Annotated in this window: 50 protein-coding genes; 33 read left to right on the forward strand and 17 right to left on the reverse strand. The window is 70.9% G+C overall.

Annotated elements, in window-relative coordinates:
* Positions 1 to 398: 398 nt before the first annotated feature.
* The 10 genes from ABD151_RS16855 to ABD151_RS16900 all read left to right on the forward strand — a co-directional run bounded on the left by ABD151_RS16855 (position 399) and on the right by ABD151_RS16900 (position 11899).
* A complete protein-coding gene (locus tag ABD151_RS16855; protein WP_425571942.1) occupies positions 399 to 2414 on the forward strand; it encodes an Rne/Rng family ribonuclease in 2016 nt (671 codons plus the stop codon).
* 149 nt (positions 2415 to 2563) lie between these two features.
* Complete coding sequence (locus tag ABD151_RS16860) at positions 2564 to 3850, forward strand: O-acetylhomoserine aminocarboxypropyltransferase/cysteine synthase family protein (RefSeq protein WP_343995957.1); 1287 nt, start codon at positions 2564 to 2566, stop codon at positions 3848 to 3850.
* Between the two features lie 27 nt (positions 3851 to 3877).
* Positions 3878 to 4987: a homoserine O-acetyltransferase MetX gene (gene metX, locus ABD151_RS16865; protein ID WP_343995959.1), complete on the forward strand. Its 1110-nt coding sequence runs from the start codon at positions 3878 to 3880 to the stop codon at positions 4985 to 4987.
* 196 nt (positions 4988 to 5183) lie between these two features.
* On the forward strand, positions 5184 to 5492 hold the full coding sequence (gene rplU / locus ABD151_RS16870; protein ID WP_343995960.1) for a 50S ribosomal protein L21: 309 nt from the start codon (positions 5184 to 5186) through the stop codon (positions 5490 to 5492).
* 45 nt (positions 5493 to 5537) lie between these two features.
* Positions 5538 to 5792, forward strand: coding sequence for a 50S ribosomal protein L27 (rpmA, locus tag ABD151_RS16875; RefSeq protein ID WP_343995961.1), 255 nt, complete (start codon positions 5538 to 5540; stop codon positions 5790 to 5792).
* Between the two features lie 105 nt (positions 5793 to 5897).
* Positions 5898 to 7442, forward strand: a complete 1545-nt coding sequence (obgE, locus tag ABD151_RS16880; protein ID WP_343995962.1) for a GTPase ObgE — start codon at positions 5898 to 5900, stop codon at positions 7440 to 7442.
* Entirely contained in the window at positions 7439 to 8557 is a 1119-nt protein-coding gene (gene proB, locus ABD151_RS16885) for a glutamate 5-kinase (RefSeq protein WP_343995963.1), read from the forward strand. Before obgE ends, proB begins: the two co-directional genes overlap by 4 nt.
* 26 nt (positions 8558 to 8583) lie before the next feature.
* Entirely contained in the window at positions 8584 to 9780 is a 1197-nt protein-coding gene (locus ABD151_RS16890; protein ID WP_343995964.1) for a cysteine desulfurase family protein, read from the forward strand.
* Positions 9780 to 10892, forward strand: coding sequence for a tRNA 2-thiouridine(34) synthase MnmA (gene mnmA / locus ABD151_RS16895; RefSeq protein ID WP_343995965.1), 1113 nt, complete (start codon positions 9780 to 9782; stop codon positions 10890 to 10892). The genes ABD151_RS16890 and mnmA overlap by 1 nt, the downstream gene beginning before the upstream one ends.
* Positions 10889 to 11899, forward strand: a complete 1011-nt coding sequence (locus ABD151_RS16900; RefSeq protein ID WP_343995966.1) for a uroporphyrinogen decarboxylase/cobalamine-independent methonine synthase family protein — start codon at positions 10889 to 10891, stop codon at positions 11897 to 11899. The genes mnmA and ABD151_RS16900 overlap by 4 nt, the downstream gene beginning before the upstream one ends.
* Positions 11900 to 11901: 2 nt before the next feature.
* Here ABD151_RS16900 and ABD151_RS16905 read toward each other — a convergent pair whose 3' ends face one another.
* The 5 genes from ABD151_RS16905 to ABD151_RS16925 form a co-directional block, all read right to left on the reverse strand.
* Positions 11902 to 12834 carry an esterase/lipase family protein gene (locus ABD151_RS16905; protein ID WP_343995968.1) on the reverse strand — a complete coding sequence of 311 codons (933 nt, stop codon included), beginning with the start codon at positions 12832 to 12834 and terminating at the stop codon, positions 11902 to 11904.
* A 43-nt stretch (positions 12835 to 12877) separates the two neighbouring features.
* Positions 12878 to 14482 carry an MFS transporter gene (locus ABD151_RS16910; RefSeq protein WP_343995969.1) on the reverse strand — a complete coding sequence of 535 codons (1605 nt, stop codon included), beginning with the start codon at positions 14480 to 14482 and terminating at the stop codon, positions 12878 to 12880.
* The gene (locus ABD151_RS16915) at positions 14482 to 15114 is read right to left on the reverse strand and encodes a TetR/AcrR family transcriptional regulator (RefSeq protein ID WP_343995970.1); all 633 of its coding nucleotides are present in this window, start codon (positions 15112 to 15114) and stop codon (positions 14482 to 14484) included. The genes ABD151_RS16910 and ABD151_RS16915 overlap by 1 nt, the downstream gene beginning before the upstream one ends.
* 141 nt (positions 15115 to 15255) lie before the next feature.
* Positions 15256 to 17058, reverse strand: a complete 1803-nt coding sequence (locus ABD151_RS16920; RefSeq protein ID WP_343995971.1) for a choice-of-anchor J domain-containing protein — start codon at positions 17056 to 17058, stop codon at positions 15256 to 15258.
* A gap of 129 nt (positions 17059 to 17187) precedes the next feature.
* Positions 17188 to 17808, reverse strand: a complete 621-nt coding sequence (locus ABD151_RS16925) for an alpha/beta hydrolase (RefSeq protein ID WP_343995972.1) — start codon at positions 17806 to 17808, stop codon at positions 17188 to 17190.
* 62 nt (positions 17809 to 17870) lie between these two features.
* Between ABD151_RS16925 and ligA the strand changes: the two genes are divergently transcribed.
* Positions 17871 to 20009, forward strand: a complete 2139-nt coding sequence (gene ligA / locus ABD151_RS16930) for an NAD-dependent DNA ligase LigA (protein ID WP_343995973.1) — start codon at positions 17871 to 17873, stop codon at positions 20007 to 20009.
* On the opposite strand, the gene ABD151_RS16935 is transcribed toward ligA, so the two are convergent.
* Positions 20006 to 21514, reverse strand: coding sequence for a DHA2 family efflux MFS transporter permease subunit (locus tag ABD151_RS16935; protein ID WP_343995974.1), 1509 nt, complete (start codon positions 21512 to 21514; stop codon positions 20006 to 20008). The two genes, ligA and ABD151_RS16935, sit on opposite strands and share 4 nt — an antisense overlap.
* 68 nt (positions 21515 to 21582) lie before the next feature.
* On the opposite strand from ABD151_RS16935, the gene gatC reads away from it, so the two are divergent.
* From gatC to ABD151_RS16975, 8 genes are all read left to right on the forward strand, one after another.
* On the forward strand, positions 21583 to 21912 hold the full coding sequence (gatC, locus tag ABD151_RS16940) for an Asp-tRNA(Asn)/Glu-tRNA(Gln) amidotransferase subunit GatC (protein ID WP_343995976.1): 330 nt from the start codon (positions 21583 to 21585) through the stop codon (positions 21910 to 21912).
* Complete coding sequence (gene gatA / locus ABD151_RS16945; RefSeq protein ID WP_343995977.1) at positions 21909 to 23468, forward strand: Asp-tRNA(Asn)/Glu-tRNA(Gln) amidotransferase subunit GatA; 1560 nt, start codon at positions 21909 to 21911, stop codon at positions 23466 to 23468. The genes gatC and gatA overlap by 4 nt, the downstream gene beginning before the upstream one ends.
* Positions 23465 to 24958 carry an Asp-tRNA(Asn)/Glu-tRNA(Gln) amidotransferase subunit GatB gene (gene gatB / locus ABD151_RS16950; protein WP_343995978.1) on the forward strand — a complete coding sequence of 498 codons (1494 nt, stop codon included), beginning with the start codon at positions 23465 to 23467 and terminating at the stop codon, positions 24956 to 24958. The genes gatA and gatB overlap by 4 nt, the downstream gene beginning before the upstream one ends.
* 312 nt (positions 24959 to 25270) lie before the next feature.
* Positions 25271 to 26911, forward strand: coding sequence for a prenyltransferase/squalene oxidase repeat-containing protein (locus ABD151_RS16955; RefSeq protein ID WP_343995979.1), 1641 nt, complete (start codon positions 25271 to 25273; stop codon positions 26909 to 26911).
* The gene (locus ABD151_RS16960; RefSeq protein ID WP_343995980.1) at positions 26908 to 27789 is read left to right on the forward strand and encodes a hypothetical protein; all 882 of its coding nucleotides are present in this window, start codon (positions 26908 to 26910) and stop codon (positions 27787 to 27789) included. Before ABD151_RS16955 ends, ABD151_RS16960 begins: the two co-directional genes overlap by 4 nt.
* Positions 27786 to 28955 (forward strand): energy-coupling factor transporter transmembrane component T, encoded by a 1170-nt coding sequence (locus tag ABD151_RS16965; protein WP_343995981.1) that lies wholly within the window; start codon positions 27786 to 27788, stop codon positions 28953 to 28955. The genes ABD151_RS16960 and ABD151_RS16965 overlap by 4 nt, the downstream gene beginning before the upstream one ends.
* Positions 28952 to 30577, forward strand: coding sequence for an ABC transporter ATP-binding protein (locus ABD151_RS16970; protein ID WP_343995982.1), 1626 nt, complete (start codon positions 28952 to 28954; stop codon positions 30575 to 30577). The genes ABD151_RS16965 and ABD151_RS16970 overlap by 4 nt, the downstream gene beginning before the upstream one ends.
* Positions 30574 to 31371, forward strand: a complete 798-nt coding sequence (locus tag ABD151_RS16975) for an ECF transporter S component (RefSeq protein ID WP_343995983.1) — start codon at positions 30574 to 30576, stop codon at positions 31369 to 31371. The genes ABD151_RS16970 and ABD151_RS16975 overlap by 4 nt, the downstream gene beginning before the upstream one ends.
* Before the next feature lie 76 nt (positions 31372 to 31447).
* Here ABD151_RS16975 and ABD151_RS16980 read toward each other — a convergent pair whose 3' ends face one another.
* From ABD151_RS16980 to ABD151_RS16990, 3 genes are all read right to left on the reverse strand, one after another.
* Positions 31448 to 32815, reverse strand: a complete 1368-nt coding sequence (locus ABD151_RS16980; protein ID WP_343995985.1) for an HNH endonuclease signature motif containing protein — start codon at positions 32813 to 32815, stop codon at positions 31448 to 31450.
* Positions 32816 to 32883: 68 nt separating this feature from the next.
* Positions 32884 to 33159 carry a DUF4031 domain-containing protein gene (locus tag ABD151_RS16985; RefSeq protein ID WP_343995986.1) on the reverse strand — a complete coding sequence of 92 codons (276 nt, stop codon included), beginning with the start codon at positions 33157 to 33159 and terminating at the stop codon, positions 32884 to 32886.
* A gap of 13 nt (positions 33160 to 33172) precedes the next feature.
* Positions 33173 to 33763: an HD domain-containing protein gene (locus ABD151_RS16990; protein ID WP_343995987.1), complete on the reverse strand. Its 591-nt coding sequence runs from the start codon at positions 33761 to 33763 to the stop codon at positions 33173 to 33175.
* 35 nt (positions 33764 to 33798) lie between these two features.
* Here ABD151_RS16990 and ABD151_RS16995 point away from each other — a divergent pair, with 35 nt between their 5' ends.
* From ABD151_RS16995 to ABD151_RS17010, 4 genes are read left to right on the forward strand one after another with little or no spacing between them, the layout of a single operon-like run.
* Positions 33799 to 34527, forward strand: a complete 729-nt coding sequence (locus ABD151_RS16995; RefSeq protein WP_343995988.1) for a pyrimidine reductase family protein — start codon at positions 33799 to 33801, stop codon at positions 34525 to 34527.
* Between the two features lie 51 nt (positions 34528 to 34578).
* Complete coding sequence (locus ABD151_RS17000) at positions 34579 to 34920, forward strand: hypothetical protein (protein WP_343995989.1); 342 nt, start codon at positions 34579 to 34581, stop codon at positions 34918 to 34920.
* Positions 34921 to 34936: 16 nt separating this feature from the next.
* The gene (locus ABD151_RS17005; protein WP_343996017.1) at positions 34937 to 36121 is read left to right on the forward strand and encodes a site-specific DNA-methyltransferase; all 1185 of its coding nucleotides are present in this window, start codon (positions 34937 to 34939) and stop codon (positions 36119 to 36121) included.
* Positions 36114 to 36767, forward strand: a complete 654-nt coding sequence (locus ABD151_RS17010) for a YigZ family protein (RefSeq protein WP_343995990.1) — start codon at positions 36114 to 36116, stop codon at positions 36765 to 36767. Before ABD151_RS17005 ends, ABD151_RS17010 begins: the two co-directional genes overlap by 8 nt.
* On the opposite strand, the gene ABD151_RS17015 is transcribed toward ABD151_RS17010, so the two are convergent.
* Entirely contained in the window at positions 36749 to 37138 is a 390-nt protein-coding gene (locus tag ABD151_RS17015; RefSeq protein ID WP_343995991.1) for a YchJ family protein, read from the reverse strand. The genes ABD151_RS17010 and ABD151_RS17015 overlap by 19 nt on opposite strands.
* A gap of 25 nt (positions 37139 to 37163) precedes the next feature.
* Between ABD151_RS17015 and ABD151_RS17020 the strand changes: the two genes are divergently transcribed.
* Together ABD151_RS17020 and ABD151_RS17025 are read left to right on the forward strand one after the other, a co-directional pair.
* Entirely contained in the window at positions 37164 to 37883 is a 720-nt protein-coding gene (locus ABD151_RS17020; protein WP_343995992.1) for a VOC family protein, read from the forward strand.
* Positions 37880 to 38374 (forward strand): GNAT family N-acetyltransferase, encoded by a 495-nt coding sequence (locus tag ABD151_RS17025; protein ID WP_343995993.1) that lies wholly within the window; start codon positions 37880 to 37882, stop codon positions 38372 to 38374. Before ABD151_RS17020 ends, ABD151_RS17025 begins: the two co-directional genes overlap by 4 nt.
* 99 nt (positions 38375 to 38473) lie before the next feature.
* On the opposite strand, the gene ABD151_RS17030 is transcribed toward ABD151_RS17025, so the two are convergent.
* From ABD151_RS17030 to ABD151_RS17050, 5 genes are read right to left on the reverse strand one after another with little or no spacing between them, the layout of a single operon-like run.
* A complete protein-coding gene (locus tag ABD151_RS17030; RefSeq protein ID WP_343995994.1) occupies positions 38474 to 39673 on the reverse strand; it encodes an ABC transporter permease in 1200 nt (399 codons plus the stop codon).
* Entirely contained in the window at positions 39670 to 40359 is a 690-nt protein-coding gene (locus tag ABD151_RS17035) for an ABC transporter ATP-binding protein (protein ID WP_343995995.1), read from the reverse strand. The genes ABD151_RS17030 and ABD151_RS17035 overlap by 4 nt, the downstream gene beginning before the upstream one ends.
* The gene (locus tag ABD151_RS17040) at positions 40352 to 41485 is read right to left on the reverse strand and encodes a peptidoglycan-binding protein (RefSeq protein WP_343995996.1); all 1134 of its coding nucleotides are present in this window, start codon (positions 41483 to 41485) and stop codon (positions 40352 to 40354) included. The genes ABD151_RS17035 and ABD151_RS17040 overlap by 8 nt, the downstream gene beginning before the upstream one ends.
* A gap of 7 nt (positions 41486 to 41492) precedes the next feature.
* A complete protein-coding gene (locus ABD151_RS17045) occupies positions 41493 to 42377 on the reverse strand; it encodes a hypothetical protein (protein WP_343995997.1) in 885 nt (294 codons plus the stop codon).
* 47 nt (positions 42378 to 42424) lie between these two features.
* Positions 42425 to 42820: a hypothetical protein gene (locus ABD151_RS17050; RefSeq protein ID WP_343995998.1), complete on the reverse strand. Its 396-nt coding sequence runs from the start codon at positions 42818 to 42820 to the stop codon at positions 42425 to 42427.
* Positions 42821 to 43055: 235 nt separating this feature from the next.
* Here ABD151_RS17050 and ABD151_RS17055 point away from each other — a divergent pair, with 235 nt between their 5' ends.
* Entirely contained in the window at positions 43056 to 44468 is a 1413-nt protein-coding gene (locus ABD151_RS17055; protein WP_343995999.1) for a sigma 54-interacting transcriptional regulator, read from the forward strand.
* Positions 44465 to 46540 (forward strand): vWA domain-containing protein, encoded by a 2076-nt coding sequence (locus ABD151_RS17060; RefSeq protein ID WP_343996000.1) that lies wholly within the window; start codon positions 44465 to 44467, stop codon positions 46538 to 46540. Before ABD151_RS17055 ends, ABD151_RS17060 begins: the two co-directional genes overlap by 4 nt.
* Positions 46541 to 46544: 4 nt before the next feature.
* Here the strand turns inward: ABD151_RS17060 and ABD151_RS17065 are convergent, their stop codons facing one another.
* Entirely contained in the window at positions 46545 to 48503 is a 1959-nt protein-coding gene (locus tag ABD151_RS17065) for an ArnT family glycosyltransferase (protein WP_343996001.1), read from the reverse strand.
* Positions 48504 to 48620: 117 nt separating this feature from the next.
* On the opposite strand from ABD151_RS17065, the gene ABD151_RS17070 reads away from it, so the two are divergent.
* Both ABD151_RS17070 and ABD151_RS17075 read left to right on the forward strand, forming a co-directional pair.
* The gene (locus ABD151_RS17070) at positions 48621 to 49070 is read left to right on the forward strand and encodes a hypothetical protein (RefSeq protein ID WP_343996002.1); all 450 of its coding nucleotides are present in this window, start codon (positions 48621 to 48623) and stop codon (positions 49068 to 49070) included.
* A gap of 35 nt (positions 49071 to 49105) precedes the next feature.
* The gene (locus ABD151_RS17075) at positions 49106 to 49639 is read left to right on the forward strand and encodes a DinB family protein (protein ID WP_343996003.1); all 534 of its coding nucleotides are present in this window, start codon (positions 49106 to 49108) and stop codon (positions 49637 to 49639) included.
* Between the two features lie 3 nt (positions 49640 to 49642).
* Here the strand turns inward: ABD151_RS17075 and msrA are convergent, their stop codons facing one another.
* A complete protein-coding gene (msrA, locus tag ABD151_RS17080; RefSeq protein WP_343996004.1) occupies positions 49643 to 50281 on the reverse strand; it encodes a peptide-methionine (S)-S-oxide reductase MsrA in 639 nt (212 codons plus the stop codon).
* Positions 50282 to 50444: 163 nt separating this feature from the next.
* Between msrA and ABD151_RS17085 the strand changes: the two genes are divergently transcribed.
* The 4 genes from ABD151_RS17085 to ilvA are packed head-to-tail and all read left to right on the forward strand — an operon-like array spanning position 50445 to position 55615.
* A complete protein-coding gene (locus tag ABD151_RS17085) occupies positions 50445 to 51608 on the forward strand; it encodes a cystathionine gamma-synthase (protein ID WP_343996005.1) in 1164 nt (387 codons plus the stop codon).
* Positions 51605 to 53017 carry a glutamate mutase L gene (locus ABD151_RS17090; protein WP_343996006.1) on the forward strand — a complete coding sequence of 471 codons (1413 nt, stop codon included), beginning with the start codon at positions 51605 to 51607 and terminating at the stop codon, positions 53015 to 53017. Before ABD151_RS17085 ends, ABD151_RS17090 begins: the two co-directional genes overlap by 4 nt.
* A 14-nt stretch (positions 53018 to 53031) precedes the next feature.
* Positions 53032 to 54381: an AI-2E family transporter gene (locus tag ABD151_RS17095; protein WP_343996007.1), complete on the forward strand. Its 1350-nt coding sequence runs from the start codon at positions 53032 to 53034 to the stop codon at positions 54379 to 54381.
* A 1-nt stretch (position 54382) separates the two neighbouring features.
* The gene (ilvA, locus tag ABD151_RS17100; protein WP_343996008.1) at positions 54383 to 55615 is read left to right on the forward strand and encodes a threonine ammonia-lyase; all 1233 of its coding nucleotides are present in this window, start codon (positions 54383 to 54385) and stop codon (positions 55613 to 55615) included.
* Positions 55616 to 55676: the final 61 nt, after the last annotated feature.

Here is a 55676-nt window from a genome sequence, read left to right on the forward strand (position 1 = left end):
GTGCACCTGGTCCCCCTGCGGTGGCGCGGCACCCATGAATCCGGCGTCGCCGCCGTCGTGGCGGACGCCGCCGCCGCAAGTCCAACGACCACGCCGACGCCGAGCAGGGCGACGAGCAGGGCGAGGGCGCCGGCGAGGCCGCCGAGGGCGAGGACTCCGACTCCGACTCCGACGACGAGCAGGGCGAGGGCACCAGCTCGCGGCGCCGTCGTCGCCGCCGCCGTGCCGGCGAGGGCTCGAACGACAGCTCCGACGACCCGGCCAACACCGTCACCAAGGTCCGCCAGAGTCGTACCGGCGAGGACCAGATCACCGCGGTCTCCGGATCCACCCGCCTGGAGGCCAAGAAGCAGCGTCGCCGCGAGGGCCGCGAGGCCGGTCGCCGTCGCGCGCCGATCGTGAGCGAGGCCGAGTTCCTGGCCCGTCGCGAGGCCGTCGAGCGGGTGATGGTGATCCGCCAGCGCGGCGAGCTGACCCAGATCGGCGTCCTCGAGGACAAGGTCCTGGTCGAGCACTACGTCTCGCGCGAGTCGCAGAACTCGATGATCGGCAACGTCTACGTGGGTCGCGTGCAGAACGTGCTGCCCTCGATGGAGGCCGCCTTCGTCGACATCGGCAAGGGCCGCAACGCGGTGCTCTACGCCGGCGAGGTCAACTGGTCGGCGCTCGGCCACCGCGAGGGCCAGCCGCGCAAGATCGAGTCCGTGCTCTCCAGCGGACAGCCGATCCTGGTCCAGGTCTCCAAGGACCCGATCGGCCACAAGGGCGCCCGCCTGACCAGCCAGATCAGCCTGGCCGGACGCTTCCTGGTCTACGTGCCGGACGGCACCACCTCCGGCATCTCGCGCAAGCTGCCCGACACCGAGCGGGCCCGCCTGAAGAGCCTGCTCAAGGAGATCGTCCCGGACTCCGCGGGCGTGATCGTGCGCACCGCCGCCGAGGGCGCCTCCGAGGAGGAGCTGACCCAGGACGTCGAGCGGCTCAAGGCGCGCTGGGAGGACATCGAGGCGAAGTCCAAGCAGGGCAGCGCTCCGAAGCTGCTCTACGGCGAGCCCGACCTGACCCTCAAGGTCGTCCGTGACCTGTTCACCGAGGACTTCGCCAAGCTGGTCATCGACGGCGACGACGCCTGGGACACCGTGCAGGGCTACGTCTCGCACATCGCTCCCGACCTCGAGGACCGCCTCGAGCGCTACCAGGCGAGCGAGACCAGCGGTGACGCGTTCGCCGCCTACCGGATCGACGAGCAGATCGCCAAGGGCCTGGACCGCAAGGTCTGGCTGCCCTCGGGCGGCTCGCTGGTGATCGACCGGACCGAGGCGATGACCGTCGTCGACGTCAACACCGGCAAGTTCACCGGCTCCGGCGGAAACCTCGAGGAGACCGTCACCAAGAACAACCTGGAGGCGGCCGAGGAGATCGTCCGCCAGCTGCGGCTGCGCGACATCGGCGGCATCATCGTCGTCGACTTCATCGACATGGTCCTGGAGAGCAACCGCGACCTGGTGCTGCGTCGCCTGGTCGAGTGCCTGGGCCGCGACCGCACCCGCCACCAGGTCGCCGAGGTCACCTCGCTGGGCCTGGTCCAGATGACCCGCAAGCGGATCGGCACCGGTCTGCTGGAGGCGTTCAGCGAGAGCTGCGAGCACTGCGCGGGCCGCGGCCTGATGCTGCACGACATGCCGATCGAGCCGAAGCGCTCCGACGACGACTCGAAGCGCTCCAACCGCCGCAACCGCAAGGGCAAGGGCGACGGCGACCAGCAGCGCAACGAGCAGCAGCGCAACGACCACCAGCACGAGGCCCCGAAGCCGCCGTCGCCGAAGGACGTTGCCGCAGTGGCCCGCCCGGAGGCCGCCGAGCAGGCCGACGCCGAGGTCGCTGCTGCGCCTGCTGCGGAGCAGTCGGCAACCGAGCAGCCCGCCGCCGAGGCAGCCGCACCGGTGGTGCAGACCTCGACCCGCTCGTCGCGTCGCAACCGTCGCAACCGCTCCGCCGAGGGCGAGCAGGCTCCGGCCCAGCAGGAGAAGGCTGCCGAGCAGCAGGCTCCCGCCGAGCCGGCTCAGGCCGAGCCGGCCCCGGCCGAGCAGGCGCAGCCGGAGAAGGCCACCGAGGCGCAGCAGCCCGAGGTCGCCGAGCCTGAGCAGGCCTCGGTGACCACCACCCAGCTGACCCGCAGCCGTCGTGGAGCGCGCAGCTCCGGCGTGGTCACCCCGAAGGCCTCCGAGCCGATCGTGGTGGCCCCGGTGACGCAGGCCGAGCAGCCGGCGGCACCGACGGCGGCTCCGACGGTCACCGTGACCACCCGCTCGCGGGGGCGTCGCAACGAGGCCGCCGCCCGCTCGGAGGAGACGGGTGGCGAGCAGGCCGAGCTGCACGTGCCGATCAAGAAGAAGGGCTCGCGCAAGCGCTGAGTCCGGCCGGAGCTCGTGAGACGGGGGAGCGGGGGCGCCATTATGTGGGATTTTCCTGCCGGCGTCCCCAGCTACTCACTAGGCTTCTCCAAAACTCTACTGGATCACTAGTCTTTGCATGCGCGTTCGCGCACTGAAAGGTTGAGTCGATGACCTACCGTCCCGAAACCCTCGCGGTCCACGCCGGCCAGGAGCAGCCCGACCCGGCAACGAACTCCCGCGCGGTGCCGATCTACCAGACCACCTCCTACGTCTTCAACGACACCGAGCACGCCGCGAACCTGTTCGCGCTGTCGGAGCCGGGCAACATCTACACCCGGATCATGAACCCGACGCAGTCGGTCTTCGAGGACCGGATCAACCAGCTCGAGGGCGGCGTCGGCGCACTCGCCGTGGCGTCGGGCTCGGCCGCGATCACCTATGCGGTGCTCAACCTGACCTACGCGGGCGACAACATCGTCGCGCTCTCCACCCTCTACGGCGGCACCTACGCGCTCTTCGCGCACACCCTGCCGCAGTTCGGCATCGAGGTCCGCTTCGTCGACCCGAACAAGCCGGAGGAGCTCGCCAAGCACGTCGACGAGAAGACCAAGCTGGTCTTCGGCGAGACCGTCGGCAACCCGAAGATCAACGTCGCCGACCTGGACGCCTGGTCCGAGGCCGCGCACGCCCAGGGCCTGCCCTTCATCGTGGACGCGACCGCCTCGACCCCGTACCTGGTGCGCCCGTTCGAGCACGGCGTGGACGTCGTCGTGCACTCGGCCACCAAGTACATCGGCGGCCACGGCACCTCCATCGGCGGCATCATCGTCGACTCCGGCAACTTCGACTGGGCCGCGCACTCCGAGCGCTTCCCGGGCCTGACCGGCCCCGATCAGGCGTACCACGGCGTGGTGTGGACCGAGGCCGTCGGCAACCTGGCCTTCATCATCCGGGCCCGCACCGTGCTGCTGCGCAACACCGGCGCTGCGATCACCCCGCACAACTCCTGGCTCTTCCTGCAGGGCCTGGAGACGCTGCACCTGCGCCTGGAGCGTCACTCGACCAACGCCCTCGCCGTCGCGCAGTGGCTGGAGAGCCACGACGCCGTCGCCTGGGTCTCCTACCCGGGCCTGGAGTCGAGCCCCGACAAGGCGGTCTACGACCGGATCTCCACCGGGCGCGGCTACGGCGGCCTGCTCTCCTTCGGCCTGAAGTCCGGGCGCGACGGCGGCAAGCGCTTCATCGAGGCGCTTGAGCTGTTCAGCCACCTGGTCAACATCGGCGACGCGAAGTCGCTGGCGGTGCACAACGCCACCACCACGCACTCGCAGCTCACCCCGGAGGAGCTCGAGGCTGCCGGCGTCCCCGAGGACCTGGTCCGCCTGAGCATCGGCATCGAGAACGTCGACGACCTGATCGCCGACCTCGACCAGGCTCTCGCCGCCTCCAAGTGAGGCGACTAGCAAGGTGACTCCACCAACGTGACCCATCCTCTGGGCTACGTCGAGACGCAGCGGGCCGTCCTCTTCGCCGAGGGCGACCCGCTGCGGCTGCGTAGCGGTGCCGAGCTCCACGACGTCGAGGTCGCCTACGAGACCTACGGCGAGCTGTCGCCGACCGGCGACAACGCGATCTTCGTCTGCCATGCCCTGACCGGCGACGCGCATGCCGCCGGGCTCCGGATGGGGGAGAAGCGGCGCGGCTGGTGGGACAACATGATCGGGCGCGGCAAGCCGATCGACACCGATCGCTTCTTCGTGATCTCGGCGAACCTGCTCGGTGGCTGCTCGGGCACCACCGGCCCGCAGTCGAACGATCCGGCCACGGGTCGCGCCTACGGGCCCGACTTCCCGCTGCTGCACATGAGCGACGTCGTCGCGGTGCACCGGCGGCTGGTGGCCAGTCTCGGCGTCCAGCGCCTCTACGCGGCGGTGGGCGGCTCCCTCGGCGGGATGCAGGTGCTGCAGTGGGTCTGCGACGCCCCCGAGCAGATCGAGCGCGCCGTGGTGATCGCGGCCAGCTCGCAGCTCAGCACCGAGAACATCGCCTTCTCGACGGTCGCCCGCCAGGCGATCATGGGCGATCCGGACTACCGCGAGGGCCGCTATCGCGAGCACGGGGTCCGCCCGGACCAGGGGATGAAGGTGGCGCGGATGATGGCGCACATCACCTACGTCTCACCCGAGGCGCTGGCCACCAAGTTCGGGCGGCGGCGCACGACGGTCGGCGAGCAGATGGAGATGGCGCCCGACTTCGAGGTGGAGCACTACCTCCAGCACCAGGGCGACGCCTTCCTGGGGCGCTTCGACGCTCTCTCCTACCTGGCGCTCTCGCGTCTGTTGGACTACTTCGATCCGTTCGCCGACGCGGCCACCGCGGAGGCGTTGGCCCGCACCTCGACCCGGTTCCAGGTGACCTCCTTCGACAGCGACTGGCGCTTCAGCACCGCGCAGTCGCAGCGGATGGTCGAGCAGTTGCGCGCGCACGGCGTCGCCGTGGACTTCGCCGAGCTCTCCTCGCCGCACGGGCACGACTCGTTCCTGCTGGAGTCGCCGGGCTACCATGACCGGGTACGTTCCTTCGTGGGGTGATTCCGGTGGCTCCGGCCACCGTCGTCGTGTTGCGCTCGTCGCATTCGCGCCGTCGTTTTGCCTCAGTGCGGACGGGACCGTACTATTGACCCTCGGCGTGTGAATTCGCGCCTTTTCTCTGCATGGCTCGGTCCGGGAGGACTGTTGGCCGCAGACCAAGAGTTTTCTGCCAGGATTTTCGACGAAGGAGACCGCGGTGTACGCGATCGTGCGCGCAGGCGCCACTCAGCAGAAGGTTGCCGTGGGCGACGTCATCGAGATCGACAAGGTGACCACCGCGGTTGGCGAGTCGGTGGAGCTGCCGGTCGTGCTGCTGGTCGACGGCGAGGCGATCACCGCCGACGCCGCCAAGCTCGGCAAGGCCAGCGTCACGGCTGAGGTCCTCGGTGCCACCAAGGGCCCGAAGATCATCATCCAGAAGTACAAGAACAAGACCGGCTACAAGAAGCGCCAGGGTCACCGTCAGAAGTACACCCAGGTGAAGGTCACCGCCATCTCCGCCTGATGCGGACCTCGGCGAGCTCACTCCAGACAGAAGAGGACTGAAGAGATGGCACACAAGAAGGGTGCAGCCTCCACCAAGAACGGCCGCGACTCCAACGCTCAGCGCCTCGGCGTGAAGCGCTTCGGTGGCCAGGCCGTCAACGCCGGCGAGATCATCGTCCGCCAGCGCGGCACGCACTTCCACCCGGGCAGCAACGTCGGTCGCGGTGGCGACGACACGCTGTTCGCTCTGGCCGCCGGTGCGGTCGAGTTCGGTACCCGTCGTGGCCGCAAGGTCATCAACGTGGTCCCGGAGGCCTGAGCCTCCCGCACGTTCAGTATTCGTCGAAGGCGTCCCTAGAATCTAGGGGCGCCTTCGCGTTTGTGGCCCTACCGCCGGTAGAGCGCCGCCAGAAAGGATCACCCCATGGCCGTTCCCACCTTCGTCGATCAGGTCCGGATGCACATCGCCGCCGGACGCGGAGGCAACGGCGTGGCGTCGGTGCACCGCGAGAAGTTCAAGCCGCTCGGTGGCCCGGACGGCGGCAACGGCGGCCCCGGCGGCTCGGTGATCCTGCGGGTGACCGGTGACGTCACCACGCTCATCGACTACCACCACAACGCCAAGCGGCGTGCCGAGCACGGCGGACAGGGTGCCGGTGCCCACCGCAACGGTGCCCACGGCGCCGACCTGGTGCTCCCGGTCCCGGACGGCACCGTGGTCTCCGACACCGAGGGCAACGTGCTGGCCGACATGGTCGGCATCGGCACCGAGATGGTGATCGCCCAGGGCGGCCGCGGCGGCCTCGGCAACGCCGCGCTGGCCTCGGCCAAGCGCAAGGCGCCCGGCTTCGCGCTGCTCGGCGAGCCCGGCGACGAGCTCGAGGTCATCCTCGAGCTCAAGGTTGTCGCCGACATCGGCCTGGTCGGCTTCCCGAGCGCGGGCAAGTCGTCGCTGATCGCCGCGATCTCGCGCGCCCGGCCCAAGATCGCCGACTACCCGTTCACCACCCTGGTCCCGAACCTGGGCGTGGTCCGCGCCGGCGACACCACCTTCACCGTCGCCGACGTGCCCGGTCTGATCGAGGGCGCCGCCGAGGGCCGCGGCCTGGGTCACGACTTCCTGCGGCACATCGAGCGCTGCGCGGCCCTGCTGCACGTGGTCGACACGGCCTCGATCGAGCCCGGCCGCAATCCGATCGACGACCTCGACATCATGGAGGGCGAGCTGGCCCGCTACGGCGGTCTGGAGGACCGTCCGCGGCTGGTCGCGCTGAACAAGATCGACGTCCCCGACGGTCGTGACATCGCCTCCTTCGTGGTCGACGAGCTGCGCGAGCGCGGCCTGCGGGTCTTCGAGATCAGCGCCGCCTCCGGCGAGGGCCTCAAGGAGCTCATCTTCGCGATGGGCGAGCTGGTCGCTGCGGCGCGCGCCGAGCAGCCCCAGGTCGAGGCCCAGCGGATCGTGCTGCGCCCTGCGGGTGCCGACGGCGGCGCGGACTTCACCATCACCGAGACCAACGAGGGCTGGCGGGTGCGGGGCGAGAAGCCCGAGCGCTGGGTGCGCCAGACCGACTTCAGCAACGACGAGGCCGTCGGCTTCCTGGCGGACCGGCTGAACCGGCTCGGCGTGGAGACCGCCCTGGTGCGCCTCGGCGCCGAGGAGGGCGACGCCGTCCTGATCGGGCGTCCGGAGAACTCGGTGGTCTTCGACTTCAAGCCCGGGATCGACGCCGGCGTGGAGATGCTCGGACGTCGTGGCGAGGACCAGCGCTTCGACGAGCAGCGCCCGGCCGCCAAGCGTCGCCGCAAGATCGACGAGGCGATGGACGACCGCACCGAGGGCGAGACCCGTGCCGACGTGGCCCGGCGCCTCGACGACAGCCCCGGTCAGAGCGGCCCGATGGCCTACGAGATCGGCTCGGCCGAGGACCCGGACTGGAACGAGAGCGACCCGGACGCACTCACGTGAGCGGGAGCCTGCGCCGCGAGGTGCTCGACGCCCGCAGGATCGTCGTCAAGATCGGCTCGTCGTCGCTGACCACCCCCTCGGGTGGCATCGACCCGGAGCGGATCCGGACGCTGGCCGACGTCTTGGCGGGCGTGCGCGCCCGCGGCGCCGAGGTCGTCCTGGTCTCCTCGGGTGCGATCGCGGCCGGCCTGGCGCCGCTCGGCCTGACCCGGCGCCCGCGCGCGCTCGCCGCGCAGCAGGCCGCTGCCTCGGTGGGCCAGGGGCTCCTGGTGCACCGCTACACCGAGGAGCTGGCCCGGCACCAGATCACCACCGGGCAGGTCCTGCTCACCGTCGACGACGTCACCCGCCGCGCGCACTACCGCAACGCCTCGCAGACCTTCGACAAGCTGCTCGAGTTCGGCGCCCTGCCGATCGTCAACGAGAACGACACGGTCGCCACCTCGGAAATCCGCTTCGGCGACAACGACCGGCTCGCCGCGCTGGTCGCGCACCTGGTGCACGCGGACCTGCTGGTCCTGCTCTCCGACGTCGACGGCCTCTACACCGCCAAGCCCGGCACGCCCGGCGCGCGCCGGCTGACCGAGGTCACGCGGCCGGCCGACCTGGACGGCGTCGACATCGGCAGCGTCGGCTCCGCGGTGGGCACCGGCGGCATGGTCACCAAGGTGGGGGCTGCCCGGATCGCCGTCGAGGCGGGCATCCCGGTCGTGCTCACCTGCGCCGACAACGCCGCCGCCGCGCTGAGCGGCGAGGGCGTCGGCACGCTCTTCCACGCCACCGGCAAGCGCCGCTCCGCGCGCCTGCTCTGGCTGGCGCACGCCACCGAGGGCGTCGGCTCCCTGCAGGTCGACGCCGGCGCCGTGCGCGCGCTGGTGGAGCGCGGCGCGTCGCTGCTCGCCGCCGGGCTGACCGGCGTGGTGGGCACCTTCCATGCCGGGGACCCGGTCGACGTGGTCGGTCCGGACGGCGTCGCCATCGCCCGCGGGCTGGTGAACTTCGACTCCGAGGAGATCCCCAAGCTGCTCGGGCGCTCGTCGCCCGAGCTGGTCGCCGAGTTCGGCGAGGCCTACGAGCGTGAGGTCGTGCATCGCGACGACCTCATGCTGCTGTGAGCTGACGACGTAGGCTTGAGGCTGTCATGACCGACTCCACCCGGGTGTATCTCGACCACGCCGCGACGACGCCGATGCTGCCGGCGGCGGTGGCCGCACTCACCACTCAGCTGGCCCGCGTGGGCAACGCCTCGTCGTTGCACGCCTCGGGACGCGACGCCCGGCGGGTGGTCGAGGAGTCGCGGGAGCGGATCGCCGCCGCACTCGGCTGCCGGCCCGGCGAGGTGGTCTTCACCTCCGGTGGCACCGAGGCCGACAACCTGGCGATCAAGGGCATCCACTGGGCCCGTTCGGCCGCCGACCCGCGACGCACCCGGATCCTGGCCAGCAGCGTCGAGCACCACGCGGTGCTCGATCCGCTGGAGTGGCTGAGCGAGCGTGGCGTCGACGTCGAGCTGCTGCCGGTCGACGCCCAGTGCCGGCTCGACGTGGCGACGCTGCGTGCCGCCGTGGAGCGGGACCCGGCATCGGTGAGCCTGATCTCGGTGATGTGGGCCAACAACGAGATCGGCACCCTGCAGCCGATCTCCGAGGTGGTCGCGCTGGCCAAGGAGCACGGCATCCCGGTGCACACCGACGCGGTCCAGGCCGTGGGGGCGGTCCCGGTGGACTTCGCAGCCAGCGGCGTCGACGCGCTCACGCTGACCGGGCACAAGGTCGGTGGGCCGTTCGGCGTCGGCGCCCTGGTGCTGCGCCGCGAGCTGACCGTCACCCCGATCCTGCACGGCGGCGGCCAGGAGCGTGACGTGCGCAGCGGCACCATCGACGTGCCGGCGATCGCCGGCTTCGCGGTCGCGGTGGAGCAGAGCGTCAAGGAGCAGGCGGCGAACGCCGCCCGGATCGCCGCGCTGCGTGACGACCTGGTCGCCCGGGTGGTCGCTGCGGTCCCCGACGTGGAGGTCAGCGGGCGCGGCGCCGAGCTGCTGCCCGGCCATGCCCACCTGCGCTTCCCGGGCTGTGAGGGCGACTCGCTGCTGATGCTGCTCGACGCGCGCGGCGTGGAGTGCTCCACGGGATCTGCCTGCAATGCCGGCGTCCCGCAGGCCTCGCACGTGCTGCTCGCGATGGGCTGCACCGAGGCGGAGGCCCGCAGCTCGCTCCGGTTCACCCTCGGGCACACCAGCACCCCCGCCGACGTCGACGCCGTCGTGGAGGCGATCGCGGCCGTCGTCGAGCGGGCCCGGGCGGCCAGCGAGGCCCGCGGCGCCGTGGGTGGCTGGTGATGCGCGTCCTCGCGGCCATGTCCGGCGGGGTCGACTCCGCCGTCGCCGCGGCGCGCGCGGTCGATGCCGGGCACGAGGTCACCGGCATCCACCTGGCGCTGTCGCGCAACCCGAAGTCGTACCGCACCGGTGCCCGCGGCTGCTGCACCATCGAGGACAGCAACGACGCCCGACGCGCAGCCGACGTGATCGGGATCCCGTTCTACGTCTGGGACTTCAGCGATCGCTTCCACGAGGACGTGGTCGAGGACTTCATGAGCGAGTACGCGGCCGGGCGCACCCCGAACCCGTGCTTGCGCTGCAACGAGAAGATCAAGTTCGCGGCGGTGCTGGACCGCGCGCTGGCGCTCGGCTTCGACGCGGTGGTCACCGGGCACTACGCCCAGCTGGCCACCGGCACCGACGGACTGATCGAGCTGCACCGCGGCATCGACCACGGCAAGGACCAGTCCTACGTGCTCGGCGTGCTCAGCCAGGCCCAGCTGGCGCACTCGCTCTTCCCGCTCGGTGACACCACCAAGCCGGAGATCCGGGCCGAGGCCGAGCGCCGGGGCCTGACGGTGGCGCACAAGCCGGACTCCCACGACATCTGCTTCATCGCCGACGGCGACAACGCCGGCTGGCTGGAGGAGAAGCTCGGCGAGCGGATGCCGAACCGGGGCGGCGACATCGTCGACGCCACCAGTGGCGAGGTGCTGGGCACCCACCGCGGCACCACCGCCTACACGATCGGACAGCGCAAGGGGCTGGCCATCGGCCGCCCGGCACCCGACGGCAAGCCGCGCTTCGTGCTCTCCATCGAGCCGGTCTCCGGCACCATCGAGGTCGGCCCGCGCGAGGCGCTGCGGATCGACCGGATCAGCGGCATCCGGGCACGCTGGTGCGGGACGGTGCCCTCGGCGCTCGACGCGACGGTGCAGCTCCGCGCGCACGGTGATGAGCACCGCGCCGTGGTCACGGTCACCGATGCCGAGGCCGGCACCGTGGAGATCGAGCTGCTGGACCCGGCCGAGGGGATCGCCCCCGGGCAGGCCGCGGTGATCTACGACGGCACCCGGGTGGTGGGCTCGGCGACCATCTCGGCGACCGCCCGCAGCGAGGCGCTGCGGTGAGTCAGGTCGTGGCCACCGGCATCGGATCGATGCCGGGCGGCGAGCCGCTGGCCGCCGAGGAGGAGAACGCGTCCGCCTTCGCGGAGGCGTTGCGGGTGGTGCTGGGCGAGCTGCCCGATCTCGCCCACTTGCCGGAGCTTCCGGGGCGTGGTGCGATCGCCTCGATGACCGGGCGCGGAGCCGCGCTGCTGGCCGAGCTCGCCGCCGATCTGCAGCCCGCCGGCTGGCGGCTGACCGGCAGCCCCGGCATCGACCAGCGCCGGGCCCGCTCGCTGCTGGCCCGTGACCTGGACACCCTGGAGGAGCTCGCCCAGGAGTACGACGGCGTCTTCAAGGTGCAGTTGATCGGTCCGTGGACGATGGCGGCCACGGTGGAGAAGCCGCGTGGCGACAAGGTGCTCGCCGACCACGGCGCCCGCCGGGAGCTCGCCGAGTCGCTCGCCGAGGGGCTGCGCGAGCACGTCGCGGATCTGCGCCGGCGGCTGCCCGCGGTGAGCGAGCTGATCGTGCAGATCGACGAGCCGGCGCTGCCTGCCGTGCTGGCGGCCCAGATCCCGACCGCGTCGGGCTACGGCCGGCACCGCAGCATCGACCTGCCCGAGGCGTCCGCGGGACTGGCCCGGGTGCTCGGTGCGGTCACCGACGCCGGTGCGGTGCCGATCGTGCACTGCTGCGCCCCCGAGTTCCCGATCGAGCTGGTCCGCGGTGCCGGTGCCCGTGGCGTCGCCGTCGACCTGACCCTGGTGGACGCCGTCCGCGCCGACCAGCTGGCCGAGGCGATCGAGGCGGGGGAGCGGGTGCTGCTCGGCGCCGTCGGCTCGACGTCCGCCGGGCCTGCCGCGACCAAGGCGCAGGCCGCCGAGCGGGTCAGCCGCTTCCTCGACATGCTCGGCTTGGAGCCGACCCCCGCGATGACGATCACTCCGACTTGCGGGCTGGCCGGCGCCGACGCGACCTGGGTCCGCGCCGCGCTGCGTGCCTGCCGTGAGGCTGCTGCGACTTTCTGACGCTATACGGCGTCGGCGCCGAGCGGGCCGATGAACGGCAGCACCACGGTGCAGCCGACCTTCTTGGCGCGCTTCGGGTCGAGGGTGTTGAGCACCAGGCGCGCGGCGATCGGGTCGGCGGCGATCTCGAAGTGCTCGGAGAGGTCGGTGGCGCAGTAGTCCTGGACCACCAGGTTGCGCATCCCCTTCTGCCGGCCGCTGGTGTAGGGGATCACCAGCTCGTCGTAGCGGGTCATGATGTTCGTGTAGCGGATGCCCTTGCTGGCCACCCTGCCCGTGCGGATCTTCTTCATGAACGCCGAGCCGGTGCCGAACTGGGCACAGGCGGTGCAGGCCGGGAACGCGTCCTCGCCGCCGAAGATCGGGTTGAGCAGTGCGGTGACGTCGGCGACCCGGGTGCCGTGCCACAGCGGCGCCAGCGAGACGTAGTTGCGCACGTGCTTGCGCCCGCCGAGATAGCGCACCCAGTACTGGGGCATCAGCGTGCCCTGTGAGTGGCCGACCAGGTCGACCTTGGCGGCGCCGGTGTGGCGACGGACCTTGGCCACGAACTGCTTGAGCTGGCGTGCGGAGGCCTTCATGCTGCCGAAGCCGCCGAGGATGCTGAGCGGCAGTTCCTTGCTGAGCTGGCCGTAGGTCAGCGCGTAGACGCAGTAGCCGGCGTTCTTCAGCAGCGGGCCGTAGGTCTGCCAGTTGGTGTTGCCGTTGCCGAAGGTGCCGTGCACCAGCACCACCGGGCGGGGGTGCGCCTTGGTCGGCTTGCAGGACCAGTCGTTGGTGCCCGGTGCGCTGAAGCTCAGGGAAGCCCCGCCGGTGACCGCGGTGGGCAGGAAGCTCCACGGGACCGGGAGCTTCTCCTCAGCGCTGGCGGGGCTGGAGGTGAGCCCGGCCAGCAGAGCGAGCAGGGTCAGCAGAGTGACGACGATGCGGCGCATGGCGGGTCAACGACATGCGCCGCATCGCGGTTACGTCAGCTGCTCAGTGGCCGACGCCGGCGCTGGGTCCATCGGTCGCCAGCTCGGTGTGCTTGACGTCGAGGAAGGTCCAGATGACCAGCGAGCCGAGCAGCGCCATCCCGGCCCCGACCAGGAAGGCGGTGGTGGCGCCGTCGGTGAAGGCGGCGTAGCCGAAGAGCTCCATCATCCGGGGCGGGAGCTGCTCGGAGCCGGCGCCGGCGGGCGCGGCACCGGACGGCGTCCAGTTGTTGGCCACGTGCACCGCGACCGTGCTGAGCGCCGCCAGGCCGAGCGCGCCGCCGACCTGCTGGGTGGTGTTCAGAACGCCGGACCCGATGCCGGAGTCCTCGGTGCGCAGGTGGTGGACGGCGGTCAGGGTGACGGTCACGAAGGTGGCGCCCATGCCCATCGCCATGGTGATCACCCAGGGGAAGATGTCGGTCCAGTAGTTGACGCTCTCACCCAGGTTGCCGCCGTTCGCGGCGAGCTGGGCGATGTTGGTGGCGCTGTCGTCGACCTCGATCCGGCTGAACATGAAGAGCGAGAAGGCGGCGATCAGGGTGCCGGTGCCGGCCAGGACCCGCGGCGCCACGTGGTTGATCAGCTTGGAGCAGGTGACGGCCGAGAAGACCATCGCGAAGGCGAACGGCAAGAAGGCGAGCCCGGCCTTGATCGGGCTGTACTCCATCACGTTCTGCACGAAGAGGCTGAGGAAGAAGAACATCGCGAACATCGCGGCGGGCAGCAGCATCATCGCGGCGAAGCTGGTGGCGCGGGTCCGGTTCATGACCACGCGGAAGGGCAGCAGCGGGTGCTCGACGCGACGCTCGATCAGCACGAAGACGACCAGCAGCGCGACGCCGACGGCGAGGCTGGTGATGGTCCAGGTGTCACCCCAGCCGTGCTTCTCCTCGCCGGCGCGGGAGAGGCCGAAGACGATGGAGAGCAGGCCGATCGTGGCGGTGACGGCGCCGGGCACGTCGAGCCAGCCGGTGTGCTTCTCGGACTCCTTGAGCACGCGCGGGGCAAGGAGTGCTGCGGCGATGCCGATCGGCACGTTGATCAGGAAGGTGAGCCGCCAGCCGTCGACGTGGGTGCCGAAGGCGTCGAAGCCCGAGCCGGTGAGCCAGCCGCCGAGGATCAGGCCGACCGCGGCGCCGACGCCGGACATCGCGGCGTAGACCGCGAAGGCGCGGCTGCGCTCGGGGCCGGCCGGGAACGTGGTGGTGATCAGGGCGAGTGCCGAGGGGGCGGCCAGCGCGGCGCCGACGCCCTGCAGGCCTCGCGAGCCCAGCAGCATCGCCTCGTTGGTGGCCAGGCCGCCGAGCAGCGAGGCGATCGCGAAGACGGTGACACCGGCGATGAAGATCAGGCGGCGGCCGTAGAGGTCGCCGAGCCGGCCGCCGAGCAGCAGCAGGCCACCGAAGGTGAGGGCGTAGCCGGTGACGATCCACTGCAGGCTGGAGTCGCCGATGTTGAGGTCGTCGCCGATGTAGGGGAGGGCGATGTTGGCGATCGTGCCGTCCAGCACCACCATCAGTTGCGCCACGCAGATCAGCACCAGCGCCCACCCGTGGCGGGTCGCCTCGGGCCTCGGCTGCTCGGTGGCAGTGATGTTCTCGGTCATCAGGATTCCTGTTCGTGAGGTTGGTGCAGAGCAGCAGGGAGGATGATCTGGTCGACGACGGCACTGACCAGCTCGGGGGTGGGCTCCTCGCCCATCAGGTAGACGCGGTGCAGGACGATGCCGGCCAGGGCCGGTGCGAGGAGGTCGAGGTCGACCTGTTCGCGGAGTTCCCCGCGATCGCGGGCACGGTCGTAGATGACCCGTGAGGCGGCGATCTTGGGGCCGATGAACCGCTCGCGGAACTGGCTGCCCAGCTCCTCGTCGCGATGGATCGCGGTGAGCACACCGGCGAGCAGGGCGATCGGCTTCTGCTCGGTGATCCCGCCGAAGCCGCAGAACATCGCGAGCAGGTCGCCGCGCAGGGTGCCGGTGTCGGCGGGCTCGAAGTGCTCGACGCCCTTCTGTGCCAGCAGGGCGTCGATGACCAGGGTGGCCTTGCTCTGCCAGCGCCGGTACAGCGTGGCCTTGGAGGCCTTCGCTGCCTGGGCCACCGCATCCATGGTGAGCCGGTCGTAGCCGACCTCACTGAGCACCTGGAGGGTGGCGGAGAGGATCTCCTGCTCCCGGTCGCCCTCGATGCGGGGACGCGCGGAGCCGGACTCCTTGTCGAACTGTGCGGGTGCGGGGGACATGACTCCTGCTCTGATTGGAACGAAACAGTTTCGTTTCAATCAGGGTAGGACCGGGTCGGCGGCGCGGCAACCCCTTTTCTGGGCCGTCCGGAAATGCGACGTGCGCCGCCCGGGGGTCCGGACGGCGCACGCAGGGTGGGGTCAGCGCTTGGGCTTGACCTTGACCTTCTTGGTGGCGGTGACCTTCTTGCTCCCGGCAGTGGCGGTGACGGTGAGCTTGGTCCGCTTGACCTTCTTGACCTTGGGTGCCTTGAGCTTGACCTTGACGGTGGTGCTCCTGCTGGTGGCGGCGATCGAGATCCGCTTGGTCTTGCCGGCCCAACGGACGGTGAGCTTCGTGCCGGGGACGATGCCGCGGATCGTCGCGGTCAGCTTCTTGCCGGAGCGGATGGAGGCGGGTGCCTTGAGGGTGATCTTGGTGAGCGTGGGGATCGCCGTGCTCGGGGGCGCGGGCACCGCGACCGTGAACGCGCTGACCGCGGGCTCCCCGGTGTTGGCGTGGGGGTCGGTGCCGCGCACGGCGATGGTGTGCGCGCCGTCGGTCAGCCCGGTGAAGGAGGCAGGGCTGGTGCACGTGGCCCAGTCGCCGTCGTCGAGGCGGCACTCGTAGCTGGCGGCCGGGTCGTCGCTGGTGAAGGTGAGGGCGACGTGCGCGACGTCGAGGGTGCCGGTCGGTGCGTCGGTGAGGGTGACGGTGGGAGCAGTGGTGTCGACGGTGAAGGTGGAGCTGGCCGGGGTGCCGATGTTCTCCGAGGTGTCGGTGCCGCGCACATGAACGGTGTGCTCGCCGTCGGCCAGCCCGGTGAAGGAGGCCGGGCTGGTGCAGGCGGCCCAGTCGCCGTCGTCGAGGCGGCACTCGAAGGTGGCCTCCTCGTCGGCGGAGAAGGAGACGCTGGTCGCGTCGCTGGTGATCGTGCCCGAGGGGGCGTCGCTCAGCGTGACGTCGGGCGCGACGGTGTCGACGCTGAAGGTCTGCTGTGCCGGGGTCGGGTCGACGATGTCGGCGTGGGTGCGCGCTCGCACGGAGAGGTCGTGCGATCCGTGGCTCAGTCCGGTGATGTGCAAGGGGCTGGTGCACGCGGCGAACGGAGCACCGTCGAGGCTGCACTCATAGCCGGCGATCGCGTAGCCCGGAGTGGCGGTGAAGGTTGCGCTGACGCTGCCGTGTCCCGTTCGCGCGATGTTGGTGAGAGCGGTATCGGGGACGGTCGGGTCGGACTGGTGGGTGTAGCGGAAGGTGTCGACACCGATGTAGTCGCTGTTGGTGCCGAGCGAGCCGCCGCCGGTGACGAAGTAGCGGAACGCCAGGCAGCCGGTGGTGGGCGCACCCAACGGGATGCTGCCGGAGAACTGCGTCCAGGCCTGCGGGTAGCCGCCGGCGACCTGGGTCGGGTTGACCGAGACCAGCAGGGTGCTGAAGTCGCCGACCGCCGACGCGCCGGAGCCCGGGCTGCAGGATCCGCCGGTCGACATCCGGACCTCGAGCCGATCCGGGTAGTCGGTCTGTCCGGCGCCGACCGTCGGCTTGCGGGTGTAGAAGGACCAGGCGTCGCCCGCGCTGAGGTCGGTGATCAGCGGCGTGATCAGCCAGTTGCTGATGGTTCCGGTGCTCCCCGTCGAGTTGAAGTTCACGCCGGCGTAGGAGTTGTTGGCGCCTTGGTGGGAGTTGAACGGGCCGGGTGTCGGCGTGGCGTCGGTGGCCGTTCCCTGGAACCAGGAGATCGAGCCGACGGGGGAGCTGTTGTTGGTAACGGTCCAGCCGGGGCTCGGGAACGCGTCGAAGTTCTCCGCGAGGTCGACGCCGACCGCGTCGGCCGTCGGGCTGGGGGTTGCCGGCGAGGCGGTGGCGGTCGTGGCGAGGGCGGTGGCGCCGGTTGCGCAGACGGCGACGGCTGCCGTTGCGGCCAGGGCGCGGCGGATTTGGGCGCGACGGGGTAGGGACATGGGGTCTCTCCGATGCGTGGCGGGATGACGGTGACGTAGGTGTCTCCCGAGCGACGCGGGCCCCTCCAGGCCCAAAGCCACACTCTATCCAAAATTGGAGCGTGTCTGAGAAAGGTCTAGGCCAGGTGACTACCGCGGCAGCAGCGCCAGCGAGCGGCTGATCGCGAACTCGTTCCAGGCGCGGACCCGGCGCAGCATGTAGTGGCCGACCGGCCCCATGTCGTGGAACTCGGCGCTGGCGCCGTGTGCGCGGGCTCGCTCCACGAAGCGGGCGGTGGCCTTCGCGGAGGTGATCTGGTCGGTGCTGCCGTGGGCGGCGGCCAGGCTCTTGCCGATCAGCGGGGTCACCGGGTCCTCCGGCGGGAGCCAGGGAGCGAGCGCCACCACGCCCTGCACCAGCGGGTCGTCGGCGACGTGCACGGAGGTGCGGGCGCCCATCGAGTGGCCGACCAGGACGACCGGCACTTCGCCGAGCTCGCGCCGGACCTGATCGAGCGCCCAACGCGCGTCGGGAACGGGGGAGGGCGCGGCGTCGTCGTTCCAGCCCCGCTCGCGGTAGCGCAGCAGCCAGGTGCCGACGCCGGCAGCGTGCGCCCGGCGGGTGATCGCGTGCTGCATCACCAGGCTGCGCCGCCACGGTCCACTGGAGTGCTCGACCGGCTCGCGAGAGATCTCCTGGCCGCCGTGCAGCATCAGGATCAGAGCACGCTGGCCGGCGACGTTGCGGCGGGTCAGGCTGACGGAGGTCACCCCGCGATTCTGACAGCGACGGCAACCCGTCCTGTGCCGGAGGCACACGGCAAGATAGAGCCATGAGCAGCGACGAGGTGCGCTCGGCACCGGACGAGGCCCGTTCCCAGCACGCGGAGCTGAGCCAACGGATCGAGGAGGCGCGTCAGCGCTACTACGGCGACGACTCGCCGACGATGGACGATGGCCAGTTCGACGCCGCGATGCGCGAGCTGGAGTCGCTCGAGGAGAAGTTCCCCGAGCTCCGCACTCCCGACTCGCCGAGCCAGAAGGTGGGTGGCGTCGTCGCCGCCGGGTTCGCCTCCTTCGACCACCTGCAGCGGATGGAGAGCCTCGACAACGCCTTCTCCTACGAGGAGCTCGACACCTGGTACGGGCGCCTGCTCCGGGACGGGATCGCCGCCCCCGAGCTGCTCTGCGAGCTGAAGATCGACGGCCTGGCGATCAACCTCCTCTATGAGGACGGCGAGCTGGTGCGGGCGCTCACCCGCGGTGACGGATCGACCGGTGAGGACGTCACCGCCAACGTGCGGACGATCGCCTCGATCCCACACCGGCTGACCGGAACGGCCGAGTTCCCGGTGCCGGGCCGGGTCGAGGTGCGCGGCGAGGTGTTCCTGCCGGTCGTCGCCTTCGAGCGCCTCAACGAGCAGCAGCTGGACGCCGGCAAGCCCGTCTTCGCCAACCCGCGCAACGCTGCCGCCGGGTCGTTGCGGCAGAAGAACCCGGAGATCACCGCGAGCCGGGCGCTGGACATGATCTGCCACGGCATCGGCTTCCGCGAGGGCTTCGAGCCCGCCTCGCAGTCGCAGGCCTACGCGGCGCTCCGGGCCTGGGGCCTGCACACCTCCGAGCGGATCAAGGTGCTGCCTACGCTGGCCGAGGTGCAGGAGTTCATCGAGCACTACGGGGAGCACCGCCACGATGTCGAGCACGAGATCGACGGCGTCGTGGTCAAGGTGGACGACGTCACGCTGCAGCGGCGTCTGGGCTCCACCAGCCGTGCGCCGCGCTGGGCGATCGCCTTCAAGTATCCGCCGGAGGAGGTCAACGCGAAGCTGCTGGCCATCGAGGTCAACACCGGGCGCACCGGTCGGGTCACTCCGTTCGGCGTGATGGAGCCGACCAAGGTGGCCGGCTCCACCGTCGAGCGCGCCACGCTGCACAACTTCTACGAGGTCAAGCGCAAGGACGTCCGCCCTGGCGACACGGTGATCCTGCGCAAGGCCGGCGACGTGATCCCGGAGATCCTCGGCGCGGTGCCGGACCTGCGGCCCGAGGGCCTGCCCGAGTGGGTCGCCCCGACGCACTGTCCCTCCTGCGGCACCGAGCTGGTGGAGCAGAAGGAGGGCGACAAGGACCGCCGCTGCCCCAACCACCGCTCCTGCCCGGCCCAGCTGCTGGAGCGGGTCTACTTCGTCGCGGGGCGAGGCGCCTTCGACATCGAGGGCCTGGGCAGCGAGGCCGCGGCCGCGCTGCTGGAGGCCGAGGTGCTCACCGACGAGGGCGACATCTTCGACCTGGACGCTGACGCGCTGGTGCGCACGGAGCTGTTCACCCGTGCCGCCAAGAAGGGGGAGGAGGGCCGGCAGCTGACCGCCAACGGTCAGAAGCTGCTCGACAATCTGGCGACCCGCAAGGACGTCCCGCTCTGGCGGGTTCTGGTGGCGCTCTCGGTGCGGCACGTCGGCCCGTCCGCGGCGCGAGCGCTGGCCACCGCCTTCGGCTCGATGGAGGCGATCCGCGACGCCGACGTCGAGGCGCTGGCGGCGACCGAGGGCGTGGGCGGCGTGATCGCCGCCTCCCTGCGCGAGTGGTTCGACGGTCCCGAGTCCGACTGGCACAACGCGATCATCGACAAGTGGGCGGCCGCCGGCGTGCGGATGGCCGACGAGCGTGACGAGGGCGTCGCGCGCACCCTGGAGGGGCTGACCGTGGTGGTCACCGGGTCGCTGGTCAACTACACCCGCGACTCCGTCAAGGAGGCGATCATCGTGCGCGGCGGCAAGGCGTCGGGCTCAGTGTCGAAGAAGACCGACTTCGTCGTCGTCGGAGACAACGCCGGCTCCAAGGCCGACAAGGCCGAGCAGCTGGGGCTGCGGATCCTCGACGAGGAGGGCTTCGAGCGGCTGCTGGCTGGTGGCCCGGACGCCGTCGCCGAGCCCGCGGCCGAGACGGAGAGCGAGGCCGAGGAGGGCTAGCCCTCCTTGCGGGCGTGGGTCGGCGTCGCGAAGAAGAGCGAGGCGACCAGACCCACGACCAGGATCGCCGAGGGCAGCAGCATCGAGGTCGACATCGCCGCCGCGAAGCCCTCGTGGGCGGCCTCGGGGAGCTTGCTGACGTCGGCCTCCGAGGCACCCGACCCGGCGCCGGGCAGCTCGGCTGCGAGCCTGCTCTGCATCAGGGCCGCGATCCCGGCGCTGCCCAGCACCGCGCCGAACTGGCGGGTGGTGTTGTAGACGCCTGCACCCGCTCCGGCCGCGGACATCGGCAGGTTCCGGGTGGCGGTGGCGCTCAGCGGCGCCCAGAGGAAGGCGTTCGACGCCCCGAGCAGGCCCAGCGCGAGCAGCAGCTGCCAGGTGGGGGAGTCCGGCGTCATCGCCCGGCCCAGCGCGAAGACCGCCACGGTGCCGGCGCCGAAGCCGAAGGCGGTGATCCAGCGCGGAGGGAAGGTGTCGACCAGCCGGCCCACCACCGGAGCGAGACCGGCGGAGAGCACGGCCATCGGGATCAGCAGCAGGGCGGACTCGGTGGGGGAGAGCCCGCGCACGCCCTGGGCGTAGAACATGAACGGCAGGGTCAGCGCCGTGATCGCGAACGAGACCGTGGAGATGCCGAGGTTGGCCAGCGAGAAGTTGCGGTCGCGGAAGAGGGAGAGCGGAACCAGCGGCTCGCGCTCGTTGTGGCCCTGCCACCAGATGAAGATCGCGAAGACGACCACGCCGAACCCGATCAGGCCGGGCACCGAGACCAGCGGCTCCAGCCAGCCGGGGGCGTCGATCTCGCTGAACCGGCCCCAGTCGTGCTTCTCGCCCTCCTGGATGCCGAAGACGATGCAGAACAGCGCGACCGCGGAGAGCGCGACGCCCGGCAGGTCGAAGCTGTGGTTGTGGGTGACCAGCCTCGGCACCAGTCGCCAGGCCAGGATGCCGGCCACGATGCCGACCGGCACGTTGATGATGAAGATCCACTCCCAGCCGGCGCTGTCCACCAGCACGCCGCCGAGCAGCGGGCCGACCAGCATCGCGACGCCGGCCGTGGCGCCCCACAGCGCCATCGCCTGGCCGCGGCTGTGCGCGGGGAAGGTCCGGGTGATCACCGCCATCGTCTGCGGCGACATCATCGAGGCGCCGAGGCCCTGGCAGACCCGGGCGATGATCAGGCCCTCGATGGAGCCGGTCAGGCCACACCACAGCGAGGAGAGGGTGAAGATGGCCAGGCCGACCAGGTAGATGTTCTTCGGCCCGACCCGGTCGCCGAGCCGCCCGGTGACCAGCAGTGGCACCGCATAGGCCAGCAGATAGGCGCTGGTCACCCAGATCACCGCGTTGACGTCGGTGTCCAGTCCCTCCATGATCGCGGGCGTCGCCACGGAGACGATCGTGGTGTCGAGCAGGATCATGAAGAAGCCGATCACCATCGCCCACAGAGCCGGCCACGGCTTGTAGTCGGCAGGCAGATCGGTGGTCGTCGCCGAAGTGGTCACAATCGATGAACGTACACCCGGGCACGGGCATTCGATGGGTGTCGGAGCCCAGCACTAGAATCGCCGTCATGTCCCAGACTCCCGCTAACGCGAGCGGGCCGGCTGAGATCACCCGTGACGAAGTGGCCCACCTGGCCAACCTCGCCCGGATCGACCTCTCTGACGCCGAGCTCGACCACCTTGCCCCGCAACTCTCGGTGATCCTCGACTCGGTTCGGTCGATCAGCGCGGTCGCGGGCGACGACGTGCCGGCCACCTCGCACCCGATGCCCCTGACCAACGTCTTCCGTGAGGACGTCGTCACGCCGAGCCTGAGCGCCGAGCAGGCGCTGGCGATGGCACCGGAGAGCGAGAACCAGCGGTTCAGCGTGCCGAAGATCCTGGGGGACGAGCAGTGAGCAATTGGTTGACGAAGACCGCGGCCGAGCTGGCCGAGGCACTTGCTGCCGGTGAGGTGACCTCGGTCGAGCTGACCCAGGCCCACCTGGACCGGATCGCCAGCGTCGACGGCGACGCCGACGCCGGGGTGCACGCCTTCCTGCACGTGGACGCCGAGGGTGCTCTCGCCGAGGCCGCCGCCTCCGACGCGCGCCGCGCCGCCGGTGCGCCGCTGAGCGCGCTGGACGGAGTGCCGATCGCGGTCAAGGACGTCCTGACCACCATCGGCCAGCCCACCACCTGCGGCTCGAAGATCCTCGAGGGCTGGATCCCGCCCTACGACGCCACCGTGGTGCAGCGGCTCAAGGCCGCCGGCCTGCCGATCCTCGGCAAGACGAACATGGACGAGTTCGCGATGGGCTCGTCCACGGAGCACTCGGCCTACGGCCCGACCCGCAACCCGTGGAACCTGGACAAGATCCCCGGCGGTTCCGGCGGTGGCTCGGCTGCCGCCGTCGCCGCCTTCGAGGCACCGCTCGCGCTCGGCACCGACACCGGCGGCTCGATCCGCCAGCCCGGCGCGGTCACCGGCACCGTCGGCGTGAAGCCGACCTACGGCTCGATCTCGCGCTACGGCCTGGTCGCGATGGCCAACTCGCTCGACCAGGTCGGTCCGGTCACCCGCACGGTCCTCGACGCGGCACTGCTGCACGAGATCGTCGGCGGCCACGACCCGCTCGACTCCACCAGCATCGAGGCCCCCGTCGGCGAGCTCGCCGAGGCCGCCCGCCAGGGTGCCCTGGGTGACATGACCGGCCTGCGCGTCGGCGTCATCAAGGAGCTCTCCGGCGAGGGCTACCAGGCCGGCGTCGAGGCCAAGTTCCGCGAGGCGCTGGACCTGCTGGTCGCCGCCGGTGCGGAGGTCGTCGAGGTGTCCTGCCCGAACTTCGAGCACGCGCTGGCCGCCTACTACGTGATCATGCCGTGTGAGGCCTCCTCGAACCTCGCCAAGTTCGATGCGATGCGCTACGGCCTGCGGGTGCTGCCCGAGGGCGTCGCCGCGCCGAGCGCCGAAGAGGTGATGCGCGCCAGCCGTGACGCCGGCTTCGGCGACGAGGTGAAGCGCCGGATCATCCTGGGCACCTACGCCCTGTCCAGCGGCTACTACGACGCCTACTACGGCCAGGCCCAGAAGGTGCGCACGCTGATCCAGCGTGACTTCGACGCCGCCTTCGCCGACGTCGACGTGCTGGTCTCGCCGACCTCTCCGGTCACTGCGTTCGCGCTGGGCGAGAAGCTCGACGACCCGATCGCGATGTACCTCAACGACCTCGCCACCATCCCGGCCAACCTGGCCGGCGTGCCCGGCATCTCGGTGCCGGCCGGCGTGGCCGACGAGGACGGCCTCCCGGTCGGCTTCCAGATCCTGGCTCCGGCGATGGCCGACGACCGGCTCTACCGGGTCGGCGCCGCGGTCGAGGCGTTGGTGACCAAGCAACTCGGAGGCCCGCTGCTGGGTCTCGACAAGCTCGACGCTCGGCTCGAGGCCGAGGGTGCCGCGGAGGTGGCCCGATGACCAACACGCTTCCCTCGTTCGAGACGGTGCTGGAGAGCTACGACCCGGCGATGGGTCTGGAGATCCACGTCGAGCTGAACACCAACTCGAAGATGTTCTGCGGCTGCCCCACGGTGTTCGGCGGCGAGCCGAACACCCAGGTCTGCCCGACCTGCCTCGGCCTGCCGGGCGCGATGCCGGTGGTGAACGCCAAGGGCGTCGAGGCCGCGATCAGGATCGGCCTCGCGCTCAACTGCGAGATCGCCGAGTGGTGCCGCTTCGCGCGGAAGAACTACTTCTACCCGGACATGCCGAAGAACTTCCAGACCTCGCAGTACGACGAGCCGATCGCGTTCGAGGGCTACCTCGACGTGGACGTCGACGGTGAGACCTTCCGGGTCGAGATCGAGCGCGCGCACATGGAGGAGGACACCGGCAAGGCCACCCACGTGGGTGGCGCGACCGGCCGCATCCAGGGCGCCGACTACTCGCTGATCGACTACAACCGGGCCGGCATCCCCCTGATCGAGATCGTCACCAAGCCGATCCTCGGCGCGGGCGCCAAGGCTCCGGAGGTCGCCAAGGCGTACGTCGCCGCGGTGCGTGAGCTGATCGTCGCCCTCGGCGTATCGGACGCCCGGATGGACCAGGGCTCGATCCGCGCCGACGTCAACCTGTCACTGTCGCCGAAGGGCTCGGGCACGCTCGGCACCCGCACCGAGACCAAGAACGTGAACTCGCTGCGCTCGGTCGAACGGGCGGTCAACTACGAGATGCGGCGCCACGCCGCCGTGCTCGGCGCGGGGGAGAAGATCCTCCAGGAGACCCGCCACTGGCACGAGGACACCTCGGTGACCACCAGCGGCCGGCCGAAGTCCGACGCCGACGACTACCGCTACTTCCCGGAGCCGGACCTGGTCCCCGTAGCGCCGTCGCGCGAGTGGGTCGAGGAGCTGCGCGCCACGCTGCCCGAGTTCCCCTGGCTGCGTCGTGCCCGGCTGCAGGCCGAGTGGGGCTTCTCCGACCTGGAGATGCGCGACACGGTGGGCGCCGGCGCCTTCGACCTGGTCGAGGAGACGGTTGCCGCGGGCGCGGCCCCGCAGGCCGCCCGCAAGTGGTGGCTGACCGAGCTCGCCCGGCGTGCGAACGAGCAGGGCGTGGAGGTCTCCGCGCTCGGGGTCACCCCGGCCCAGGTGGCTGCGGTGCAGGCGCTGGTCGAGGCGGGCACGATCAACGACAAGCTGGCGCGCCAGGTCTTCGACGGCCTGCTCGCCGGTGAGGGAACGCCTGAGGAGATCGTCGCGGCCCGTGGTCTGGAGATCGTCTCCGACGAGGGCGCGCTCTCCGCAGCCGTCGACAAGGCGATCGCGGAGAACCCCGACATCGCCGACAAGATCCGCGATGGCAAGGTCTCGGCCGCCGGTGCGCTGATCGGCTCCGTGATGAAGGAGATGCGCGGCCAGGCCGACGCCGGTCGCGTGCGCGAGCTGGTGCTGGAGAAGCTCGGCTGAGCTGTTCGGCCACGCCGTGAGGATGGCGGTCGATCACTGTCGCTCTGTGACAGTGATCGACCGCCATCTTGCGTTCCGCGCTCGATTCTGGGGCGCAGCGCGCTCGTAGTACCGTGAGGGCTCAATCAAGAACACGCCTACAGGCGGGGGAAGCCGGTGAGACTCCGGCGCTGACCCGCAACCGTGACCTTCCCCGTGAAGCAGCCGGAGCACCCCCTGTGACGCGTCCTGACATCAACGCTGTCGTGGAAAGCAGCGGGCAGGCACCCTGAGCCCAGGGCCTCCCGTTCATCGCAGCGGGAAGGAACCCCGATGAAGTCGATCTCTCGCCGCCTCGGCGCGACGATTGCGGGTGGCGCGCTCGCCACCACCGCGCTTGCGACGCTGAGCGTCGCCCCGGCGCAGGCTGCGCCGAGCACCGCTGGTAGCGCCGCAGCGAACGCTGCTCTGACCTGGCTCGACACCCAGTACTTGGGGCTCGGCCAACAGGCCGACATGTATGTCGGCCTAGGCACCCTGGACGGCACCGAGGCACGCCGGAGCGCCATCGAGGGCGCGTTCCGTGACCAGGCACCTGGCTACATCAACTCCGACTACACGTGGAACGACGTGCACTACACCGGCATCAGCTCCGGTGCGATCGCCAAGACGCTGGCGGTCGCCGCCGAGGCTGGCGACGACGTCTCCGCCTACGGCGGGGAAACGGTCACCCCGAAGCTCGACCTCGTCGACCTGCTCGCTGACCGAACCACCGCAGCCGGGCCGAGCGCCGGACGCCTCGCTGACGAGGCCTTCGCCGATGGCGTTCCGGACCCGTACGGCAACTACGCCAACACCTTCGGGCAGGCCTGGGCAGTCCGCGGACTGGCTGCCGCCGACACGACGGCTGCCGACGCACTGCTGCCGACGGTCCAGTCGTTCCTCCTCGACCAGCAGTGTGCCGACGGCTACTTCCGGCTGTACTTCAACACCGATGCAGCAGCGACCAACCAGAGCTGCGACGACGCATCGCCTGCCGAGACCACTCCGGGCGCCGACACCACCGCCCTCGTGCTGATCCTGCTCGACGACCTCGCCGCCGAGGACCCGACCGTCGCCACCGCCCTCGACAAGGCCGAGGCCTGGTTGCTGGAGCAGCAGCTGGCTGACGGTTCGTTCCCCGCTGAAGAGGCCGACGGCGGTGCCCAGCCGGCACCGAACACCAACACGGTCGGCCTCGCCGGATGGGCACTGGGGGTGCGCGGCCAGGAGAGCGCGGCTACCCAGGCGGCGACCTGGGTCCGTGGCCGGCAGCTCACCGGCACCGACTGCGACGGCGCCGCCAAGGCACACCGTGGCGCCATCGCGTTCACCGATGCCGGACTGACCGACGGCCTCGGCTTCGGCATCGACGACGTTGCCTGGGAGTGGGCAGGCGCCACCGCGCAGGCCTTCCCGGTCCTGGCCTGGGCGCCTGAGGCGACCCGCAGCCCCAGCATCACGGTGCCGGCGTTCGCCAAGTCGGGTTCGACGGTCACCGCCACCGTCGCTGGTGTGCCGGCCGGCGCCCGCGCCTGTGTCGACGGCGGCGCCACCCAGAACGGCTTCGTCGCCAACGGCGGCACCCAGAAGGTGAGCCTGAAGGTGGGCACCAGCACCAAGACGGTGTCGCTCGGTTCGATCGGTGTCGCTGCCTCGGCAAAGATCACCGTGCTCAGCGCGAAGAAGCTCAAGCCGCTGGCCAAGAACACCCTGAAGCGTGGCTCCAAGCAGGCCATCAAGGTGAAGGGCCTCGCCAAGGGCGAGCAGGTGGTCGTCAAGCTCGCCGGCAAGAAGGTCGCCAAGGGCAAGGCCAACAGCAACGGCGTCTTCAAGGCGACGTTCAAGGTGAAGGCGAAGAAGGGCAAGACCAAGCTCGTCGTCACCGGTCAGTTCGCCAACCGGACCGGCGCCAAGAAGGTCACCGTCAAGTGATCCTGCGCAAGCTCGTCGGACTCGCCGCGACCGGGGCACTCTCGGTCGCGGCGGGACTGGTCGGCGTCGTCGGTGCCGCAGCGCCTGCTCAGGCAGCGGCCTGCGGCGGCACCAGCGGGGTCACGGTGGTCGTCGACTACAACGGCCTCGGCGGTGGCGTCAGCACCGGCTGTGCGATTGACGGCGGCGACCAGCGTGCCTCGGCGATCTTCCCGAGCGCCGGATTCCCGCTGCAATACGCCAGCCGGAGCCAAGGGTTCGTCTGCCGGGTCACCGGAGTGCCGAGTGCTGATCAGGGCGAGAGCTGCGTGGACGCGGCCCCCGCCACGAGGTACTGGAGCCTGTGGTGGTCCGACGGGAAGTCAGGCACCTGGAACTACGCCTCGCAGGGTGCCGGCTCGTTGCGGGTCCCCAACGGGGGCTACGTCGCCTTCTCCTGGCATGAGGGCAGCGGCCGCGCCGCGGCACCGGGGGTGAGCCCGACGCCGCGCGTCGCGCCCCCGAAGCCGAAGCCGAGCAACACGCCCAAGCCGTCGTCGAAGCCGACGAAGAAGGCCGCGCCGGCCAAGCCGAGCAACACTCCGACCGCCTCCGCGACGCCGAGTGCCAGCCCGAGCGCGGCGCCGACCGAGAAGCCGAGCGCCGAGCCGAGCGCCAGCGCCTCGACCACCGAGCTCGCCGAGGACCCGACCGCCACGGTCGACCCCGACGCTCCTGCGGTGGAGGAGATCACCCAGGGCCCCCCGGCCGACGGCAAGGCCGAGGGAGCCGCTGACTCCGATGACGACGGCGGGCTGCCGATCTGGCTGCCGGTCGGACTCGTCGTGGTGGTGGCAGCGGTGGGTGGCGTCGTCGCCTGGAGGCGTCGCATCGCGTGAACAGCGCTCCACGTCGCGTGCGGATCCCTCGGGAGCTGCATCCGGTCGCCTGGTGGATCTGGGCGATCGGCCTCGCCACAGCAGCGAGTTGCACCAGCAACCCGCTGCTGTTGGCGTCCCTGGTGGCGGTGGCGTGGATCGTGGTGGTCAGCTGCCGCTCCGACGGCTTCTGGTCACGCTCCTTCAAGCTCTACCTGTGGCTCGGCCTGATCGTCATCGTGATCCGGATCCTGTTCCGGATCGTCCTCGGCGGCGTGGACGACGGCCACATCCTGTTCCGCCTGCCGGAGATCCCGCTGCCGGACTGGGCGGCGGGCATCCGGCTCTTCGGCGCGGTCAGCCGGGAGTCGCTGCTGGCCGGTCTCTATGACGGGATGCGGCTGGCGGCGCTGCTGATCGCGGTCGGTGCCGCGAACGCGTTGGCCAACCCGAAGCGGCTGATGAAGTCGCTGCCGCCCGCGCTCTACGAGATCGGCACCGCGATGGTGGTGGCGATCTCGGTGATCCCGCAGCTGGCCGACAGCGCCACCCGGGTCAAGGCCGCTCAGGACCTTCGCGGCGGTCCGCCCGGCCGGGTCCGCGGACTGCGGCGGCTGCTGGTGCCGATCCTCGAGGACGCCTTCGAGCGGTCGCTGGCGCTCGCCGCCGGGATGGACACCCGTGGCTACGGCCGCACAGCCGGCGTGACCGGTGCCCAGCGCCGGGCCACCGGGGCCTTGATGCTGACCGGCCTGCTCGGGGTCTGCGTCGGCATCTACGCCTTCCTCGACCTGACCGCCCCGCGCTGGCTGGCGACCCCGATGCTCGCCGGCGGGGTGGCGCTCGCGCTGCTCGGCTTCATCCTCGCCGGACGCCGGGTGGGCCGGTCGCGCTACCGGCCTGACCGCTGGCGCCTGCCGGAGCTGGTCGTCGCCGGCTCCGGCGTGCTGACCGGCGCCATCGGGTGGAGCGTGGCCCGGTGGGAGCCGACCATCGCCCATCCCGGCGTCACCTCGATGCCGGAGATCTCGATGCTCGCGCTGTGCGGCCTGCTGGTGGCGATCGTGCCGCTCTTCGCGGCACCGCCACCGCTGACCGCGGCCGGCCGCGCGCGCCGCGCCGACCTGGAGCGCACCGTGGACGAGCGGGAGCGCACCGTGGACGACCTCGAAGGGAGCCGCTCATGATCGAGCTGCGCACGATCAGCTTCGGCTACGACGACGGCACCGTCCTCGACGGCATCGACCTCACCGTCGAGGACGGCGAGCTGATGCTGCTGGCCGGGCCGACCGGCGTCGGCAAGTCCACCCTGCTCGGAGTGGTGGCCGGTCTGGTTCCCAACTACAGCGGCGGCACGTTGCGAGGCGACGTCCTGCTCGACGGCGAGAGCATCATCGAGCGCCCGGCCCGCGAGCGCGCGCACGTGATCGGGTACGTCGGTCAGAACCCGGCTGCCTGGTTCGTCACCGACACGGTGGAGGAGGAGCTCGCCTACGGGATGGAGCAGCTCGGCCTGCCGGCGTCCACGATGCGTCGCCGGGTCGAGGAGACGTTGGACCTTCTGGGCATCGCGGAGCTGCGCCACCGTGACCTGCGGACCCTCTCCGGCGGACAGCAGCAGCGCGTCGCGATCGGCGCGGTGCTGACCTGCCACCCGCGCCTGCTGGTCCTCGACGAGCCCACCTCGGCACTGGACCCGACCGCAGCCGAGGAGGTGCTGGCCACGATCACCCGGCTGGTGCACGACCTCGGGGTCTCGGTGCTGATCGCCGAGCACCGGCTCGAGCGGGTAGTGCCCTTCGCGGACCGGATGTGCCTGCTGCAACGCGACGGATCGGTGCTGGTGGGGGAGCCTGCCGAGGTGCTGGCCGAGGCCCCGATCGCTCCGCCGATCGTCGAGCTCGGCCGGATCGCCGGCTGGTCGCCGCTACCGCTGACGGTGCGCGATGCGCGCAGGCGTAGCGTGGAGCTACGACGACGGCTCACCCCGCCTGCGGCATTCGCCTCGTCGCCGACGGGGGAGCCGAGCGTCGTCGCGCAGCGCCTGGTGGTCGCACATGGCCGCGACGTCGCGTTGCGTGAGGTCTCGATGCGGCTCCACCCGGGCCGGGTCACCGCGCTGATGGGGCGCAACGGCTCCGGCAAGTCGACCCTGATGTGGACCTTGCAGGGCCGGCTGCGCCGCACCTCGGGCACGCTCGCGGTGGCCGGCGCCGACACCCACGAGCTCAAGAAGGACGGCCGGCGCGAGCGGGTCGGGCTGGTCCCGCAGACCGCGGCGGACCTGTTGTACCTGGAGACGGTGGCCGAGGAGTGCGAGGCAGCGGACGTCTCGGCCGGCGCGGCGACGGGTGCCGGCGGTGCGAGCGAGGGGGCCGCAGGCCGCTGCCGCGCGCTGTTGGAGAGCATGGCCCCCGGCATCGACGACGCGATGCATCCGCGGGACCTCTCCGAGGGCCAGCGACTGGCGCTGGCGGTGGCCATCGTGCTGACCGCGCAGCCGCCGGTGCTGCTCCTCGACGAGCCGACCCGTGGCCTCGACTACCCGGCCAAGGCCGCGCTGACCCGGGCGCTGCGTGCGCTCGCCGCGGACGGACATGCGGTCCTGGTCGCCACCCATGACGTCGAGTTCGTGGCCGGGGTGGCCGACGACGTGGTGGTGCTGGCCGAGGGCGAGGTGGTCTCCGACGGCCCGGTGCGTGAGGTGGTGGCCGAGTCGCCGGCCTTCGCGCCCCAGGTGATGAAGGTGCTGGGCCCCGAGTGGCTGCAGGTGCGCGAGGTCGCCGACGCCTTGGCGGGCTCCGCATGAGCACCGAGGTCGCGCTGCCGCTGCGCTGGCGCACCGCGCTGGTCCTCGGCCTGGCCTCGGTGGCCGGCCTGATGATGATCTTCTGGCCGTTGCTGCTCGACGTCGGGGACGCGCAGCGCGCCGACCCGCCGTTCCTCTTCCTGGCGCTGCTGCCGATCATCCTGGTCGTGGTGCTCGCGGAGATGAGCGAGGGCGGCATGGATGCTCGGGTGCTGGCCGTGCTCGGGGTGCTTGCGGCGATCAACGCCGTGCTGCGAGCGCTGAGCGCGGGAACGGCCGGACTCGAGCTGGTCTTCTTCCTGCTGATCCTCGGCGGGCGGGTCTTCGGGCCGGCCTTCGGCTTCGTACTCGGCTGTCTGTCGTTGTTCGCCTCGGCGCTGATGACGGCCGGGGTCGGGCCGTGGCTGCCGTTCCAGATGCTGGTGGCCGGGTGGGTCGGGCTCGGCGCCGGACTGCTGCCGCGCCGGCTGCGCGGGCGTCGCGAGATCGTGATGCTGGTGGTCTACGGGATCGTGGCGGCCTACGTCTACGGGATCCTGCTCAACATGTGGGGCTGGCCGTTCATCCTCGGCGTCGAGGTGCCCGGACACGAGCAGACCGAGCTCTCCTACGTGTCGGGTGCTCCGGTGGGGGAGAACCTGCACCGGTTCCTCATCTACACGTTGCTGACCTCGACCGGCGGCTGGGATACCGGCCGTGCGATCACCAACGCGGTGGCGATCGCCCTGCTCGGTCCGGCCGTGCTGGCCACCCTGCGTCGTGCCGCACGACGGGCCACCATCTCCCGCGCCTGACGGGGCCCATCGGTCCTGGGCGCGCCGCTTCCTCCGGTGGCCGGGTGGCTGCCGGAGGTGCGGGCTGCTCTGTCGCTTACTCGAGTTGGATGGTGCCGAGTGGGGTGACGAGCCAGGTGTGGCCGTGCTTGTTGGTCCAGGTGTAGGTGCCGTCTTTGTTGCGGACGTAGTGCCAGCCGGCGAAGGTCTTGGCGAGGTGGTGACGGCGGCACAACGGGGCGAGGTTCTCGGGGTTCGTTTGGTCGGGTGGGCCACGCAGTTCGTTGGTACCGGCGTCGTAGGGGTCGATGTGGTCGAGGTCGGCGTCTGCTGAGGATCGGGTGCAGTGTGGGAAGACGCAATGCTGATCCCTCAGCCGGACCTGTTCAGCCATCCAGGCGGGTGGGTCGTGGCGGTCGACCGCGCCGGTGCGGTTGAGGTCGATGACCGGGGTGATGGTGGCGATGGAGCCGTGGCGTTGGAGCCAGTCGGTGAGTTGCTCGATGAGGACGGGGCCGAGGCGGTCGGTGTCGGCGAGAGCCAGGTCGTCCGTGCCGAAGAGATCGGCGAGGGTGGTGTGCACGAAGACCCGCAGGCCACGGCCCGCGCGACGCCCTTGCGCCACAGGCTCGCTTCCCGCGCCGCCCGTGTCGACCGCGGCCTCGAATTCCAGCGTGCCCTGCTGCTCCGCGATGCTGCCCAGGGCCTTGGCCTTGCGCTGACCGAGCGTGTCGGTGTTTCCGGCGCGCTCCAGCTTCTCCGCCTCGTCACAGACGAGGTCGTGGAACCGCGCCAGGTCCAGTGAGTCACCCACGACGTCCAAGGTGGAGGTTCCCGAGGCGGCACCGTTCGGCCCGTACCGGTGGTTCAACTGCACGTCCCAGTCGGCCTTGGTCAACGGACCGTTCTTGTCGCGGACCAACTCGGGATGGAACTTCGCCACCGCCATCGCCAGCACCCGTTCGATGGTGGGCCAGCCGTACCGCTCGCCGTCCGCGAGGGTTCGGTCGAACCAGGCGGCTGCTTCCCGGGAGAGCTTGCGGGTGAGTTCGGCAACGCGGCGGGCCTTCCAACCGGGGACTTCCAGCAGCTCGACCTGCGCCCACAACAAGGGCAGCCGGTGGTGCAGATCCAACGCATCCGCCAACAACGAGAGCGCCGCATAACGGGAGACACCCGAAGCCGCCGCGAACTCCTCAGCCGCGAATGCCGCCACCCCCGGGGTGCCCTCGCCACCGAGGAAGTCGTCCAGATCGAGTGACGCGAACGCAGCATCGTCACACCACGAAGCCGAGGAACCACCAGGAACAACCGGGTTGACCACACACCATTGGTGCGCCAGCCGCAGTTGCCGGCGCGCCGCTTTCAACGAGCGAGTCCGGTCCTCCGAGATCACCGCAAGCAGACACCCCGCATCGAGGTCACTGACCTCATACGGAGTGTGCGTGGCGTCGATCTCGATCATGGAACCAGCAGAGCATGGGGCTCCGACACAGAACCGAACCCGGCATCCCGCGCCCCGCGAGCTCGTGTCTACGACGCGTCGAGGCGGCGGCGCTTGCGGCGGCGCAGTCCTGCCGCGTGCAGTGCCGCGACCAGATCCCGGGAGCGGGTCGGCACGGCACCGGCGGCCACCAGGGCGTCCCAATGCTCGGCCGGCACGTCGTAGTGGTCGCCGTCGAAGCCGCGTTCGGGGATGCCCATCGCGGCGGCGAAGTCATGCAGCTCCGCGTACGACGTGTCGGAGGCGAGGTGTGACCACAGGCGTCCTCGCCACGGCACGCTGGGCGGGTCGATCAGGATGGTCACCCGAGGAATCCTGTCATGGCCGATCGCCTTGCAGCACGGCGAGTTCGCGGATCAGATTGGCGCGCGCCGCCTTCTCCCAGCGGTGTCGGCCGGCCTCGGTGTGGAACAGGTGGGGCTTGCCCAACAGGGCCGACAGCACGGTGGCGCGCCCTGCACGGAACGCAGGCTCGGGAACCTCGGCGTACTCCTGGCGGACGCCGGCCACGTACTCGGCATAGCGCGCCTTGCCCGCAGCCAGGATGTGCAGGTCGGCGTCGACCAGCAGCTCGCCGCGCCGATCGCCGGGAGCCGGGCGATGGTCGAGGGTCAACCGGACCAGCCGAGCCACCTCGGTCTCGTCCACCCCCTCGACGTCGGCCAACCGCTGCTCGGCGAGCTGCGCGGAGCGCTCCTCGGCGTCGGGCGCACCGTCGTAGACGGCGTCGTGGAACCAGGCCGCCAAGATCACCGCGATGTCGTCGCCGGCGCCCAGATCATGCAGCGCGGCCAGCACCTCGTGGAGGTGGCGAAGGTCGTGGTAGCCACGCTCGGTCGACCAGGCCTGGATCAGCTCGTCGCGCAGCGCGAGATGGTTCGGCAGGGGCCAGGGCAAGGACAGGGGCACGTTCCCATTCTCCACCTGCATGGCACGATCAGGGTGTGCTGACCTTGCGACGACTCCTTCCCGAGAGCGACGAGATCGAGGCCCTGGAGGCCTACGCACTCCCTGCGAAGCCGCACCTGCGCGCCAACATGGTGAGCAGCGTCGACGGCGCCGCCACCATGGGCGGCCGGGTCGGCACCCTGACCGGGCCGGCCGACCAGGTGCTGCTGCGGGTGCTCCGCTCGCTGGCCGACGTGCTGCTGGTCGGCGCCGGAACGGTCCGCGGCGAGGGCTACGGCCCGGTTCGCTGCGCGCCGCAGGCGGTACCGGTCCGAGCGGCAGCCGGACAGCTTCCGGCGGCCCGGCTGGCCGTGGTCACCCGCCAGATGGACCTGGACCTGACCTCCAGCGCGTTCACCGAGGCCCCGGTGCGGCCGATCGTGATCACCTCGGGCTCGGCTCCGCAGGAGAAGGTGGACGCCGCCGCCGAGGTCGCCGATGTGATCGTCACCGGCGATGAGGAGATCGACCTGGCCGACGCCGTCGCCCAGCTGCACGCTCTCGGTCTGCCGCGGATCCTCAGCGAGGGTGGGCCGCGCCTGCTCGCGGACCTCTTCGCCGGGGACCTGGTGGACGAGCTCTGCTGGGCGGTCTCGCCGCTGGTGCTGGGCGGTGGGTCGGAGTCGCGGATCACCAACGGTGCGACGCTGGACGAGCCCACCCGGCTCCGCCTGGGCAGCGTCTACGAGAGCGACGACTACCTCTTCCTGCGCTACCAGCGCTGACCTGGCGCGCCCCGCGCGCCCGCGGCGGCGACGGCGGGCGACAATGGAGGCATGTCAGAGCCCACGAAGCGGCGTCCACGCCACCTGATGGACCCGAACAACCTGCAGCCTGCGCCGCGTCGCGACGCGATGTCGATCGGCCAGGTGCAGCAGTGGGTGATGTCGGTGCTCGCGGTCACCACGATCCTGCACCTCGTGGTCGGCATGATCCTGCTGGCGCTCAGCATCGACGAGTCGCACCAGGCGTCGCGGTGGGGTCTGCTGGTGATCAGCGCGGTCTTCGGCCTGCTCTCGGTGGCGGCCGGCCGTGCCATCCACCGTGCGAGCCTGGTGACGCCGTGGCTGTTGCTGGGCCTGGTCCCGTCGCTGGTCGGCGCCTGGTTCCTGCTCTGAGACCGGTGTGACGTCGATGGGGGCCACCAACACGCTGATCGTCGGCGACAACCTCGACGTGCTGCCGACCCTGGCGCGCGAGAGCGTCGACGTCGTCTACATCGACCCGCCCTACAACACCGGCAACGGCTTCGCCTACCACGACCGGCACGGCACCGGTGCTGAGCGGCACCGGATGTGGGTGGAGATGATGCGTCCTCGACTGGTCGCCGCCCGCGAGGTGATGGCAGCGCATGCGGCGCTCTTCGTCTCCATCGACGACAACGAGGTGGCGCACCTGCGGCTGCTGCTCGACGAGGTGTTCGGCGAGCGCAACTTCGTGGCGCAGGTGGTGGTCAACCTGAACCCGAAGGGCCGTCAGCTCGGCCCGTTCTTCGCGACCTCGCACGAGTACCTGTTGATCTACGCCCGTGACGCCGCGCGCTGCACCTTGGACCCGACGTCGGCGCACACCGTGAAGCCCAGCGACTTCCCGTTGGAGTTCGCCGACGGCCGGCGCTACCGGCACCTCCCGCTGCGCAACACCAACAAGAAGTTCAACCCGCTCACGGCACCGACGCTGCACTATCCGCTGTGGGGCGAGGTGGCAACGGGGCGGGTCTCGACGGAGCCGTTCGACGGGGCGCAGGAGATCCGCCCGGTCTTCGGTGACGGCGCGCCCGCCGTCTGGCGCTGGTCGGCACCACTGGTGCAGGCGCGCCCCGACGACGTCGTGTGCCGCACGGTGCGCGGCAAGCTGGGGGAGCGGATCGACGTGTACCAACGCGATTGGCTGCACGAGGGGCGCCGCAAGAAGCTGCCGACCATCTGGCTCGCGGAGGAGGTCGGCTCCACCGACACCGCGGTCGCCGAGCTCAAGCAGATCCTCGGCCCGGTCTTCGCCTCCCCGAAGCCGACCGGCCTGATCCGGCGGGTCCTCGACTGCTTCGGACCCGATGCGGTGGTGCTCGACTTCTTCGCCGGCAGCGGCACGACCGGTCACGCCACGGTGCTGGCCAACGCCGCGGACGGCGGCAACCGCCGCGCGATCCTGGTGAACTCGCCGGAGCCGACCCAGCCCGGATCGAGCGCGGCACTCGCCGGCTATGCCACGGTCAGCGACGTCACCGAGGCGCGGCTGCGGGCCGTGGACGCCTTGCTGGGCGGGGGATTCCAGGTGCAGCAGCACCCCGATGGGGCGGAGCTGTCAAACGTTGACTGAGCCCACCGTCCACGATCGCTATCTCACCGTTGCGCGCAACGCCGAGGCGGAGATCGAGGTGAAGCGCAGCCGGTTCCTGTGCACCATCGAGCGGGTCGCGGACGAGGCGGCCGCGCGGTCGGTCGTGGAGCGCTTGCGCAAGCAGCATTGGGATGCGCGCCACCACTGCTCGGCCTTCGTCCTCGGGCCGGACGCGGGGGTCCAGCGATCCTCGGACGACGGCGAGCCGTCCGGCACCGCCGGTGCGCCGATGCTGGAGGTGCTGCGCGGGCATCAGGTCAGCGACGTGGTGGCGGTGGTGACCCGGTGGTTCGGCGGCACGCTGCTGGGAGCCGGGGGTCTCGTGCGCGCCTACAGCGATGCGGTGCGGGCCGGTCTGGAGGCGGCCGGGACCCGGGAGCGGCTGCTGGTCGTCGAGCAGCAGGTGGTGGTCTCCCACGCCGAGGCCGGGCGGGTGGAGAGCGAGCTGCGGAGCCGCGGCTTCGACGTCATGGATGCGGCGTATGCCGAGCACGTGACGCTGCGGATCGGCGTCCGCCCGGATCAGGCCGAGCGGTTGACGGCGGTGCTGGCGGAGCTCACCGCAGGAGAGGCCGTGCCGGAGCCGATCCGCACCAGCTGGCGCGATCAGAGCGCGTCGAGGTAGAGCCAGCGACCGGCGCGCCGGGCGAACCGGCTGCGCTCGTGCATCGTCTCGGTGCGGCCGGCCACGGTGCAGCGGGCCTCGAACTCGACCTCGCCGGTCTCGTCGTCCGGGCCGCCGTCGGCGGTGTCGAGCACGGTGAGCCCGAGCCAGGTGACGTCGTCGTCCAGGGAGAGATCGCTGGGCCGAGTGCGCGGATGCCAGGTCCGGAAGACGTGGTCGGCGTCGCCGCGGCTGAAGGCGGTATAGCGCGAGCGCATCAACTGCTCGGCCGTCTCGGCCCACCGCTCGCCGCGGAGCAGGGGGCCGCAGCAGCCGTCGTAGGCCTGGCCGCTGCCGCACGGGCACGGCGACGAAAAGTTGCTGCTCTGCACAACTCGGCACACTAGTGTGGCGGGCATGGTGACGCCGCACTGGATCACGATCTTCCGCGACCTGCCTGCCGAGGGCGCCGACGCTGCCGCCGACTACTGGGCGGCTGCCACCGGAACCCGGCTCTCGCCGTGGCGGGGCGTGCACGGCGAGTTCGCCAGCCTGCTGCCCGTCGAGGGCGACCCGATCCTGCGGGTGCAGAAGGTCGCCGACGGGCCAGGCGGGGTGCATCTTGACCTGCACGTCCGCGACCCGCGCACGGCAGCTGATGAGGCGATCGCCCTGGGCGCCGTCGAGGTGGAGGACCGTGGCTACGTCTCGCTGACGTCGCCCGGCGGGATCGCCTTCTGCTTCGTCTCCGAGCGGCTGTCCCGGCCGCCGGTCACCGACGTCGGCGGGCATCGCACCGCGATCGACCAGATCTGCCTGGACCTGCCGGCTGCGCGGTTCCGACCCGAGCTGCAGTTCTGGTCGGAGCTGACCGGCTGGACGGCGGGCAGCTCCGAGCGGCATCCGGAGTTCGCGTGGTTCGAGGCGCCGGGGCTGCCGGTGAGCATCATGGTGCAGCGCCTGGGCGAGCCCACCAGCGTGGCCCGCGCCCACCTGGACGGCCGGACCAGCGACCTGGCCGCGGAGCGTGCGCGCCAGGAGGCGTTGGGTGCCGTGGTGGAGAGCAACGAGGGGTGGCTGATCCTGCGCGACCCGTGGGGCCTGCCGTACTGCGTGATCGAGCAGAGCGACTGGTGAGCGAGGTACGGATCCGCACGGCGACGGCCGCGGACTGGCCGCAGATCTGGCCGTTCTTCGCCGACATCGTCCGGGCGGGGGAGACCTACGCCTACCCCGAGGAGCTGACCAGCGAGCAGGCTCAGGCGTTGTGGCTCGAGCCTTCGCCGGGGCATGCGGTGGTGGCGGTCGACGGCGAGCAGGTGTTGGGCAGCGCCAAGATGGGCCCGAACCGGCCCGGCCGCGGTGCGCATGTCGGCACCGCCAGCTTCATGGTCGCCTCGGCCGCCCGTGGCCGCGGCGTGGGCCGGTTGCTCGGCGAGCATGTGGTGGCCTGGCACCGCGAGCAGGGGTACCGGGCGATCCAGTTCAACGCCGTCGTGGAGACCAACACCGCGGCCGTGGCATTGTGGCGCTCGCTGGGCTTCGCGATCGTCGGCACCGTGCCCGAGGCCTTCGACTCCCGCAGCCACGGCATGGTGGGTCTGCATGTGATGCACCTGAGGCTGTGACGGTGCCTCACTCGCGCTCGAAGCCGACGCCGACCTTCGTCACCGGGTGATTGCCGCTGGCGGCCTGCTCGACGGCCTCCCAGGTGCTCTCTCCGGTGGTCAGAGGGCGGCTTTGAGAGCGAGAGCAGGTGGTACGCGGGCAGCCCGGGTGGCGGCGAAGGTCCCCGCCAGGAGTCCGACGAGGAGCCCCAGCGGCGCGGCGGCGAGCGTGAGCACGGGATCGAGGGTGGGGGTCCAGCCCTTCGACATGCTCACACCGATCACCGCGAACTGGCCGACGGCACCACCTGCGGCACCGCCCACCGCACCCAGCAGCGCGGCTTCGATCAGGAACTGCCCGACGATGTGCCTGCGCCGAGCCCCAAGCGCCCTGCGCACCCCGATCTCGCGTCGGCGCTCCACCACCGACATCAGGGAGATGTTGGCGATGCCCACAGCGGCGACGAGCATGGTCACTGCTGCCAGCAGGACGAAGAGGCGTGCCAGCTCGTCGGAGACGGCGTCATCGACCACCCGAGGTCGCTGCGGGTAGTGGACAGTGACCGCATCGGGGCGCAGGGGAGAGGCGGCGATGGCTGCCTGGTCCGCGACGGCCTGACCGGAACCGATCTCGGTGGTGATCAGCATGCGCTCGGTGAAGGTGCCCGGCTCGGCCCACTCCCGCACGTACGGCTGGGGGATCAGGATCTCGCCGGCGGCGACCTGGTCGCGGCGGGCCGGGCCGACGATCCCGACCACGAGGAACGGCTGGCCCTCGAGCTCGATCAGGACCTGTCGGGTGAGGTCGGTGATGCCTAGTCGCTGCGCGGTGCGCTCGCCGAGCACGGCCACCGGCTGGGTCTCGAGCGCATCGTCGATCAACCGGCCGCGCAGGAGCGGCGCCTCGACGACCGACCAGTACCCGGTGGTGACGCCGCTGACGCGAGGTGCCTCGACGGTCTGGTCCTCGATGCCGGCGTGCACCAGCGGTGCGTCCACGCTCACGGCGGAGATGACCGCCGCGGCGCGGACCCCTTGCAGCGCGCCGACCTGCTCCTCCGCCTCGACGTCGAAGCCCGGCGCCTGGGCTGCGGCGGAGGGCTCCAGGGTGACCAACGTCGACGACAGCTCCGAGAAGGTGGTGGTGATCTGCGCGTTGGCAGTGGCGGTCAGGCCCAGGACGGCGACCACCGAGCTGACGCCCACCAAGGTGCCGAGGGCCGTCAGGGCGGAGCGCAGCGGTTGGCTGGCAACTCCTTGGAACGCCTCACGGGCGAGCACCAGCAGGTTGATCGTGCTTCGTTCCCGAGGCCTCCTCATACGAACACCCCGTCGACGACGCGGCGCCGTTGGGTGCCGAGCAGCGCGACGTCCGGGTCATGGGTGATCAGAACGATCGTCGAGCCCTGCGCGTTGAGTTGCGAGAAGAGGTCGAGGATGGCGGCGCTGTTGGTGGTGTCGAGGTTGCCGGTCGGCTCGTCGCAGAGCAGCACTCGGGGTTGGCCGACCAGTGCTCGGGCGATGGCGACCCGTTGTCGTTCGCCGCCCGACATGGTGTGCACGGCCTGACCTCCTCGCTCCGCCATTCCGACCCGGCTCAGGGCGCCACGCGCCTGGTCGCGGACCGTGCGTGCGGACGCCCCGCGGTACATCAGGCCTACGGCCACGTTGTCCTCGGCGGAGCGGGACTCCAACAGGTGGAAGGCCTGGAAGACGAAGCCGATGAACGAGGCGCGGAGCCAGCTGCGGTCTCGTTCGGTCAGCGAGGTGACCTCGCGCCCGGCCAGCCGGTAGCTGCCCGCGGAGGGGGTGTCGAGGAGCCCGAGGAGTTGCAGCAAGGTGGACTTGCCTGAGCCGGAGGGTCCTTGGACCGTCACGAGCTCTCCAGCCTCGACGCGGAGGTCGACACCGCGCAGCGCCTCGACCACCGGCGGCCCGGGGAAGCTGCGGCGCAGGTTGTCGGCGAGGAGGACCGGAGGCTCCTCGCCGCGCTGGGAGTCAGCCATCCGGGCTCCCGGTGCCGATCACGACGCGGTCATCGACGTCCAGAGCGCCCGGAACCGTGGGCGTGACCATGGCGACGCCGTCACGCGTGGCCTCGACGGTGACCGCGATGCGCGTCTCGTCGCCGTCGCGCATGGCGACGACGAAGGAGCCGAGGTCCGCGGCTCGGTAGAGCGCCGAGATCGGGACCAGTAGCCCTGTCGGTGAGGCCCTCTCCGAGACCGAGATCTCCGCCTTCCTTCCGACGTCGTCGACGTCCAGCTGCCCCTGACCCTGGGTGAGCGTCACCGTCACCTTCTTCTCGCCATCGGCTTCGCGCGGCGCGGAGACGCCGTCGAGGACGACGCGCGTTCGCTCCCGGCGTCCGATCCGGACGGTGATGCGTGGCTCATCGCCGCCGTCGCCGGTGAAGGTGGCGCGCTGGTCGGTCGGGACGTTCACCCGGACGACGATGCCGTGCAGACCGAGCGTCGCGACGGGGCCGTCGATCCGGTCGCCCACAGTGCTGACTCGGGTGACGCGCGCCGGAAGCGTGGGGACGAAGGCGATCTCGGACGCCGGAAGGTAGGGCAGCTCACGGCCGGCCTTCCCGCGCTTGCCCGGTGGCGCTTCGCCAGGCAGGTCGTGGCCCACTGCCCGGTAGAGCCGTCGGACCGCATCCAGCGTCAGTGTGCCGAACTCGCCGTCGGTCGCGCCGGGGAAGTACCCCGCATCCCGTAGACCCTCCTGGAGCCGACGGACGTCGGGGCCGGTGTCGCCGGGACGAAGGTCGCGGAGCATGGAGACCTGGCCGCGCAACGCGATCAACGGGCGGTCGGCGATCTCGAGGATGACCTCGCCGTGCTGGAGGAGATCGCCCCGGGCGCGGGGAGTCCGCGTCACCTCCTGCACCCAGCCCGATCGTTGGGCCGTGGGGGCGATCTCCAGGTTGGAGGCCCACTCCACGGTGCCCTCGAAGGTCTCGGTCCCGGTCAGCCTCCCGTTGCGGACGGCGGCGGTCAGCGTCGAGCGCGAGCGGTCCTCCGCCTCGGCCAGTGCGGTCTGCGGGGATCGGACCTGGCCGCCGTAGAGATAACCCGCAGCCGTAGCGACGACGATGGCGGCAACGACGAGGGCGGCTCGCGGCACGCGTCGTCTACCGCTCACGGGCGAGCTCTCGCTCGACGGCGGCGAAGCGCTTCTGCTCGGCCTTCAACGCTGACTCCAGGACGACAGGATCCTGCTCGATCGACTGACGCTGGTAGTCCGCGAGGACGAAGTAGAAGTAGTCCGCCCAGCCGCTCTGCTCGGTGCAGGTGACATCCGCGACGGCAACCTCGATCTGCCTGGGCGAGGTGGGCGATGAGTTGAACTCGAGGCTCGCACTCCAAACCGTGTCGTACTCATGCCCCGCCTCGGTCATGCAGTCTCGCCACGACGCCATCGCGCCCGCGACGCTGGGGTGTTCGCGCGCCAGCTGGTTGAGGTCGGCTTCGAGGCGACTGATGTCGTCAACGGGGGCATCGAGACGGTCCTCGATCTCTTGCACACAGCCTTTGCGCCCGGTGCCGTCCGGGCGGCCGTGGAAGGAATTCAGCAGGTCGCTATGGTCGCCGGGCTCTGAGATCCCCATCCCCACATCTGCAGGCGACGGCAGATAGAACCCCGAGCCGGGAGAGGAGAGGCCGCCCGGAGCCGGTTTGTACCCGTACTTTTCAGCATGCTTCAGGGGTAGCGTTCCAAAAGGTCCACCCCAATTGAGCGGATTGAAATTCTCGATTCCTGGCATGCTGTCCAGGTAGGAACCGGTGAGGAGATAGCCGGTCTGTTTGCGGCCCTGCATGCATTTGTCGATGAGATGTGCTGTCCCCTCCTGCATCCGGCGGCGATCGGCACGCGAGAGCTGGTAGTCCTCGAAGGGAAGCCTGATGCTCGAGTCGGCGCGTCGGACGCTCTCAGTGTCGGGCGTTTGGAACTCTGTGGAGTTCGAGCCGTCGCCCCCACTGCTGCACCCGGCCAAGGAACCGAGTGCAGCAACCATGCCAGTACACGCTCCGGCGATCAGGACCCGCGGTATCCGAGCGCTCATCAGGTCAGGAACGCATACCAGTCGCCGGCACCTTTTTCGATGTCGTTGTCGACGGACCACGCACGCAACATCCCGACCCGGCCTTCGACGAAGTTGTAGTCGCACGTTGTGGACGTCCCGGAGCCCTTGATGTTGTAGCAAAACTTGGTGTTACCCGTGACGACGATCGTTGCTTCGATCTTGGACCCCCACCCATCGGCGCAGTTGTCGATGGATTGCACCGTGTCGTTGGAGTGATAGAACTGGCCCCCGTTGCGGAGATTCTGATAGCAACTCGGGTTGCCGTGTTCGTAGTGCGGCGCGTACACATTCGTTCCTGCGAGTGCTGGCGGGGCTAGTGAGATCGCGGCCAGTGCGCCTAAGGAGATGCACATTGTTCGGATGGGCAAATGCATGGGATGACCTTCTTGTAGTGGGAGTTGCTATCCCAGCAGTGAAAGCCTGACGCGGGGTCGTGTCAATGGAATTCGTCGAGTTTTAGGGCCAGTGGGCGAAACTTATAACGTAGGTGACAATCTTCGACAACAGGAATTGCGGTTATCGCTACGAATGCCCACGTGGTGAGGCAGTGGCCCGCTCGCTGGCTGAGAGCGCCGTCCGGATGCGGGGCTGCCGGGTAGCGTTGGCGAGGTGACGATCAGCGAACGCCCCGCCTCGACGAACCTCGGCGCGCTGCGCGCCTCCGGCCACGAGTTCCGCACGCTGCGCCAGGAGCTCCGCGGCAATCTGCTCGCCGCCTTGGCCGAGGGCCGCGATCCGTGGCCCGGCCTGCACGGTCTGGAGACCACGGTGATCCCGCAGCTGGAGCGGGCGCTGATCGCCGGCCACGACGTCGTGCTGTTGGGGGAGCGTGGCCAGGGCAAGACCCGGCTGCTGCGCACCATGGTCGGCCTGCTCGACGAGTGGACGCCGGTGATCGGTGGCTCCGAGCTCGGCGAGCACCCCTACGAGCCGGTCACCCCGACGTCGGTGCGCCGCGCCGCCGAGCTGGGCGACGACCTCCCGGTCGAGTGGCGGCACCGCAGCGAGCGCTACAGCGAGAAGCTGGCCACCCCCGACACCTCGGTCGCGGACCTGATCGGCGACGTCGACCCGATGAAGGTCGCCGAGGGCCGCTCGCTGGGCGACCTGGAGACGATCCACTTCGGCCTGATCCCGCGCAGTCACCGCGGCATCGTCGCGATCAATGAGCTGCCCGACCTCGCCGAGCGGATCCAGGTCGCGATGCTCAACGTGATGGAGGAGCGCGACATCCAGATCCGCGGCTACGTGCTGCGCGTCGAGCTGGACGTGCTCGTCGTCGCCTCGGCGAACCCCGAGGACTACACCAACCGCGGCCGGATCATCACCCCGCTCAAGGACCGCTTCGGCGCCGAGATCCGGACCCACTACCCGCTCGAGCTGGACGCCGAGATGTCGGTCATCGCCCAGGAGGCCGACCTGGTCGCCGACGTCCCGGACTTCCTGATCGAGGTGCTCGCCCGGTTCACCCGCGCCCTGCGCGAGTCGCAGTCGGTGGACCAGCGCTCCGGCGTCTCCGCCCGGTTCTCGATCGCCGGCGCCGAGACCATCGCCGCGGCAGCCCTGCACCGGGCCACCGTGCTCGGTGAGCGCGACGCGGTCGCCCGCGTCGTCGACCTGCAGACCGCAGTCGACGTGCTGGCCGGGAAGATCGAGTTCGAGAACGGCGAGGAGGGCCGCGAGCTGGAGATCCTGGAGCACCTGCTCAGGGTCGCCACCGCCGAGACCTGCCGCACCCGCCTGCGCGGCATCGACTTCGCAGCGCTGGTCGACGCGCTCAGCAGCGGCGCCACCGTGACCACCGGCGAGCAGGTCAGCGCCGCCGACCTGCTGGCAGCGCTTCCGGCACTGCCGCCGTCCGGCGAAGGCGAGTCCGACATCTACGACCAGGTTGCGGCCAAGCTCGGTGCGAGCACCGACGCCGAGCGCGCCAGCGCCATCGAGCTCGCCCTGGAGGGACTCTTCCTCGCCCGCAAGATCTCCAAGGAGACCGGCGACTCCGGAGAGACCGTCTACTCATGACCACCCGGGGTGACCGGCACCGCTCCCGCTACGGCAAGTACCGCGGCGGGCCGGACCCGCTCGCCCCGCCGGTGGACATCGGCGAGGCGTTGGACGCCATCGGCGAAGAGGTGATGGCCGGCTACAGCCCCGAGCGGGCGATGCGGGAGTTCCTGCGTCGCGGCGGCAACGACCAGCAGGGCTTGGAGGATCTCGCCCGGCGGGTCTTCGCCAAGCGCCAGGAGCTGCTGAAGCGGCACAACCTCGACGGCACCATGAACGAGGTGCGTGAGCTGCTCGACCGTGCGGTGCTGGAGGAGCGCAAGCAGCTGGCCCGCGACGTCGACCTCGACGACGACGAGCGCACGCTGTCGGAGATGCAGCTGGAGAACCTGCCGGCCTCGACCGCCGCCGCCGTCAGCGAGCTGTCGCAGTACCAGTGGAAGTCGCGTCAGGCACGCGAGGACTACGAGAAGATCAAGGATCTGCTCGGGCGCGAGATCCTCGACCAGCGCTTCGCCGGCATGAAGCAGGCGATGGAGGGCGCGACCGCGCAGGATCGCGCGGCCATCAACGAGATGCTCGGCGACCTCAACGAGCTGCTGGAGAAGCGGAACCGGGGCGAGGACACCCCCGAGGACTTCGACGAGTTCATGGCCAAGCACGGCGACTTCTTCCCGGAGAGCCCGCGCGACCTCGACGAGCTGCTCGACACCTTGGCGCAGCGCTCGGCCGCCGCGCAGCGGATGCTCAACTCGATGACGCCGGAGCAGCGCGCCGAGCTGATGCAGCTATCCGCCCAGGCGTTCGGCTCGCCGGAGCTGGCCGCGCAGCTGGATCGCCTCGACCAGAACCTGCAGGCAGCGCGCCCCGGCCTCGACTGGGGCGGCTCCGCGGAGTTCTCCGGCGAGGAGGGCTTGGGCCTCGGCGACGGAACCGGAGCCCTGCAGGACCTGGCCGAGCTCGACGAGCTGGCGGAGCAGTTGCAGCAGTCGTATGCGGGCGCGCGGATGGACGACGTCGACTTCGACGCGCTCGCCCGCCAGCTCGGAGACGACGCCGCGGTCTCCGCGCGCCAGCTCGCCGAGCTGGAGAAGGCGCTGCGCAACAACGGCTACCTCAAGCGTGGCTCGGACGGGCAGTATCGCCTGTCTCCCAAGGCGATGCGACAGCTCGGCAAGTCGCTGCTGCGGGACGTCGCGGAGCGGATCTCGGGTCGCCAAGGCGCACGTGACGTGCAGCGCTCGGGCGCGGCCGGCGAGTTCAGCGGCGCCACCCGGCCCTGGGAGTTCGGCGACACCGCGCCCTGGGACGTGACCCGCAGCGTGCTCAACGCGGTGGTCCGCTCCTCGGGCGAGGGCGGGCCGACGATGCCGTTACGGCTCACCATCGACGACGTCGAGGTGGTCGACACCGAGGCCCGCACTCAGGCCGCCGTCGCACTGCTGGTCGACACCTCGTTCTCGATGGCGCTGGACGGCCGCTGGGTGCCGATGAAGAAGACGGCGCTCGCCCTGCACCAGCTGGTCCGCTCTCGCTTCCGCGGCGATGCGCTGGAGCTGATCGGCTTCGGCCGCTATGCCGAGGTGATGCAGGTAGAGCAGCTGACCGCGCTGGATGCGATGTGGGCCAAGGGCACCAACCTGCACCACGGTCTGCTGCTCGCCAACCGGCACTTCCGCAAGCACCCCAACGCCCAACCGGTGCTGCTGATCGTCACCGACGGCGAGCCGACCGCGCACCTGGGCAGTGACGGCGAGGCCTGGTTCTCCTACCCGCCGCACCCGCTGACCTTGGCCAACACCGTGCAGGAGTTGGAGAACGCGCGGCGCCTCGGCGCGCAGACCACCATCTTCCGGCTCGGCGACGACCCGGGCCTGGCCCGCTTCGTCGACTCGCTGGCTCGCAAGGTCGATGGCGCGGTGGTCGCGCCCGAGCTCGATGACCTCGGTGTCGCCGTCGTCGACTCCTACCTGGGCTCGCGGGATGCGCGTCGTGGCTCGGGCGGCGGAACCCGTGGCGGCGCAGGGGAGACCCCCGACGCGCGCCGGTCCGGCGGCTGGTGGGGCGAGCGCGGCTTCTGGGTGGAGTGAGGCCTCAGCGGGCCAACGGCTCCGGCGGCCGGGTCAGGTCGTAGAGCAGAACGCCGTCGACGCGCAGCGGACGGTAGCGCGCGGCCACCCAGGCGGTGATCGTGCGTGCCGCCTGGGACCCGCCGGTCTGCGGGCCCAGCACCCCGCCGCCGACGAACCAGCCGATCTCGCCGCGCTGCACGCGCAGCTGGAAGGTGGCCAGGTCGGGGAGCGGGTCGGTGCCGTTGAAGCCGCCGATCGCCATCACCGGGCGGCCGGTGGCGAGCTGGAACCCGGCGGCGGCGTTGGCGCCCACCGTTGCAGCCAGCCACCTCCGGTCCCGACGCCCGCTCAGCAGTACGCGGATCAGGCGGTGCGAGGGAGTGCTCACATGCAACAGGCTGCCGGCCGGACCGTAGGTGGTGCGGTAGACGTCGATCCCGAGCTGCTCGGCAAGGTGGTCGAGCTCGCGGGTGGTGGCGTCGCGTGGCGGCGCATCGTCGGGGAGCAGCGGAGCGCTCGACAGCGCCTCGGCCAGGCGCTCGCCGGCTTGGGGGAGGTCGCTGCCGCGGCCGTCGGGACCGGCGGTGATCACCGCGCCCTCGTGCGGCAGTGCGGCGGTGGCCAGCGAGTAGGCGGCCGGCCCGGTCAACCCGACCACCAGGCTCAGGCCCAGCGCGAGCGGCGCCGCGCGAGGCGCGCGGTGGTGCGGCTGGGCGACCAGAGCGGCGGCGACCAGGGCGACGGCGAGCACCAGCCAACGCAGCCAGGGCAGGAAGTCCGGGCTGCGGGCCAGCAGGACGAAGGACCACACTCCCGTGCCTGCGACGACGGCGACCAGCAGGTGCCGCCACCCGGCGCGGTCACGGGCCTGCCACAGCTCGCGCCCGCCGAGTGCGATCACCACGGCGAGTGCCGGCGCGAGGGCGACGGCGTAGTAGGAGTGGTAGATCCCGCGCATCAGGCTGAAGACGAGGGCGGTCAGCACCAGCCAGGAGCCGAACAGGGTGAGGGCGGCCTGCACTCCGGCGCGCTCCGGACGGTGCCGTACCAGGATGAGACCGGCGACCAGCAGGACCAGGGCCGTCGGCAGCAGCCACCCGGCCTGTCCACCGTTGCTGGGGGAGAGCAGCCGCACCAAGGAGGTCTGGCCCCAATGCCCGGAGCCGATCGAGCCCTCCTCGTTGCCGTTGAGGCGGCCGAGGCCGTTGTAGCCGAGGGTGAGGTCGAGCACCGAGTTGTGCTGGGATCCGCCGATCCAGGGACGTGCGTCGACCGGCCACAGGGCGACGGCGAGCACCCACCAACCGGCGGCGGCGAGGGTGGCGGCTGCGGCAGCACCGACGTCGAGCAGACGCCGCCGCACCGGTCCCGTGGCGAAGAGCAGGTAGGCGAGCACCAGCGGTGGCGCGACCAGGAACGCCTGCAACATCTTGGCGAGGTAGGCCAGCCCGAGCAGGGCGCCACCGAGCGCGAGCCAGCGGGTCGGGTGGCCCAGCTCGCGGTGGCTCTCCTCGATGGCGCGCAACGTCGCGACGGCGGTGCCAAGCAGGAGCAGGACCAGGAGGGCGTCGGGGTTGTTGTAGCGGAACATCAACGCAGCAACGGGAGTGAGCGCCATGATCGCTCCGGCCAGCAGTCCGAGCCGCTGGGAGCCACTGGCCCGGCGCACCACCCGCAGCACCAGGTAGACCGAGGCGATGCCGAAGAGAGCCTGCGGCACCAGCACCGACCAGCTGGAGAGTCCGAAGAGGCGCACGGAGAGGGCCATCGGCCACAGCGCGAGCGGCGTCTTGTCGACGGTGATCGCGTTGCCGGCGTCCAGGCTGCCGAAGAAGAACGCCTTCCAGGACTCCGCACCTGCTTGGGCGGCGGCGGAGTAGTAGGCGTTCGCCCAGCCCGACTCGTCGAGCCCCCACAGGTAGAGCAGACCGGTGGCGCCGAGCAGTGCGATCGTGGATGCGCGTCGCGCAGTCGTCCCCATGGTTGCCCACCGTGCGGGTCGACGCCGACCGCTCGGTTGCGGCCGCGTGTGGGCACGGTGAACGCGACCGGAACGATCCGCAGCGGAGCGGCGCTCGTGACACCTAGGATGGTCGGCATGCGGACCAGCACCCTCGAGCGGCGTACCAGGAAGAAGCTCGGCGCGCCCACGGCCGGCGAGTATCGCTGGGACGGCGAGCGCTGGCGTCGCTGGAGCGGTAGCTCCTGGCTGTCGGCTCTCTATTCGCTGCGGCTGCAGCGGCTCGCGGACCCGCGACCGCTGAGCGACGATCCGGAGCGGGACGACGAGATCCGCGCCCGGGCGCTGGAGCGTGCGGTGCAGGACCAGGCGCTCAACAACCAGGCGCAGGTGGTGGTGCAGAACCGCGACGGCGCGGTGCTGGCCTTCAAGCCGAAGATCGGGCACCTGCCGCACGCCGCGATGACGCTGATCACCGGCGGCATCTGGGCCGCGATCTGGATCTACCGGGTGATGACCGTGCGCGACGAGCGCTATCTGCTCCAGGTCGACCCGTGGGGCCACGTCTGGGCGACGCGCGGCAAGTAGGGCTCGACGGCCGTGCCGCGCGCTAGCGTCGGGGCATGGACGCATCCGAACGGGCTCAGGCGCCGACGACGGGAGCCGAGCTGGAGACGCTGCTCGGCTTTCTCAACCATCAGCGCGACACCTTGCGCTGGAAGTGTGCGGGCTTGGACGCGGCACAGCTGGACACCCGCTCGACAGCGTCTGCGCTGACGCTCGGCGGTCTGCTGGGCCACCTGTCCTTGGTGGAGGTGCACTGGTTCCGGGTGATGCTGCATGGCGAGGAGCCGCATCCGCCCTTCGACGTCGCCGACTGGAAGGCCGATCGCGACTGGGAGATGACCTGGGCGCGCGGCCGCTCGCCGGAGGACCTGCTCACGCTGTTCGACGATGCCGTCCGGGCTGCGGACGAGGGGATCGCCCGGGCTGTAGCGGCCGACGGGCTGGAGACCCGGGGCGCTCGGGTGAGTCACCGGACCCGCAAGCCGTTCACGCTGCGCTGGATCCTGCTGCACATGATCGAGGAGCACTCCCGCCACAACGGTCACGCCGACCTGATCCGCGAGGGACTGGACGGCGTGACCGGCGCGTAGCCGCTAGCTCGGGAAGGCGACGCCCGTGTTCGCGTGGCAGCGGTACCCGTTGGGGTTCTTGGCCAGGTACTGCTGGTGGTAGTCCTCGGCGTAGAAGTACTGCGGCGCGGGCAGGATCTCGGTGGTGATCGCGCCGATCTCGCGGCGGGCCAGCTCGTCGCCGTAGACCTGGGTGAGCTCGGTCGCCGTCGCCACCTGCTCGGGGGTGGTCGTGTAGATGCCGGAGCGGTACTGGGTGCCGATGTCGTTGCCCTGGCGCATGCCCTGGGTGGGGTCGTGCACCTCGAAGAAGGCCTTCACCAGCTCGGCGTAGGAGATCACGGCCGGGTCGAAGACGATCCGCACCGCCTCGGTGTGCCCGGTCTGCCCGCTGCACACCTCCTCGTAGGAGGGGTTCGGCGTCGAGCCGCCGATATAGCCCACCGACGTCGACCAGACGCCGGGCTTGGCCCAGTAGATCTCCTCGGCGCCCCAGAAGCAGCCGAGCCCGAAGATCGCCACCTCCAGGCCGTCCGGCACCTCCTCGGTGACCAGGGGCGCATCGAGCACCAGGTGCCGCTCCGCCAGCTGGAACCAGCGATCCGGGCGGCCCGGCAGCGCCTGGTCGGGAGTCGGGACGACGAGTGGCTTGCGGCCGAACACGGTGCCTCCAAGAAGACGTGGGTGGGTGCGACAACGATCCTCGCACCCTTCCACAACGCCGAGGCCGCGCCGATCCTTCCCCGACCCGCCGTCGTGGGTCGGGGGCGCTGCTCGATGCGGTTCGTAGGGGATCGTTGCCTGCGCGTCCGAGTAGGCTCGCCTCGTGAGCACCTCTGAGCACAAGGCCAAGTCCGGGTTCGAGACGCGTGCGATCCACGCCGGCTACGACCCCGACCCCACCACGGGCGCGGTGATCCCGCCGATCTACGCGACCAGCACCTACAAGCAGGACGGCGTCGGCGGGCTGCGCGGCGGCTATGAGTACAGCCGCTCCGCGAACCCCACCCGGACCGCGCTCGAGGGTGTGCTCGCTGCCCTCGAGGAGGGGGAGCGGGGCTTCGCCTTCGCCTCCGGTCTGGCCGCCGAGGACACCCTGATCCGGGCGCTGTGCCGCCCCGGCGACCACGCGGTGATCCCGGACGACGCCTACGGTGGCACCTTCCGGCTCTTCGACAAGGTCGAGCAGAACTGGGGCCTGGCGCACTCGCCGGCCGCGGTCTCCGACGTCGACGCGGTGCGTGCCGCGATCCGGCCCGGCGAGACCAAGCTGGTCTGGGTCGAGACCCCCACCAACCCGTTGCTCAACATCGGTGACATCGAGGCTCTGGCGGGCGTCGCGCACGAGGCGGGTGCGCTGCTGGTCGTCGACAACACCTTCGCCTCGCCCTACCTGCAGCAGCCGCTCACCCTGGGTGCCGACATCGTCGTGCACTCCACCACCAAGTACGTCGGCGGGCACTCCGACGTGGTCGGCGGTGCGCTCGTGGTGCGTGACCTCGAGCTGGCCGAGAAGATCGCCTTCCACCAGAACTCGATCGGCGCGGTCGCCGGTCCCTTCGACTCCTTCCTCACCCACCGCGGCCTGAAGACGCTCGGCATCCGGATGGACCGCCACTGCGACAACGCGGAGCGGATCGTGGAGTTCCTCACCGGCCACGCCAAGGTCTCCCAGGTGATCTACCCCGGTCTTGCCGAGCACCCGGGCCACGCCGTCGCCGCCAAGCAGATGAAGCGCTTCGGCGGGATGATCTCGTTCCGGGTCACCGGCGGCGAGGAGCAGGCGCTCGCCGTCTGCGAGCGGGCCGAGGTCTTCACCCTGGGCGAGTCCCTCGGCGGGGTGGAGTCGCTGATCGAGCACCCCGGCCGGATGACCCACGCCTCCGTCGCCGGAACCGAGCTCGAGGTGCCCGCGGACCTGATCCGGCTCAGCGTCGGCATCGAGACCGCCGACGACCTGATCGCGGATCTGGAGCGAGCCCTCGGGTGAGCCCCGCCGCCCGTGAGCAGGGCGTCGCGCTCTGCGTGGACTACGGATCGACCTTCACCAAGGCGGTGCTGGTCGACCTCGGAGTGGCGCGGATCGTGGCGCGCACCAGTCATCGCACCACCATCGACACCGACCTGATCGACGGCTTCGACGCCTGCCGGAACGCGCTGGCCGCCGAGGACCCGCGGGCGCTGGAGGCCCCGGTCTACGCGGCCTCCAGCGCCGGCGGAGGCCTGCGGATCCTGGTCGTCGGCAACGAGCGCCTGGTCACCGCCGAGGCCGGGCACCGGGTCGCGCTGGGCAGCGGCGGCAAGGTGATCGACGTCGTCGCGGCGGCCGAGCATCCCGCCTTCGCCGACCGGATCGACGCCGCGCAACCGGACCTGGTGCTCCTGGTCGGCGGCACCGACGGCGGCAACCCGGCGCCGTTGGTCGCTGCCGCCGAGGAGATCGCCCGCGCCAGCTGGGGCGGGCCGATCGTGGTCGCCGGCAACGTCGAGGCCCAGCCGGCCGCCGTCGCGGCGCTGGACGGGCGAGCGGTGGTCACCGCTGCCAACGTGATGCCCCGGATCGGCACCCTGCAACCCGGCCCGGCCCGCGAGGCCGTGCGCGGCATGTTCCTGCGGCACGTGATCGGCGGCAAGCACCTGAGCAGCGACCCGCGCTTCGCGGCGATGCTCGTCGGCGCCACCCCCGACGTCGTGCTCACCGGCATGGAGCTGTTGTCCCACAACGGGTCCGCGGGCCGCACCGACCTGGTCCTGGTCGACGTCGGCGGCGCGACCACCGACGTCTACAGCGTGGTCGAGGTCGACCCCGAGGACGCCGGCCTGGCCCGCGAGGTGGTCGCCACCACCCCGCTCACCCGAACCGTGGAGGGCGACCTCGGGATGCGCTGGTCCGCGGTCGAGACCGCCCACGCGGGGATCGCCGCCGGACTGCTGGACGAGACGATCCTGCCTCCCGCCGAGCGTCGCCGTGCCGACCCCGACTGGCTGCCGCTCAGCGCCGCCGAGGCGGAGGAGGAGCGTCGGCTCGCCACGGCTGCGATCCGGCTCGCGCTGGGCCGTCATGCCGGCGGCGCGGGGATCGCGCGCCTCGACCCGCACACCCCTGACGCCGTCCGATCGCCCGAGAGCGAGGGGCGCGGTCCGGACCTGCGCACCGCCGCCGTCCTGATCGGCTCCGGGGGAGTGCTGCGCGAGACCGATGCCTCGAACGCGCACGGCATCCTGGCGGCCGCGCTCGTCGCTCCGGCCTCCGCGCGGCTGCCGGAGAGCCCTCTGCTCGTCGTCGACGACCAGGTGCTGCTCACCGCCGCGGGACTGCTCGCAGCTGCCCATCCGCAGGCCGCCGCTGCGCTGGTCCGCGGCGTCCTCGACCACGCCCACGTGGTGTCGGAGCGGTGACATAGGTTGAGGCCGTGACCAAAGACGCGGACGACTCGGCAGCGAACAAGAACGAGTCCTTCGCCGAGCGGCTGGCGCAGCAGATCGCCCACCAGTGGTCGGCCGGGCGGGAGCGGCGCAACGAGCCGGCCGTGATCCAGGGCGGGCGCTCGAACTTCAGCCGCGCCGAGGTGCCCTGGGCCCTCGACCTGATGGCCGCCTGGGCCTGGCGCGGCGTGATCATCGGCTTCGCGTTGCTCGCCCTGCTCTGGCTGCTGGCCTACTTCGCGGTGGTCACCCTGCCGCTGGTGATCGCGATGCTGATCAGTGCGTTGGCGGCGCCGTTGGTGCGGGGGCTGTCCAGGATCGGCGTGCCTCGCGCGTTGGGCGCCCTGATGGTGCTGATCGCCGGGATCGCCGCCGTCGGCGCGCTGCTGACGTTCGTCGGCCGGGAGATCATCGCCGGCTCCTACGACCTCGCCGACGAGGTGGTGGACGGACTCGACAAGATCCGCACGTGGTTGAAGGACGGTCCGCTCCACGCCAGCGACTCCCAGATCGACGAGTGGCTGACCAAGGCCCAGGCCGAGATCACCGCTCGGTCCCAGGATCCGCAGATCCTCAGCCACGTCACCGAGCTCGGCACCGCACTGACCCATCTGGTCGCCGGCTTCTTCATCGTCGTCTTCGCCACCTATTTCTTCCTCGCCGAGGGCGAGCGGATCTGGTCCTGGGCGGTGCGCCTCTTCCCGCGGGCCGCGCGGGAGCGGGTCGACTCCTCGGGCCGGATCGCCTGGACCTCGCTGGTGCAGTTCGTGCGCGCCACCGTGGTGGTCGCGATGGTGGACGCGATCGGGATCATGATCGTCGCGGCCGTCCTCGACGTCCCCTTCGTCTTCCCGATCGGGGTGCTGGTCTTCCTCGGCGCCTTCGTGCCGATGATCGGCGCCACCCTGGCCGGCTCGGTCGCGGTCCTGGTCGCCCTGGTCGCCCAGGGCCCGTGGGTGGCCCTGCTGATGCTGCTCGGCGTGATCGTCGTGCAGCAGATCGAGGGCCACGTCCTGCAGCCGTTCCTGATGGGCCGGTTCGTCTCGGTGCACCCGCTCGCGGTGATCGTGGCGATCGCCTGTGGCGTGATCGTGGCCGGTGTGGCGGGTGCGCTGGTGGCGGTCCCGCTGGCGGCGGTGATGAACGCCGTGATCCAGCATCTGGCGGCCTTCACCCCGGTCGGCGACGATGATCCTGAGGCGAAGCTGGACCAGGACCTGGCACTGGCTGAGCATCCCGAGCGCGAAGAGGCGACCCGGCAGGAAGAGGAAGCCCTCGAGGAGGCGATCACGGCCACCGCCGTGCGCGACGACGAGGACACCACCGAGAAGGAGTGAGATGAGCCAGCACGATGTCGACCGCGATCCGGTCGAGGTGGGGCTGCGAGAGATCGAGGCGGCGCGCACGCTGCTCGAGGGCGTCGCGATCCGGACGCCGATGGAGGAGTCGCGCTGGCTGACCAGCGTCACCGGTGCGCCTGCCTACCTGAAGTGCGAGAACCTGCAACGCACCGGCTCGTTCAAGGTGCGCGGCGCCTACACCCGGATCGCCGGGCTCAGCGCGGAGGAGCGCGCCCGCGGTGTGGTGGCGGCCTCGGCCGGCAACCACGCGCAGGGGGTGGCGCTCGCCGCCCAGCTGCTCGGCATCCGCGCCACCGTCTTCATGCCCGAGGGCGCGCCGATCCCCAAGGAGAAGGCGACCCGGGGCTACGGCGCCGAGGTGGTCTTCCACGGCCGCTACGTCGATCAGGCGCTGATCGCCGCCCAGGAGTACGCGAGCGAGACCGGCGCGGTGCTGATCCACCCCTTCGACCACCCGGACATCGTCGCCGGGCAGGGAACGCTCGGACTGGAGATCCTCGATCAGACCCCGGAGGCGGCCACCGTACTGGTGCCGACCGGTGGCGGCGGCCTGCTGGCCGGGGTGGCGATCGCGATCAAGTCGCTGCGCCCCGACATCGAGGTGGTCGGCGTCCAGGCCGCCGGTGCCGCCGCCTACCCGGCGTCGCTGGAGCAGGGGGCGCCGATCAGCCTGGACTCCATGTCCACGATGGCGGACGGGATCGCGGTCGGGCGCCCGGGCGACGTCCCGTTCCGGGCGGTGAGCCAGTACGTGGACCGCATCCTCACCGTCTCGGAGGAGTCGAACTCGCGCGCCCTGCTCTCGCTGATGGAGCGCGCCAAGCTGGTCGTCGAGCCCGCCGGCGCGGTCGCGGTCGCGGCGCTGCTGGAGCACCGGGGCAGCTTCACCGGTCCGGTCGTCGCCGTGCTCTCGGGCGGCAACATCGACCCGCTGCTGCTGGGCAAGGTGATCCGGCACGGCATGGCCGCCGCCGGTCGCTACCTGGCGCTGCGGGTCTGCATCCCCGACGTCCCCGGTGGCCTGGCCCAGTTGATGACCGAGCTCGCGACCGAGCAGGCGAACGTCCTCGAGGTGGTGCACGAGCGCACCTCGCCGTCGCTGAACCTCGACGAGGTCGAGGTGCACGTGCAGCTGGAGACGCGCAGCGAGGAGCATGCCCGGCTGGTGCTCGCGCACCTGCGGGGCCGCGGCTACCGCGTCTTCGAGTGATCCCATCCCGGTGCTCGCGCCTGTCGAGTCCCGGCAACGCGAAAGGGCCGCCCGGTGACCG

Origin of the sequence: Nocardioides dubius (assembly GCF_039528155.1) — a bacterium.
GTDB lineage: Bacteria > Actinomycetota > Actinomycetes > Propionibacteriales > Nocardioidaceae > Nocardioides > Nocardioides dubius.

Excerpts from the sequence above, each read along its gene's own strand:
- ABD151_RS16860 (WP_343995957.1), top strand. The coding sequence starts at position 2,564 with ATGACCTACCGTCCCGAAACCCTCGCGGTCCACGCCGGCCAGGAGCAG.
- rpmA (WP_343995961.1), top strand. The coding sequence starts at position 5,538 with ATGGCACACAAGAAGGGTGCAGCCTCCACCAAGAACGGCCGCGACTCC.
- obgE (WP_343995962.1), top strand. The coding sequence starts at position 5,898 with ATGGCCGTTCCCACCTTCGTCGATCAGGTCCGGATGCACATCGCCGCC.
- ABD151_RS16890 (WP_343995964.1), top strand. The coding sequence starts at position 8,584 with ATGACCGACTCCACCCGGGTGTATCTCGACCACGCCGCGACGACGCCG.
- mnmA (WP_343995965.1), top strand. The coding sequence starts at position 9,780 with ATGCGCGTCCTCGCGGCCATGTCCGGCGGGGTCGACTCCGCCGTCGCC.
- ABD151_RS16905 (WP_343995968.1), bottom strand. The coding sequence starts at position 12,834 with ATGCGCCGCATCGTCGTCACTCTGCTGACCCTGCTCGCTCTGCTGGCC.
- ABD151_RS16910 (WP_343995969.1), bottom strand. The coding sequence starts at position 14,482 with ATGACCGAGAACATCACTGCCACCGAGCAGCCGAGGCCCGAGGCGACC.
- ABD151_RS16915 (WP_343995970.1), bottom strand. The coding sequence starts at position 15,114 with ATGTCCCCCGCACCCGCACAGTTCGACAAGGAGTCCGGCTCCGCGCGT.
- ABD151_RS16920 (WP_343995971.1), bottom strand. The coding sequence starts at position 17,058 with ATGTCCCTACCCCGTCGCGCCCAAATCCGCCGCGCCCTGGCCGCAACG.
- ligA (WP_343995973.1), top strand. The coding sequence starts at position 17,871 with ATGAGCAGCGACGAGGTGCGCTCGGCACCGGACGAGGCCCGTTCCCAG.
- gatC (WP_343995976.1), top strand. The coding sequence starts at position 21,583 with ATGTCCCAGACTCCCGCTAACGCGAGCGGGCCGGCTGAGATCACCCGT.
- gatB (WP_343995978.1), top strand. The coding sequence starts at position 23,465 with ATGACCAACACGCTTCCCTCGTTCGAGACGGTGCTGGAGAGCTACGAC.
- ABD151_RS16955 (WP_343995979.1), top strand. The coding sequence starts at position 25,271 with ATGAAGTCGATCTCTCGCCGCCTCGGCGCGACGATTGCGGGTGGCGCG.
- ABD151_RS16970 (WP_343995982.1), top strand. The coding sequence starts at position 28,952 with ATGATCGAGCTGCGCACGATCAGCTTCGGCTACGACGACGGCACCGTC.
- ABD151_RS16975 (WP_343995983.1), top strand. The coding sequence starts at position 30,574 with ATGAGCACCGAGGTCGCGCTGCCGCTGCGCTGGCGCACCGCGCTGGTC.
- ABD151_RS16980 (WP_343995985.1), bottom strand. The coding sequence starts at position 32,815 with ATGATCGAGATCGACGCCACGCACACTCCGTATGAGGTCAGTGACCTC.
- ABD151_RS17000 (WP_343995989.1), top strand. The coding sequence starts at position 34,579 with ATGTCAGAGCCCACGAAGCGGCGTCCACGCCACCTGATGGACCCGAAC.
- ABD151_RS17005 (WP_343996017.1), top strand. The coding sequence starts at position 34,937 with ATGGGGGCCACCAACACGCTGATCGTCGGCGACAACCTCGACGTGCTG.
- ABD151_RS17020 (WP_343995992.1), top strand. The coding sequence starts at position 37,164 with ATGGTGACGCCGCACTGGATCACGATCTTCCGCGACCTGCCTGCCGAG.
- ABD151_RS17030 (WP_343995994.1), bottom strand. The coding sequence starts at position 39,673 with ATGAGGAGGCCTCGGGAACGAAGCACGATCAACCTGCTGGTGCTCGCC.
- ABD151_RS17035 (WP_343995995.1), bottom strand. The coding sequence starts at position 40,359 with ATGGCTGACTCCCAGCGCGGCGAGGAGCCTCCGGTCCTCCTCGCCGAC.
- ABD151_RS17045 (WP_343995997.1), bottom strand. The coding sequence starts at position 42,377 with ATGGTTGCTGCACTCGGTTCCTTGGCCGGGTGCAGCAGTGGGGGCGAC.
- ABD151_RS17050 (WP_343995998.1), bottom strand. The coding sequence starts at position 42,820 with ATGCATTTGCCCATCCGAACAATGTGCATCTCCTTAGGCGCACTGGCC.
- ABD151_RS17060 (WP_343996000.1), top strand. The coding sequence starts at position 44,465 with ATGACCACCCGGGGTGACCGGCACCGCTCCCGCTACGGCAAGTACCGC.
- ABD151_RS17065 (WP_343996001.1), bottom strand. The coding sequence starts at position 48,503 with ATGGGGACGACTGCGCGACGCGCATCCACGATCGCACTGCTCGGCGCC.
- ABD151_RS17070 (WP_343996002.1), top strand. The coding sequence starts at position 48,621 with ATGCGGACCAGCACCCTCGAGCGGCGTACCAGGAAGAAGCTCGGCGCG.
- ABD151_RS17075 (WP_343996003.1), top strand. The coding sequence starts at position 49,106 with ATGGACGCATCCGAACGGGCTCAGGCGCCGACGACGGGAGCCGAGCTG.
- ilvA (WP_343996008.1), top strand. The coding sequence starts at position 54,383 with ATGAGCCAGCACGATGTCGACCGCGATCCGGTCGAGGTGGGGCTGCGA.